General features: G+C 69.8%; 60 protein-coding genes (2 of these 60 only partly in view). 36 read left to right on the forward strand and 24 right to left on the reverse strand.

The window, feature by feature from the left end; genetic code table 11:
- Together C458_RS16900 and rnhA are read right to left on the reverse strand one after the other, a co-directional pair.
- On the reverse strand, positions 1–276 hold the beginning of the coding sequence (locus C458_RS16900; protein WP_008577550.1) for a hypothetical protein. Its footprint begins 285 nt before the window's first position; only the first 276 of its 561 coding nucleotides appear in the window; its start codon is at positions 274–276; the stop codon falls past the left edge of the window.
- Positions 269–862, reverse strand: a complete 594-nt coding sequence (rnhA, locus tag C458_RS16905) for a ribonuclease HI (protein WP_008577552.1) — start codon at positions 860–862, stop codon at positions 269–271. The genes C458_RS16900 and rnhA overlap by 8 nt, the downstream gene beginning before the upstream one ends.
- A gap of 118 nt (positions 863–980) precedes the next feature.
- On the opposite strand from rnhA, the gene C458_RS16910 reads away from it, so the two are divergent.
- The 3 genes from C458_RS16910 (at position 981) to C458_RS18590 (ending at position 3,517) form a co-directional block, all read left to right on the forward strand.
- Positions 981–1,961 (forward strand): transcription initiation factor IIB family protein, encoded by a 981-nt coding sequence (locus C458_RS16910; protein ID WP_013035638.1) that lies wholly within the window; start codon positions 981–983, stop codon positions 1,959–1,961.
- 84 nt (positions 1,962–2,045) lie between these two features.
- On the forward strand, positions 2,046–3,308 hold the full coding sequence (gene nreA, locus C458_RS16915) for a DNA repair protein NreA (protein WP_008577554.1): 1,263 nt from the start codon (positions 2,046–2,048) through the stop codon (positions 3,306–3,308).
- 35 nt (positions 3,309–3,343) lie between these two features.
- Positions 3,344–3,517, forward strand: a complete 174-nt coding sequence (locus C458_RS18590; protein WP_008577556.1) for a hypothetical protein — start codon at positions 3,344–3,346, stop codon at positions 3,515–3,517.
- Positions 3,518–3,556: 39 nt separating this feature from the next.
- On the opposite strand, the gene C458_RS16920 is transcribed toward C458_RS18590, so the two are convergent.
- The 3 genes from C458_RS16920 to C458_RS16930 form a co-directional block, all read right to left on the reverse strand.
- Entirely contained in the window at positions 3,557–4,012 is a 456-nt protein-coding gene (locus C458_RS16920) for a DUF302 domain-containing protein (protein WP_008577559.1), read from the reverse strand.
- 79 nt (positions 4,013–4,091) lie between these two features.
- Positions 4,092–4,763 (reverse strand): type II CAAX prenyl endopeptidase Rce1 family protein, encoded by a 672-nt coding sequence (locus tag C458_RS16925; RefSeq protein ID WP_008577561.1) that lies wholly within the window; start codon positions 4,761–4,763, stop codon positions 4,092–4,094.
- Between the two features lie 2 nt (positions 4,764–4,765).
- The gene (locus tag C458_RS16930) at positions 4,766–5,047 is read right to left on the reverse strand and encodes a DUF5789 family protein (RefSeq protein ID WP_008577563.1); all 282 of its coding nucleotides are present in this window, start codon (positions 5,045–5,047) and stop codon (positions 4,766–4,768) included.
- A gap of 171 nt (positions 5,048–5,218) precedes the next feature.
- Here C458_RS16930 and C458_RS16935 point away from each other — a divergent pair, with 171 nt between their 5' ends.
- Complete coding sequence (locus C458_RS16935; RefSeq protein ID WP_008577565.1) at positions 5,219–6,214, forward strand: hypothetical protein; 996 nt, start codon at positions 5,219–5,221, stop codon at positions 6,212–6,214.
- Between the two features lie 48 nt (positions 6,215–6,262).
- On the opposite strand, the gene C458_RS16940 is transcribed toward C458_RS16935, so the two are convergent.
- Genes C458_RS16940 through C458_RS16950 form a run of 3 tightly spaced genes read right to left on the reverse strand, consistent with a single transcriptional unit; the run spans position 6,263 to position 9,005 of the window.
- Positions 6,263–6,823, reverse strand: a complete 561-nt coding sequence (locus C458_RS16940; RefSeq protein WP_008577567.1) for a Mut7-C RNAse domain-containing protein — start codon at positions 6,821–6,823, stop codon at positions 6,263–6,265.
- Positions 6,820–8,568, reverse strand: coding sequence for a DNA polymerase/3'-5' exonuclease PolX (gene polX / locus C458_RS16945; protein WP_008577569.1), 1,749 nt, complete (start codon positions 8,566–8,568; stop codon positions 6,820–6,822). The genes C458_RS16940 and polX overlap by 4 nt, the downstream gene beginning before the upstream one ends.
- Entirely contained in the window at positions 8,565–9,005 is a 441-nt protein-coding gene (locus C458_RS16950) for a DUF5788 family protein (RefSeq protein WP_008577570.1), read from the reverse strand. The genes polX and C458_RS16950 overlap by 4 nt, the downstream gene beginning before the upstream one ends.
- A gap of 254 nt (positions 9,006–9,259) precedes the next feature.
- Between C458_RS16950 and C458_RS16955 the strand changes: the two genes are divergently transcribed.
- Positions 9,260–10,609, forward strand: a complete 1,350-nt coding sequence (locus C458_RS16955; protein WP_008577572.1) for an alkaline phosphatase family protein — start codon at positions 9,260–9,262, stop codon at positions 10,607–10,609.
- 15 nt (positions 10,610–10,624) lie between these two features.
- On the opposite strand, the gene C458_RS16960 is transcribed toward C458_RS16955, so the two are convergent.
- Both C458_RS16960 and cetZ2 read right to left on the reverse strand, forming a co-directional pair.
- Complete coding sequence (locus C458_RS16960; RefSeq protein WP_008577574.1) at positions 10,625–11,734, reverse strand: glutamate-cysteine ligase family protein; 1,110 nt, start codon at positions 11,732–11,734, stop codon at positions 10,625–10,627.
- A 205-nt stretch (positions 11,735–11,939) separates the two neighbouring features.
- Positions 11,940–13,022: a tubulin-like protein CetZ2 gene (cetZ2, locus tag C458_RS16965; RefSeq protein WP_008577576.1), complete on the reverse strand. Its 1,083-nt coding sequence runs from the start codon at positions 13,020–13,022 to the stop codon at positions 11,940–11,942.
- A 121-nt stretch (positions 13,023–13,143) separates the two neighbouring features.
- On the opposite strand from cetZ2, the gene C458_RS16970 reads away from it, so the two are divergent.
- The 12 genes from C458_RS16970 to C458_RS17025 all read left to right on the forward strand — a co-directional run bounded on the left by C458_RS16970 (position 13,144) and on the right by C458_RS17025 (position 26,678).
- Positions 13,144–13,788 carry a hypothetical protein gene (locus C458_RS16970; RefSeq protein WP_008577577.1) on the forward strand — a complete coding sequence of 215 codons (645 nt, stop codon included), beginning with the start codon at positions 13,144–13,146 and terminating at the stop codon, positions 13,786–13,788.
- Positions 13,785–14,246, forward strand: coding sequence for a hypothetical protein (locus C458_RS16975; RefSeq protein ID WP_008577579.1), 462 nt, complete (start codon positions 13,785–13,787; stop codon positions 14,244–14,246). Before C458_RS16970 ends, C458_RS16975 begins: the two co-directional genes overlap by 4 nt.
- A gap of 32 nt (positions 14,247–14,278) precedes the next feature.
- Positions 14,279–16,261, forward strand: a complete 1,983-nt coding sequence (locus C458_RS16980) for an ATPase, T2SS/T4P/T4SS family (RefSeq protein ID WP_008577581.1) — start codon at positions 14,279–14,281, stop codon at positions 16,259–16,261.
- Entirely contained in the window at positions 16,255–18,018 is a 1,764-nt protein-coding gene (locus C458_RS16985) for a hypothetical protein (RefSeq protein ID WP_008577583.1), read from the forward strand. The genes C458_RS16980 and C458_RS16985 overlap by 7 nt, the downstream gene beginning before the upstream one ends.
- Before the next feature lie 54 nt (positions 18,019–18,072).
- On the forward strand, positions 18,073–18,543 hold the full coding sequence (locus C458_RS16990; RefSeq protein WP_008577585.1) for a hypothetical protein: 471 nt from the start codon (positions 18,073–18,075) through the stop codon (positions 18,541–18,543).
- A complete protein-coding gene (locus C458_RS16995; RefSeq protein WP_049897047.1) occupies positions 18,521–18,913 on the forward strand; it encodes a hypothetical protein in 393 nt (130 codons plus the stop codon). The genes C458_RS16990 and C458_RS16995 overlap by 23 nt, the downstream gene beginning before the upstream one ends.
- Entirely contained in the window at positions 18,910–19,794 is an 885-nt protein-coding gene (locus C458_RS17000; RefSeq protein WP_008577589.1) for a hypothetical protein, read from the forward strand. The genes C458_RS16995 and C458_RS17000 overlap by 4 nt, the downstream gene beginning before the upstream one ends.
- Complete coding sequence (locus tag C458_RS17005; protein WP_008577591.1) at positions 19,782–22,853, forward strand: hypothetical protein; 3,072 nt, start codon at positions 19,782–19,784, stop codon at positions 22,851–22,853. The genes C458_RS17000 and C458_RS17005 overlap by 13 nt, the downstream gene beginning before the upstream one ends.
- 58 nt (positions 22,854–22,911) lie before the next feature.
- Positions 22,912–23,331, forward strand: a complete 420-nt coding sequence (locus tag C458_RS17010) for a DUF5791 family protein (RefSeq protein WP_008577592.1) — start codon at positions 22,912–22,914, stop codon at positions 23,329–23,331.
- The gene (locus tag C458_RS17015) at positions 23,328–24,224 is read left to right on the forward strand and encodes an SDR family oxidoreductase (RefSeq protein ID WP_008577594.1); all 897 of its coding nucleotides are present in this window, start codon (positions 23,328–23,330) and stop codon (positions 24,222–24,224) included. Before C458_RS17010 ends, C458_RS17015 begins: the two co-directional genes overlap by 4 nt.
- Positions 24,225–24,325: 101 nt before the next feature.
- A complete protein-coding gene (locus C458_RS17020; RefSeq protein WP_008577596.1) occupies positions 24,326–25,510 on the forward strand; it encodes a bifunctional oligoribonuclease/PAP phosphatase NrnA in 1,185 nt (394 codons plus the stop codon).
- A 76-nt stretch (positions 25,511–25,586) separates the two neighbouring features.
- Complete coding sequence (locus C458_RS17025; RefSeq protein WP_008577598.1) at positions 25,587–26,678, forward strand: aldo/keto reductase; 1,092 nt, start codon at positions 25,587–25,589, stop codon at positions 26,676–26,678.
- Between the two features lie 45 nt (positions 26,679–26,723).
- Here C458_RS17025 and C458_RS18595 read toward each other — a convergent pair whose 3' ends face one another.
- Entirely contained in the window at positions 26,724–26,894 is a 171-nt protein-coding gene (locus C458_RS18595) for an HVO_0758 family zinc finger protein (RefSeq protein ID WP_004044179.1), read from the reverse strand.
- A gap of 181 nt (positions 26,895–27,075) precedes the next feature.
- Between C458_RS18595 and C458_RS17030 the strand changes: the two genes are divergently transcribed.
- From C458_RS17030 to C458_RS17045, 4 genes are all read left to right on the forward strand, one after another.
- Positions 27,076–28,236 (forward strand): MFS transporter, encoded by a 1,161-nt coding sequence (locus C458_RS17030; RefSeq protein ID WP_008577600.1) that lies wholly within the window; start codon positions 27,076–27,078, stop codon positions 28,234–28,236.
- An 83-nt stretch (positions 28,237–28,319) separates the two neighbouring features.
- Positions 28,320–29,426: a glycosyltransferase-like protein gene (locus tag C458_RS17035; RefSeq protein WP_008577602.1), complete on the forward strand. Its 1,107-nt coding sequence runs from the start codon at positions 28,320–28,322 to the stop codon at positions 29,424–29,426.
- Positions 29,423–29,911 (forward strand): hypothetical protein, encoded by a 489-nt coding sequence (locus C458_RS17040; protein WP_008577603.1) that lies wholly within the window; start codon positions 29,423–29,425, stop codon positions 29,909–29,911. Before C458_RS17035 ends, C458_RS17040 begins: the two co-directional genes overlap by 4 nt.
- Positions 29,912–29,940: 29 nt before the next feature.
- On the forward strand, positions 29,941–30,537 hold the full coding sequence (locus C458_RS17045) for a CoA pyrophosphatase (protein ID WP_008577604.1): 597 nt from the start codon (positions 29,941–29,943) through the stop codon (positions 30,535–30,537).
- Between the two features lie 137 nt (positions 30,538–30,674).
- Here the strand turns inward: C458_RS17045 and C458_RS17050 are convergent, their stop codons facing one another.
- Positions 30,675–31,163, reverse strand: a complete 489-nt coding sequence (locus tag C458_RS17050; protein WP_008577606.1) for a DoxX family protein — start codon at positions 31,161–31,163, stop codon at positions 30,675–30,677.
- 522 nt (positions 31,164–31,685) lie between these two features.
- Here C458_RS17050 and C458_RS17055 point away from each other — a divergent pair.
- Positions 31,686–32,468, forward strand: a complete 783-nt coding sequence (locus C458_RS17055) for a hypothetical protein (protein ID WP_008577610.1) — start codon at positions 31,686–31,688, stop codon at positions 32,466–32,468.
- 283 nt (positions 32,469–32,751) lie between these two features.
- Entirely contained in the window at positions 32,752–33,918 is a 1,167-nt protein-coding gene (locus C458_RS17060) for an FAD-binding oxidoreductase (RefSeq protein WP_008577611.1), read from the forward strand.
- 45 nt (positions 33,919–33,963) lie between these two features.
- On the opposite strand, the gene C458_RS17065 is transcribed toward C458_RS17060, so the two are convergent.
- A complete protein-coding gene (locus tag C458_RS17065) occupies positions 33,964–34,452 on the reverse strand; it encodes an Hsp20/alpha crystallin family protein (RefSeq protein WP_008577612.1) in 489 nt (162 codons plus the stop codon).
- On the reverse strand, positions 34,449–34,607 hold the full coding sequence (locus tag C458_RS18600; protein WP_004044170.1) for a hypothetical protein: 159 nt from the start codon (positions 34,605–34,607) through the stop codon (positions 34,449–34,451). The genes C458_RS17065 and C458_RS18600 overlap by 4 nt, the downstream gene beginning before the upstream one ends.
- Before the next feature lie 124 nt (positions 34,608–34,731).
- Between C458_RS18600 and C458_RS17070 the strand changes: the two genes are divergently transcribed.
- Positions 34,732–36,429, forward strand: coding sequence for a radical SAM protein (locus C458_RS17070; protein ID WP_008577613.1), 1,698 nt, complete (start codon positions 34,732–34,734; stop codon positions 36,427–36,429).
- A 176-nt stretch (positions 36,430–36,605) separates the two neighbouring features.
- Here the strand turns inward: C458_RS17070 and C458_RS17075 are convergent, their stop codons facing one another.
- The 5 genes from C458_RS17075 to C458_RS18605 form a co-directional block, all read right to left on the reverse strand.
- On the reverse strand, positions 36,606–37,010 hold the full coding sequence (locus C458_RS17075; RefSeq protein WP_004044168.1) for a TRAM domain-containing protein: 405 nt from the start codon (positions 37,008–37,010) through the stop codon (positions 36,606–36,608).
- A 64-nt stretch (positions 37,011–37,074) separates the two neighbouring features.
- Positions 37,075–37,770 (reverse strand): YkgJ family cysteine cluster protein, encoded by a 696-nt coding sequence (locus C458_RS17080; RefSeq protein WP_008577614.1) that lies wholly within the window; start codon positions 37,768–37,770, stop codon positions 37,075–37,077.
- A 96-nt stretch (positions 37,771–37,866) separates the two neighbouring features.
- Complete coding sequence (locus tag C458_RS17085; RefSeq protein WP_008577615.1) at positions 37,867–38,649, reverse strand: MBL fold metallo-hydrolase; 783 nt, start codon at positions 38,647–38,649, stop codon at positions 37,867–37,869.
- Between the two features lie 114 nt (positions 38,650–38,763).
- On the reverse strand, positions 38,764–39,036 hold the full coding sequence (locus tag C458_RS17090) for a winged helix-turn-helix domain-containing protein (RefSeq protein WP_004044165.1): 273 nt from the start codon (positions 39,034–39,036) through the stop codon (positions 38,764–38,766).
- 121 nt (positions 39,037–39,157) lie between these two features.
- The gene (locus tag C458_RS18605) at positions 39,158–39,319 is read right to left on the reverse strand and encodes a hypothetical protein (protein WP_192815232.1); all 162 of its coding nucleotides are present in this window, start codon (positions 39,317–39,319) and stop codon (positions 39,158–39,160) included.
- 113 nt (positions 39,320–39,432) lie between these two features.
- Between C458_RS18605 and C458_RS17095 the strand changes: the two genes are divergently transcribed.
- Complete coding sequence (locus tag C458_RS17095; RefSeq protein ID WP_008577616.1) at positions 39,433–40,188, forward strand: class I SAM-dependent methyltransferase; 756 nt, start codon at positions 39,433–39,435, stop codon at positions 40,186–40,188.
- Between the two features lie 70 nt (positions 40,189–40,258).
- Positions 40,259–41,161, forward strand: a complete 903-nt coding sequence (locus C458_RS17100; RefSeq protein WP_008577618.1) for a glycosyltransferase family 2 protein — start codon at positions 40,259–40,261, stop codon at positions 41,159–41,161.
- Positions 41,162–41,179: 18 nt separating this feature from the next.
- Here C458_RS17100 and C458_RS17105 read toward each other — a convergent pair whose 3' ends face one another.
- Positions 41,180–42,004 (reverse strand): amidohydrolase family protein, encoded by an 825-nt coding sequence (locus C458_RS17105; RefSeq protein WP_008577620.1) that lies wholly within the window; start codon positions 42,002–42,004, stop codon positions 41,180–41,182.
- Between the two features lie 187 nt (positions 42,005–42,191).
- Between C458_RS17105 and C458_RS17110 the strand changes: the two genes are divergently transcribed.
- The 4 genes from C458_RS17110 to C458_RS17125 all read left to right on the forward strand — a co-directional run bounded on the left by C458_RS17110 (position 42,192) and on the right by C458_RS17125 (position 46,423).
- Positions 42,192–42,842 (forward strand): helix-turn-helix domain-containing protein, encoded by a 651-nt coding sequence (locus C458_RS17110; RefSeq protein ID WP_008577622.1) that lies wholly within the window; start codon positions 42,192–42,194, stop codon positions 42,840–42,842.
- A 54-nt stretch (positions 42,843–42,896) separates the two neighbouring features.
- On the forward strand, positions 42,897–43,178 hold the full coding sequence (locus C458_RS17115) for a HalOD1 output domain-containing protein (RefSeq protein WP_008577623.1): 282 nt from the start codon (positions 42,897–42,899) through the stop codon (positions 43,176–43,178).
- A 174-nt stretch (positions 43,179–43,352) separates the two neighbouring features.
- Positions 43,353–44,915: a thermosome subunit alpha gene (thsA, locus tag C458_RS17120; RefSeq protein WP_008577625.1), complete on the forward strand. Its 1,563-nt coding sequence runs from the start codon at positions 43,353–43,355 to the stop codon at positions 44,913–44,915.
- A 188-nt stretch (positions 44,916–45,103) separates the two neighbouring features.
- Positions 45,104–46,423, forward strand: coding sequence for an APC family permease (locus tag C458_RS17125; protein ID WP_008577628.1), 1,320 nt, complete (start codon positions 45,104–45,106; stop codon positions 46,421–46,423).
- Between the two features lie 33 nt (positions 46,424–46,456).
- Here the strand turns inward: C458_RS17125 and C458_RS17130 are convergent, their stop codons facing one another.
- From C458_RS17130 to C458_RS17140, 3 genes are read right to left on the reverse strand one after another with little or no spacing between them, the layout of a single operon-like run.
- Positions 46,457–47,113: a trimeric intracellular cation channel family protein gene (locus tag C458_RS17130; RefSeq protein ID WP_008577630.1), complete on the reverse strand. Its 657-nt coding sequence runs from the start codon at positions 47,111–47,113 to the stop codon at positions 46,457–46,459.
- The gene (locus tag C458_RS17135; RefSeq protein WP_008577632.1) at positions 47,113–47,901 is read right to left on the reverse strand and encodes an S-adenosyl-l-methionine hydroxide adenosyltransferase family protein; all 789 of its coding nucleotides are present in this window, start codon (positions 47,899–47,901) and stop codon (positions 47,113–47,115) included. Before C458_RS17135 ends, C458_RS17130 begins: the two co-directional genes overlap by 1 nt.
- A 1-nt stretch (position 47,902) precedes the next feature.
- A complete protein-coding gene (locus C458_RS17140; protein ID WP_006600584.1) occupies positions 47,903–48,448 on the reverse strand; it encodes a nicotinamide-nucleotide adenylyltransferase in 546 nt (181 codons plus the stop codon).
- A gap of 169 nt (positions 48,449–48,617) precedes the next feature.
- On the opposite strand from C458_RS17140, the gene lonB reads away from it, so the two are divergent.
- From lonB to C458_RS17155, 3 genes are all read left to right on the forward strand, one after another.
- Complete coding sequence (gene lonB, locus C458_RS17145; RefSeq protein ID WP_008577634.1) at positions 48,618–50,702, forward strand: ATP-dependent protease LonB; 2,085 nt, start codon at positions 48,618–48,620, stop codon at positions 50,700–50,702.
- A 6-nt stretch (positions 50,703–50,708) separates the two neighbouring features.
- The gene (locus tag C458_RS17150) at positions 50,709–51,734 is read left to right on the forward strand and encodes a CPBP family intramembrane glutamic endopeptidase (RefSeq protein WP_008577636.1); all 1,026 of its coding nucleotides are present in this window, start codon (positions 50,709–50,711) and stop codon (positions 51,732–51,734) included.
- Between the two features lie 102 nt (positions 51,735–51,836).
- Entirely contained in the window at positions 51,837–52,175 is a 339-nt protein-coding gene (locus tag C458_RS17155; protein WP_004044152.1) for a hypothetical protein, read from the forward strand.
- 15 nt (positions 52,176–52,190) lie between these two features.
- Here C458_RS17155 and C458_RS17160 read toward each other — a convergent pair whose 3' ends face one another.
- Entirely contained in the window at positions 52,191–52,646 is a 456-nt protein-coding gene (locus tag C458_RS17160) for an MGMT family protein (protein WP_008577638.1), read from the reverse strand.
- Between the two features lie 181 nt (positions 52,647–52,827).
- Between C458_RS17160 and trpC the strand changes: the two genes are divergently transcribed.
- The 3 genes in view from trpC to trpA are tightly spaced (each overlapping or abutting the next) and all read left to right on the forward strand, a layout consistent with a single transcriptional unit that may run on beyond the window.
- On the forward strand, positions 52,828–53,583 hold the full coding sequence (gene trpC / locus C458_RS17165) for an indole-3-glycerol phosphate synthase (RefSeq protein ID WP_049897046.1): 756 nt from the start codon (positions 52,828–52,830) through the stop codon (positions 53,581–53,583).
- Positions 53,580–54,848 (forward strand): tryptophan synthase subunit beta, encoded by a 1,269-nt coding sequence (gene trpB / locus C458_RS17170; RefSeq protein ID WP_008577640.1) that lies wholly within the window; start codon positions 53,580–53,582, stop codon positions 54,846–54,848. Before trpC ends, trpB begins: the two co-directional genes overlap by 4 nt.
- A protein-coding gene (gene trpA, locus C458_RS17175; protein ID WP_008577642.1) for a tryptophan synthase subunit alpha crosses the window boundary here: on the forward strand, positions 54,848–55,190 show its 5' end (the start). Its footprint extends 536 nt past the window's final position; only the first 343 of its 879 coding nucleotides appear in the window; the start codon lies at positions 54,848–54,850; the stop codon falls past the right edge of the window. Before trpB ends, trpA begins: the two co-directional genes overlap by 1 nt.

The raw sequence follows: 55,190 nt of genomic DNA on the forward strand, positions 1-55,190 counted from the left end.
CTCTCCCGTCCCCGACAGCGGTCGCTCGATTCCGCGGTCCACGTCGTCTATCTCCGCCGGGTCGACGATTCCGTCGTCGTCGACCCATTCGTCCGGGTGGAGCACCAACACGTCGTCTTCCTCGCGGTGTCGCGCGCGGAACTCGTACTCGCTTACGATGTCGTCGCGGGCGGACCGATACGCCGCGGCCTCGTCGGGGTCGACGGCGTCGCGGGCCAGTCGCGTCAGCCGCTCGGCTTCGGAAAGCACGTCTTCGGGGAGTTCTGACTCAGGCATCGTCGAGGGCCTCGTTGGCTAGGGAGTCCGCGCGGTCGTTTATCTCTCGCGGTACGTGCTCCAGCGACCAGCGGTCGAACGCCGATAGCAGCTCTCGGGCCTTCACGCGGCGCTCTTTGAGCCCGGGGTCGTTCGTGTTCCAGTCGCCGCGGACCTGCTTGACGATTAACTGCGAGTCGCCGCGCACGTCCACCTCGTCGTAGCCGTACTCTTCTGCGACCGACAGCGCCTCCACGAGCGCCTCGTACTCCGCGCGGTTGTTGGTGGTCTCGCCGATTCGCTTCGAACCCTCGGCGACGATGCCGTCGCTCGTTACGATGGCCCAGCCGATGGCGGCGGGTCCGGGGTTCCCCCGGCTCGCGCCGTCGAAGTAGACGTGCGCGCGACCGCCTTTCGGCCGGATGAGCGCGACCAGGTCGGTGGGCCGCGACCCCTGTACGACGACTTTCCCGTCGTAGGCAACCGCGCTGGCGTCGCCGCGCTCGGCGCGCCAGCGCTCGTGGTCGGTGTTTCCGGGCGAGACGGACACGCCCGCGGCTTCGAGTCGTCGTCGGGCTTCGTCGGGGTCGCACTCGACGGTCGGCATACCGTCACCTCACCGGGGACTCGGTAAAGGCGCTCCGTTCGTCGCTGAGAGCGCAGCGACACTCCGACGAACCCCGGCAAAGGTTGAAGTGCAAGGAAATAGACAATATATAAATGCGATGAAACGGCCTACCCGCCAGCGGGAGCGTGAGCACGACCGGACTCGATGGGGAGACGAGTCACAGGACGACGAGACATCCGAAGAAGAGTTGGACCTCGACAACCTCGACCCCGAGGAAGTCGTTCGGACCGGCGACGGCGAGTTGATTCACGAGGAGACCGGCATCATCATCGAAGAAGAGCGCATCGACCCCGGCCCGGAGTGGCGGGCGTTCAACCACTCCGAGCGGCAGTCGAAGTCGCGCGTGGGCGCGCCGACCACGCAGACGATGCACGACAAGGGGCTGACGACGACCATCGACTGGAAGGATAAAGACGCCTACGGCCGCTCTATCTCCTCGAAGAAGCGGTCGCAGATGCACCGCCTGCGCAAGTGGCAAGAGCGCATCCGGACCAAGGACGCCGGCGAGCGCAACCTCCAGTTCGCCCTCAGCGAAATCGACCGCATGGCGTCGGCGCTCGGCGTCCCCCGGTCGGTCCGCGAGGTCGCCTCGGTCATCTACCGCCGGGCGCTCAGCGAGGACCTGATTCGCGGCCGCTCCATCGAGGGCGTCGCCACCTCGGCGCTGTACGCCGCCTGTCGGAAGGAGGGAATTCCGCGCTCGCTCGAGGAGATTTCCGAGGTGTCGCGCGTCGAGCGCAAGGAAATCGGGCGGACGTACCGCTACATCTCCCAGGAACTCGGCTTGGAGATGCGGCCGGTTGACCCCAAGAAGTACGTGCCGCGATTCTCCTCCGAACTCGACCTCTCGAAGGAAGTCCAGTCGAAGGCCAACGAGATTATCGAGACGACCGCGGAACAGGGGCTTCTCTCCGGGAAGTCGCCGACCGGCTTCGCCGCCGCCGCCATCTACGCCGCGTCGCTTCTCTGCAACGAAAAGAAGACCCAGCGCGAGGTCGCGGAGGTCGCACAGGTGACGGAGGTCACCATCCGCAACCGCTACCAAGAACAGATCGAAGCGATGGGAATCCACACCTGACGGTCGCCCGCGCGAGTCGTATCCCTTTCTGACCCCGGACCCGTCGCCGAAGGTTCATATCCGCGGGCGACCCACATCCGGTGAATGCGGCTCGACGAGTACATGGACATCGAGCGGGACGAGCGCGCCGAAAGGCGGCGACTCGCCGAGGAGAAGTCCTACGGCATCCTCGACCACCTCGAAACGTTCCAAGACCGGTTCGAGGAGACGGTGCAGGGAGACTCGCTGTACGGCGGCGTCTCCCCCTCTATCTTCGTCGGCCGGTCGAACTATCCGAACGTCTCGACGGGTATCCTCTCGCCGGTCGGCCACGACGAGGACGCCGCCTCGTTCGAGACGAGCGCCGCGTGGTACGACGAGGGCGTGAGCATCGACGACGTGTTCCAGCGGCGCACCTCGCTTCTGAACTCGAATCGCGGGACGAAGGTGACGAACGTCGCCGACTCGTGGGACGGCTTCCTCGGGACGCAACGCGAGGTCGCCATCGCTGACCGCCCCGTGACGGTCGAAATCGGCCTCGACGGGAAGCCGTCGCTCGACCTCGACGCCAGCGCCGACGACGTGGCGACCCCCGTCGGCCCGCGCGCCCGCGCCCGCTCGGCCGACCTCGCGGAGAACCCGCACGTCCCCAAACTGGTACAGAAGACGCTCGAAGACGACGACTGGAACGCCGAGGGCGCGATGACGTATCTCTACCGCCGCGGCTTCGACGTGTACGACATCAACACCATCCTCTCTGCGGGCGCGCTCGGCCAGACCGAACAGCGCCGCCTCGTCCCGACGCGGTGGTCCATCACCGCCGTCGACGACACGCTCGGCCAGTACCTCCGCGGACGGGTCAAACACGCAGAGAGCGTCGACGGCGTCGAAATCTACCGCAACGAGTTCATCGGCAACGCCTTCTGGGTCATCCTCGCGCCGGGGCGCTGGGAGTTCGAACTCATCGAGCTGAAAGCGCCGGGGAGCGTCTGGAACCCCGACCCCGAGGCGGGGATGTACCTCGCGGCCGACCGCGAGGGCTACGAGGGCCGGACCGGCTACGTGAACGAGACGGCCGGCGCGTACCACGCCTCCCGACTTGGCGTGCTCGAACACCTCAAAGAGCGCGGCCGACAGGCGAAGGCGCTCGTCATCAGACACGTCTCCGACGACTACTGGGGCCCGGTCGGCGTCTGGCAGATTCGCGAGTCCATCCGCCACGCCTTCGAGGGCGAGATGGCCCAAGCCGAGACGTTCGGTGATGCCGTCCGCGACGTGACGGAGTACCTCCCCGTCTCGCTCGCGGCCCTCCGGCGGAAATCCACGATGGCCGCGGGCCTCCAGACCGACATCTTCGACTTCGCCTGAGCAACTGTTTTGACAGCCGGGGGATACGTTCTCGCATGGTCCCGTTACAGGTCCCCGGCGGTCCCGAACTGCTCATCATCATCCTCATCTACGGGGTCTTCGCGCTCCTCCCCGTAATCGCGGCGCTCGTCGCGCTCTACCTGCTGTACAAGATTCGCGGCGACGTGAAGCGCATCGCGGACGCGGTCGATGCGCGAGACGAGATGTGAGTCGAGACGGCTACCGGCTGAGAACGCTCGGTGTCCCGCCTACGCCTCGGCCGCGTCGAGGTTGGCGAGCGCCTGTTCGACGAGTTCGCCCGTGTCCGCGATGATGTCGGCCATCTCGTCGTCGTCGGGCGCGATGCCGATGAGTCGGGCGACGCGCATGATGCTCAGGTGGTAGACGACCTGCTTGCCCGGTTCCTCCTCCCAGATGACCACGTTGCACGGGAAGAGCCCGCCCATCTTCTTGTCGGTGGCGTCGAGCGCGCGGTCCGCCATGTTCGGGTTACACGCGCCGAGGACGTAGTAGGGGTCGCGGCCGGCGTCGACCTTCTCGTTGAGCATCTCGGAGGGCGAAAATTCGGTGGCGACACCGAACCCGGCGTCGGTGAACGCCTCGCGGACGCGCTCGATTGCCGCCTCGTGTTCCATCTCGAGGACGACGCGTTCCTCGCCGATGTCTTCCGGTTTGATGGCGCTGGGGTCGATTGGGAGTGCCATGACTCCCCGTTGACGCCCCGGCGGGGAAAAGCTATGGTAGTGTATCGACTCCACACGAACGCCTCGTCGCGCCCGTCGCTCATAGCGGAATCGGGAGCCACTGGAGCGCCGCGGCGACTCGCTCGGGCGGGAACAGCGGCGGGTGAAGCACGAGCCAGTCCAAGAGGATGAGGCCGCCGCCGTGGGCGACGATGGAGGGAAGAATCGAGTCGCTCTCGTAGTCGACGAGGCCGAACAGCACGTCCGTCGGGGCCGACAGGAGAATCTCTATCGGGGGTTTGCCGACGTGGTGAAACGCGTAGAGCACCGGACTGATGAGGGCGCTCTTCCGACCGATTTCTCGGACGCCGACGCAGAGCAGGCCGCGGTAGTACGTCTCGGCGGCGACGACGACGAGCAGCTGCTGGGCGGCGTGCGGGAGGAAGTCAGCGAGCGCGGTCGAGGTGTGCCACATCGGGTAGTACGCCCGAATCGACGGCAGGCTCGACCCGACGAGGTAGAAGGGGAGGACGAACAGCGCGAGCAAAAGCGTGTTTCGGAGCGCCGCGCGGTCGACGTTCCAGCCGAGGTTTCGGCCGTGGGCGAGCGCGAGCGCTCCGGGTACGAGGATGAACAGGAGGGCGTCGTGGACCGCGCGGTAGGTGAGGTCGCCGGCGGGAAGCGGCCAGAGGCTCCACGCGGCCCCGACGATGCCCCCGACGATGAGGGCGCGGTAGAGCCACGGGAGGCGGGCGAGCCGGCGGCGTAACACCGTTAGTCCGTCTGGACCGGGTCGCGGCCGACGATATCGAACACGTCGTCGAGGAAGGTCTGTCGCGTCTCGAAGTAGGTTTCGTCGGCCTCGGCGAGCACGTCTTCGAGGGTCTGGGGGCCGTCGGGCGTGCGGATGACCGCGTCGCCTTCTTTGTTCAGGATGCTGCTCTTTTCTTGGGGCCACGTCAGTCGGGAGGCGACGCGCGCGAGCGGCGCACCTTCGACGGACGCGCCCGTACCGAGTTCGACGGCGGGTGCCTCGTCTGCTTCCTCGTCAGCCATGCGCGAGGGTTAGCCACCGCGCATGATAATCCCTTCGAGATTCCGTGCGACCGAGCCGCGCCGCCGGCGCGCCGACGGGACGACGCGGGGGATACCGACAGCCCGCGACGTGTCGAGAAGCAGACAATCGTCTGACGCATCGTTTTAGGGGCTGGTTTCGTAGTCGGGGCCATGACCAGTCTTTCGGAGGCGTACCACGGTGGCCGGGGCGGGCCGAGTCTCCGACGGCTGTCCCTGGGATTCGGGGGGTTCCTCCTCGGCGTGCTGCTCGTCGTCGCGGGCATCGTCGTCGCGACCACCGACGTGTACACGTCCGGCGGGGCGACCCTCGGCGAAGCGCGCGAACTCGGGGGCATCCTCGGAGGCATCGGCGTCCCCGCCGTCTTCCTCGGCGTCCTCGCGGTCCTCCCGGCGAGCCGTCGAACCCGCGCCGCGTCGCTCATCGGCGCGAGCATCGCCGTCCTCGGCGTCGCGCTCTTCTCGCACGCGTACCCGTGCCAGTGGACCGGCGCGACCTGCGGGGCCGGCCTTCCCGACCTCACGCTCGAAACCGTCGCCGTCTACTTCTTCGGCACGGTTACGACGTTCTGGTGTCTGTTCGTCGGCGTCGCCAACTTCAAGACGCGGAACGACCCGGGCGGCACGGCCACGGTGCAAGTGACGAAGAAGGGCGAGACCCGCGTCGTCGAAGTCGAGAACTCCGGAGGCGGCGGTGGACTCGGCGGCATCGGCTTCCTCGGCGGCACGCCCGACGGCGACGTCCAGACGCAGACGAACCAGTCGACCTCGACCGCGAGCGCCGGCGCGACCGACGGCGGCGCGTCGACGCAGGACATCACCCCGCTCGACGTCGAGCCCTCGGCGTCGCCCTCGTCCGACGGGGCGGACGCGACTCAGTCGGCGGGTTCGGCGGGCGCGGCGACGAACCGCTCCGGCGTCGACACCGTCCAGTCCAACGAGTCCGCGCGCTCGCCGGCCGGCGCGGCCGACCACCCCGACGCCGACCGCCCGGCGAACGCCACCGTCGGCGACCGCTACTGCGGCAACTGCACGTACTTCGAGTACGTCCGCACCTCCGACGGGCTCAAGCCCTACTGCGCGGCCCACGACGAGATGATGCAGGACATGGAAGCCTGCGACGAGTGGTTCCCGCGCCGCCGCGAGTAGTCTGCCGACGACCCGTCTGACCCGACCGACCCGGCCGACCGTTTCCGCCTACTGTTCTCCGCCGTCTAACCTCGTTTCCACGTCGCGCCAGTGGCTCCCGCGCCAGAACACCTGCCCGCAGTCGCGACACCGCCACAGCGCCGTCTCCGCCGGGTCGGGCGCGTAGTCGGGAACCGGCTCGTCGCGGCCGACCGCCTCGACGGGGCCGTTACAGACGCCACACCGCGACGGCTCATCGTCCAGCGACACCTCGAAGCCGACCGCTTCGAGTTCGCGGAGTTGCGCGACTGGCTCCCGTCCGGCGAGGAGGACGCTCCGCGGGGCTCGCTCGGCCAGTCGCACGTCGCGGGTGAGGAGGACGCGTCCCTCGGCGTCCGCCCGCGCGAGCAGTCCGTCGTCGGCGGGGTCGGTTCGGGGGTCGCGGCCGCCGTCGGATTCGCCCGCCCCGCCGCCGTCGAGCGCGTATTCGGCGTCGTAGCCGCACATCCGCAGGTATGTGGCGAGCTTGCCGAGCATCACGTCCAGGAGGAGCGCCGTGTCGCCGGGTGTCGCCCTATCGACGCCCGAGGCGACCGTTCCGGGGTGGTCCGACCCGATGTCGTCGGTCACGCGAGGAAGTCGGTCAGCTCCTCGACCGACCGCGCGTTCAGCACGTCCGCGGTCTCGACCCAGCCGCGACGGGCCGTGTGGACCCCGTAGCGGGCGTGGTCGAGTTCACCCGGTCGGTGGGCGTCGGTGTCGATGGCGACGGTCGCGCCCGCCTCGACGGCGATTTTGAGCGCCTCGCCGTTCAGGTCGAGGCGATAGGGGCTGGCGTTGAGTTCGAGCGCGACGCCGTGTTCGACGGCCGCCTCCGCGAGTCGCTCGTAGTCGAGGGGCAGGCCGGGGCGTTGGTTGATGAGTCGGCCGGTCGGGTGGCCGAGGACGTTCACCGCGGGGTGTTCCATCGCGGTGACGAGGCGCTCGGTGGCCGTCTCGCGGTCCTGGTCGAGCGCGCTGTGGGGCGAGGAGACGACCACGTCGAGTTCGCTGAGCACGTCGTCGGCGACGGAGATGCCGCCCTCGGCGTCGATGTTGGCCTCGACGCCGGTGAACACCGCGATGTCGGCGTCGTCGGCGACGGCGCGGACCTCGGCAATCTGGTCGAGTAGGTCGTCGTCCGCGACGCCGACGCCGCCGACCATGCCGGGGCCGGTGGCGTGGTCGGTGACGGCGTGGTAGTCGTAGCCGCGCTCTTCGGCGGCCGCGACCATCTCGGCGATTGTGTTGTCGCCGTCGGACCAGTCGGTGTGGGTGTGGAGGTCGCCGCGGAGGTCGCCCTCTGCGAGGAGGTCCGGCAGGTCACCGTCGGCGGCGCGCTCGATTTCGCCGGTGTCCTCGCGTAGCTCCGGCGGGACGAGCGGGAGGTCGAGCGCGGCGTACATCGATTCCTCAGTGTCGCCGGCGACGCGCGTTCCGGCCCGCGGGCCGTCGTCGGGGTCCTCGATGTCCGAGATGTCGAACATCCCGTACTCGTTCATCTTGAGGCCGCGGTCGATGGCGATGTTGCGGAGGTGGACGTTGTGGTCCTTGCTCCCGGTGAAGTACTGGAGCGCCGCGCCGTACTCCGCGGGGTCGACGACCCGGAGGTCGACCCGCATCCCGTTCACCCGGACGCTCGCCTTCTGCTCGCCCGCCTCGATGGTGTCGCCGACGAGGTCCCACGCGAGAAATCGGTCGATGACCGCCGCGGCGTCGGCGCTCTCGGCGAGCACGTCGATGTCGCCGACCGTCTCGCGCCACCGCCGCATCGACCCCGCGGGTTCGACCCGCCCGACGGCGTCGTCGTCACCGAGGTACGCGAGCAGGTCGTCGGCGACGGGTCGCGCCCTCCCGAGCAGTTCGCGGCCGGTCGCCTCGCGGGCGAACTCGATGCCGTCGAGGATGTTCGCCTCCGTCTTCGCGCCGAACCCCTTGACCTCCCGTATCTCCCCGTCGCGGGCGGCCGCTTCGAGGTCGTCGAGGTCGGACACGCCGAGCGCCTCGTACAGTTTGCCGACCGTCTTCGGGCCGACGCCCTCGACGCTCGTCAGGCCGACCATGTCCACCGGTAACTCCTCGCGGAGTTCCTCCAACTCCTCGATGCGGCCCGTCTCGACGTACTCGACGATTTTCGAGGCGATGGCGTCGCCGACGCGGTCGATTTCTTGGACCGCGCCTTCGCCCTCCGCGGCGAGTTCCTCGACGGGCGTCGGGTGCTCGCGGACGTTCTCGGCGGCGCGGCGGTAGCTCGACGGCTTGTAGGCCACGTCTTTCGCCTCCAGCAGGTCGGCGAACTCCTCCAGCAGGCTCGCTATCTCGTCGTTTCGGCTCATCGGCCGCCCCGCTTGCCCTTACCGCCGTCGCGGCCCAGCGCCTTCTTCAGGAAGTTCATCCAGCGCTTCTGGTCCGCGGCGTTCTGGCGGTGTTCCTCCCGTTCGAGGTCGACCGGCCGAAGCTGTTCGAGGGCGTTCAGCGCCCGGTCGATGCCGACGATGTCCTCGGCCAGTCGCCGCCCCTCGTCGTAGCTCACCTCGTTGTCCTCGATTCGCTGGAGCCGTTCGAGGCGCTCGCGGCGGAGGTTCCGCTTCGCCCGGTCGACGCGCTCTTTCTCCCCCGACGGGATGGTGTCGCGGCGCTTGATTTCGAAGACGAACTCCCTGAGGTCTATCTCCTCGCCTTGGACCTCGATGCGGTCGGGAATCTGCGTGCCGACGGTCGCACCCTCCCGATTGACACGCTCCAAGAGCTGTTTACGCTCGAACTCCTTCACGCCCGGTCGTTGGCTCGCGCGGCACTTCGCTCCTTCGCCCGGTTCGGTGTGAGCCTCGAATGGGCCACGCGTCCGACGTCGTCGTTCCTGCGGGCCTGATTCGACGTTGACAGGTCATCGACGGGCCAGCGCCCCGCAGTCGCCCGGAGAGATTGGCCGCTTTCTCCGACAGCGACCCCGTATCCGTCGTCTCTCGTCGCAAACTCCGGTGGAGAGACGAACCTTCTTATGGTTCGTCTCGGATACCGTGAGGTATGGGTTTGTTCGACCGTCTCCGCGGCAAAGACCACCCCCGCGTCGCCTTCATCGGCATCGACGGGGTCCCGTTCACTCTCCTCTCTGAGCACCCCGACGAGTTCCCCAACTTCGCGGCGCTGGCCGACGAGGGTTCTGCGGGCGACATCGACAGCATCGTCCCGCCCGAGTCCTCGGCGTGTTGGCCGGCGCTCACGACCGGCGTCAACCCCGGCGAAACCGGCGTCTACGGCTTCCAGGACCGCGAGGTCGGCTCCTACGACACGTACGTCCCGATGGGCCGCGACGTGCAGGCCACCCGCGTCTGGGACCGCGTCACCGACGCCGGCCGCAAGGCCACCGTGATGAACGTCCCCGTGACGTTCCCCCCCCAGCGCAACGTCCAGCGCATGGTCTCGGGCTTCCTCTCGCCCGGCGTCGACAAGGCCGCCTACCCCGACGACTTCCGCGATACGCTCTCCGAGATGAACTACAAAATCGACGTGAACGCGAAGCTCGGTCACGACGAGGACAAGACCGCGTTCATGGAGGACGCCCGGAAGACGCTCGACCGGCGCTACGAGGCGTTCGAGCGCTACATCGACCAGGACGACTGGGACCTCTTTTTCGGCGTCTTCATGACGACCGACCGCGTCAACCACTTCCTGTTCAAGGACTACGAGCGCGACGGGAAGAACAAGGACGCCTTCATGGAGTTCTACCGCACCGTCGACGACTACCTCGGTCGCATCCGCGACGCCCTCCCCGAGGACGTGACGCTCGTCGTCGCGTCCGACCACGGCTTTACGTCCCTCGACTACGAGGTCCACTGCAACACCTGGCTCGAGGAGAACGGCTGGCTCTCCTACGAGGATGACGACCACGACGCGCTGTCGGACATCGACGAGGACTCGAAGGCGTACTCGCTCATCCCCGGCCGCTTTTTCGTCAATCTCGAAGGCCGCGAGCCACGCGGGTCGGTCCCGCAGTCCGAGTACGAGGCGGTCCGCGACGAACTCAAGGCCGAACTCGAAGCGCTCGAAGGTCCCGACGGCAACAAGGTCGCAGACCGCGTCGTCGTCAAGGAAGACGCCTTCCGCGGCGACCACGACGACATCGCGCCCGACCTCGTCGTCATCCCGAACCACGGCTTCGACCTGAAGTCCGGCTTCAAGGGCCACGACGACGTGTTCGGCGTCGGCCCCCGTAACGGGATGCACTCGTTCGACAACGCGACGCTGTACGTCGACGACCCCGGCGCAGTCATCGAGGACGCCGACCTCTACGACATCGCGCCGACCATCCTCGACCTCATGGATGTCGAGTACAGCCGCACCGAACTCGACGGCGCGAGCCTCATCCAGCAGTAAGCGGTCGGCGGTTTCTCACTCTCGTTGCCGGACCGCGTTCCGAACGTCCCGTTCGAGCCGGTCCGCGTGGGTCAGTCGCAGCTCCCGCGCCTCCGCGGCTGTGACCGTCTCGCGGCCGTCGATTTCGTGCGACACCGGGTTGTACGCATCCACGTCGAACCCCATCCGGTCGAGATACGACCGCACCGCCTCCGAGTCGAGGCCGTCCTCGATGGCGGCGTTGACGTACCGGAGCACCGCGTCGAACTCGGGGAGCACGACCCGATCGTCCGTCACGCGTCCCGTCTCGCCCTCGATTCTGAGCGTCGCGTCGTCGAGACGGTGTACCACGTCGGCCACGCTGTTCGCCAGCCTGAGCACGTCGCTCGGGAGCGAACAGTCCGGCGAGCGCCACTCGACCGTGCCGAACTCGGCTCTGAGTTGCACCGGCGTCCAAATCGCGCTCTCGGGGTCGAAGTTCGCCTCGATGGTCGTCCGGTCGACGCCCGCCTCCTCGGCGCGCACGAGAAACTCCTCGAACCGGCGTTCGAGGCGGCGCGACCACTCCCGCGTGTCGTCGGCGTAGCGCCACAGTCGCCCCTGATGCGGCACGTCGTCGTAGGTCATCCGGCGGTACAGCTTCGACCGCGCGCCCGCCGCCAACCGCCGCCCGTCGTAGTACGGCGACGAGTTCACCAGCGCCAGCGCTGGGTCCAGCGCCACGAGCGCGTTGTACTGGTCGATTTCGCGGCCGGGCCGCTGTTCGACGTGGACGTGCGTCCCCACGCAGTGTCGCGCGTACTGGAAGTCCGACCCGACGACGCGGTTCTGGATGCGCGTCCGGTCGCTTTCCAGTTCCGTCACCGTCTCGTCGCTGACCGGCGTGGCGAGCGGGACGAGTCGCTTGCCGACTTCCTCGGCCCGCGAGAGAACGTCGCCGAGCCGTTCGTACAGCTCTTGGCGCAGCTCGGCCGCCGAATCGCACGGCGTCGTCTTCACCTCCAACACCGGTTCGACGAACTCCCGTTCGGCCCCCGGTGAGGCGTCGACGAGCCCACCCGGGTCGGTGAACGACCCGTCCTCCTCGACGACCCAGTACTCGACTTCGATACTTCGCCGGAGCGGGTCCGAGGCCGACTCAGACATGGCGACTCCAGCGTTGCGCCGAGTCCGTTCTCACATGCATCGTTTCGCGCCCCCGAGAGAAGATATTGTTAACACACACCATGGATGGGAAGGGAGACGGAAAAAGCATTCGCAGACTGGGCAGTCGTCGCGGAATCGATGGACAATCGTCTTTAAAACGACCCGTTTGTTGGTCGTTCGTGCTGCCAACGACAGGAGTCGGTTGTCACAGCAGGTCGTCGAGGTCGTCGCTGTGCCACATCTCTTTGGGGTCTTCTCGGGGTTCGGTCTCCGCCTTGTCGATGGCCTCGCGGGCGCGCTCCATGAACGACTCGACCCGCTCGGAGCGCTCGACGCCGCCGAGGAGGACGAGCGACGCGAGTCGGCCGCTTTCCAGCGGGAAGTCGCCGCCGCGGACCTGCATACTGCCGGTCTCGTCTTCGACCCAGCGACGCGCTCGCTCGACGCCCTTCCGCGGGATGGTGTCGGGCTCGCCGGCGATGACGACCAGCGCGGCGTCCGCGTCGCTCGCGTCGGGCAGGCTCGTCCCCGTCAGGACGGCCCGGCGGGTCGTGCTCATGACCGCGTTGATGTTGTCCTCGGCGTTCGGGGAGGCCTCGGCGCTCGCGTAGCCGAGCGCCGCGATACCGCCCGAACGGAGGGTGTTGATGACCTCGGAGGTGTCGACGACGCTCTCGCCGACGCCCTCGGTGGCTTCGCCGGCCGCGAGGAGCAGTCCGACGCGGCGAGCGATGGCCTCGTTGATGGCGTCGTAGCCCTCGCTCATCGATTCGCCGGCCGAGCGGAACGCGTCATTGTCAACGAGGAGGACGGCGTCGGCCTCGCGGGCGACGGTCTTGAGCGACCGGCCGGCGTTCACCTGATACAGCGCCCCTTCGTCCGCCCCGGGCAGGATGCCGAGGACGTACACCGGCACGTCGTAGACGCCGGCGAGCGCCTTCGCGAGGACGGGCGCGCCGCCGGACCCGGAGCCGCCGCCGAGGCCGGCGACGACGAAAATCGACTCCGCCTCGGCCGTCACGCGGCCGTCGAGGGCGGACATGACCTCGGTCTGGTCCGACTCCATGACCGCGGCTCCGAGTTCATTGTCGCCGCCGACACCGTGGCCGTTGACGCGGTCTTGGCCGATGAGCACGGTTTCGACGGGAAGCGACTGGAGGTCCGCGTTCGCGGTGTTCACCGCGACCGCGTCGAGCACCGCGCCGAAGCCCATCTGCCGGTCGAACGACTGGAGCGCCGACGCGAGCTTCCCACCCGCCTGCCCCACACCAATCAGGACGGTTTTCATACATGATTCACTCCGGCGACCGCCTTGAACATTCCTCACATGGGGACTGTTATCTCATCTGGCTGTTCGACTCGGGCGCTGACCCGGAGCTTTATGTCGGATGGCGGGACCACGCCGGTCTATGACGACCGACCCAACTCGCCGCGACGCCGCCGTCGACGCCGAACTCGGTTCGCCCGCTTCCAGCGCCCCGCCCGCGGCGGACCGTACGGCCGACCGTACCGCCGCGGCCGACCGTACCGCCGACCTCGCCGCGCGACTCGACGCGGTCGAGCGCACCATCACCGACGGCGACGCCGACTTCTCGTCGCTCGAAGACCTCGCGGCCATCGAACGCCGGGTCACCGAACTCGAATCGGCGGTCGAGTCGCTCACCGACCGCCTCGACGAGATGGACGCCGCGACGCAGGCGATGCGCGGCTACCTCGGCGGCGTCCGCGCGGTCAACGAGGACGTCGAACGCCGGGCGAACGCCGCGCTCGCCAAGGCCGAGTCGCTCGAATCGGAACTCGTCGACGAGACGGCGTCGCCCGCGCCCTCGCGGTCGACCGACGCGCTCGCCTCGGAAGCGGCGTCGCACGCCGGACGGACTACCGACGGTGGTGACGGTAGTGGCTCCCAGCGCGCCGCGGAGACCGGTCTCGGCACCGGAACCGCCGCCCCCTCACCCGAGTCTCGCGCCGCTCCCGATTCCGGCGCACCCACCGACTCTCGCGGCGACTCCGCCGACCGTGGACTGGCCGCCCGCCTCCGCGACGCGCTGTGATTCGCGTCGTTCTGACGTGTCTGCTCGCGGTCGCCATCGCGGGCGTCGTTTTCCCGGCGGCCGACGCGGCGAGAGCGGACGCGACCACGGTCAAAATCGGCTCGCTGGCCGACGATATCGCGCACGCCGCCACGACGCTTTCGGCCGCGGAAGACCCGACGCCGGCCGGCGTCGCGGGCGCGCAGCGGCACGTCGTCCTCGACGTTCCGTCCGGGTCGTGGCGGGCCGCCGGTGTCTCCAACCTCACGGTTCGCGGCGGCGACGGCGTCGAACTGTCGGCGAGTGTCACCACCGGCTCGACCGTCGTCCGTCGCGTCGGCGGTCCGCGAACTCGCGTCGTCGGCGACCGACTCGTCCTCGGACCGGGCGAGCATCGACTCAGACTGACGCTCGAAGCCGATGCGGGCGGTTCTGTCGTCGTCGTCGCCCCCGCGACGGCCAACCAGTCGGCGGCGTAGGTTCAAATACCCGGACGGGACCACGACCCCGTATGCCCCTCGGCTCACCTTCCATCGACTCCCTCTCCGAAACCGTCGCCGCGGCGCTCCCGGACGCGCTCGGCGACCGGCTCGCCGACGCGACCGGCAGCCAGCGCGACTCCCGTGACTCCGCCGGCGACTGCGGCTGTGAACCCGCCTTCTCGACGCCCACCGACCGCCCCGACGACGACACCGTGACGCTCGCGGTCGACGCCGGCGACTGCCCGCACCGCGGGTCGCTCTCGACTTCGGCCCCCTGCCGCGCGGCGGTCGTCGAGGCGCTCGAAACCCGCGACGCCGACCGACTCGTCGTCCGCGCCGACGGACTCGAACGCCGGTACGACGCCGACGCGACCGGCTTGCTCGTCGCCGCCGGCCGGTTCGCGGAGCGCGTCCGCTTCCGCGACGACCGCCTCGCAGACCGCGTCCGCGAGGACCCGCTCGGAGCCGCCCACGAGGCGACGGGTCGCGCCGGGCCGGTCCGCCGCGCCGCCGTCGAAACCGGGCTCGCGGAGGGCGCGTCCCGAAGCGCCGACTACGGCGACGCACTCCGGGCGGTGGTCGGGCCGACGCTCGCACGCTCTCGCGTCGACCCCCGTCCACCGGCCGACGGGCGACTCGTCGAGGCGACCGACCTCGACACCGGCGCAGTCGCCCGCCGCTACGAGTGCCCGCGCGGCCCCGTCTACCATCTCACGCCGCCCGAATCGACGCTCGACCAGCGCGCCGCGCGGACGCTCGAAGCCGCCCACGACCGACTCGCCCGCGGCACCGTCGACGCCGGCCCCCGCGCGCCGGGTCGCGCCGTCCGGCTCGCCGCGGACGCGGACGCCCCGGTCGAGACGCTCGCGGCGATTCTGGCGAAGCACACCACGGGTAACGGCGTTCTCGACGACCTGTTTTCGGACCCCGCGGTCTCGGACGTGTACGTCTCGACGCCCGCCGACGAGAACCCGATTCGCGTCGTCGCCGACGGCGTCTCGATGCCGACGAACGTCCGCCTCGCACCCGGCGGCGCGGAGTCGCTCGCCTCCCGCCTGCGCCGCGTGAGCGGCGCGTCGTTCTCCCGCGCCGACCCGACGCTCGACACCGTCGTCGAGGCCGGCGGCGCGAACGTCCGGGTCGCGGGCGTGACCGCGCCCGCGAGCGACGGGCTGGGCTTCGCGTTCCGCCGCCACGACGAGACGCCGCTGACGCTCCCCGCGCTCGTCGCCAACGGGACGCTGTCGGCCGACGCCGCGGCGCTCTGCTCGCTCGCGGTCGAACGCGGTGCCTCGGTCCTCGTCGCCGGCTCTCGCGGGGCCGGCAAGACGACGTTCCTCGGCTCGCTTTTGTGGGAGCTCCCGCGCGACGTTCGCACGGTTCTCATCGAGGACACGCCGGAGCTGCCGGCGTCGAGCCTGTTGGACGCCGACCGGGACGTGCAGACGCTCCGAACCGACACGACCGGCGGCCCGGAGCCGACGCCGCAGGAGGCGCTCCACGCGGCGCTCCGACTGGGCGACGGCGCGCTCGCGCTCGGCGAAGTCCGGGGCGAGGAGGCCGCCGTCCTCTACGAGGCGATGCGCGTGGGCGCGAACGCCAACGCGGTCCTCGGAACCATTCACGGCGACGGAGCCGCCGACGTGCGCGAGCGCGTCGTCTCCGACCTCGGCGTGCCGGCGTCGTCGTTCGCCGCCACGGACCTCGTCGTCACCTGCGAACACGCCGAGACACACCGCGTCGCCCGGGTCGAGGAGGTCCGCCCCGTCGGCGACGACGCGGCGTTCGAGACGCTGTTCGAACACGACGGTCGCACCCTCGAACCCACGGGGGCGGTCGCGCGCGGCGACAGCCTCGCGGTCGAATCCCTCGCCCGCCCCGGCGAGTCGTACGCCGACGCGCTCGACGCGCTCGATGCCCGCGCCACCCGTCTCGCCTCGCTCGCCGAGACGGAGCGGACGACGCCAGACGACCTCGCCGCGGCCCGTGCGGAGCGTGGTTCGGGATGCTGAACGGGGACACGGATGCGCCCGCGGACCCCGACTCGAATCCGGCGGTCCACACGGGCGTGACGACGCTCGCACGGCTCTCGCCCGACTCCATCGACGCCGAGCCGAGCGACGAGCTTCGCCGGTCGCTGGCGTTTCTCGACGCCGGTTTCGACCCCGAGACGGTCGTCGCAGCGGGCTACGGCGCGGCGCTCCCCGCCGGACTGCTCGGCGGGCTCGTCGCCCTCGTCGCTCGACTCCCGACCGTCACGGTCGTCTTCGTCGCGCTCGCGGCCGCGCTCGGCGCGACCCACGCGGTTCACACGCTCCCGGTCTGGCTGGCGACGCTCCGCCGGACGCGGGCGCTCGGGAACGCGCCGGAACTCGTCGGCCGCATCGCGCTTCGGATGCGCATCGAGCCCTCGGTCGAACGGGCCAGCGCGTTCGCCGCGCGCGGCGGCGACGACCCGCTTTCGACCTCGCTCGCAGCGCACGCCGACCGCGCCCGCGGAACGCCGACCGCGGGGCTCTCCGCGTTCGCCGACGCGTGGCGCGCGTGGTTCCCGGCGCTCGACCGCTCGACCGCGCTCTTGCAGACCGCCGCGGACGTTCCCGCCGGCGAGCGCGACCGCGCCCTCGACCGCGCCCACGAGGTCGTTCGCGAGGGGACCCGCGACCGCCTCGCCGACTTCGTCGGTTCGGTCCGCGGGCCGGTGACGGCGGTCTACGCCTTCGGCGTCCTGCTCCCGCTCGCGCTGGTCGGCGCGCTCCCCGCCGCCCGCGTCGCCGGCGTCGGCGTCACCGCGGCGCACGTCGCCTTCGTCTACGACGTGGCGCTTCCCGCGTGCCTCCTCGCCGCCGTCGGGTGGGTGCTCGTCCGCCGGCCGGTCGCGTTCGCGCCGCTCTCGGTCGACGCGTCCCACCCCGCGGTCGATGACCACCGACTCCTCGGCGTCGCCGGTGGCGCGGTCGCTGGCATCGTCGGGTTCGTCGCGGCCGACACGCTCGTCGCACCGTGGCTCGCGCCGCTCGCCGCCGCCGGCCTCGGGACCGGCACCGCGCTGTTCGTCGCGGCCCGCCCGGTCGTAGCGCTCAGAGCCCGCGTCCGCGCGGTCGAAGACGGCCTCTCGGACGCGCTCTACCTCGTCGGCCGCGCCGTCAGCGAGGGCGAAGCCGTCGAATCCGCGCTCGCCCGCGCGGCGACCTCGGTCCCGGGCGAAACCGGCGACCTGCTCGACGAAGCCGTCGGCGTCCAGCGTCGCCTCCGCGTGGGCGTCGTCGAGTCGTTCTGCGGCGAGTACGGCGTCCTCGAATCGACGCCGAGCCCCCGGGTCGCGGGCGTGGCGACGCTCCTCGGCCTCGCCGCCAGCGAGGGTCGCCCCGCCGGCCGCGCCATCGTCTCGATGGCCGACCAGCTCTCGGCGCTCGCCCGACTCGACGCCGAGGCCCGCCGCGAACTCGCCTCGGTCACGGAGACGCTGTCGAACACGGCCGCCGTCTTCGGGCCGCTCGTCGCCGGCGCGACCGTCGCGCTCGCAGACGGGATGGCCCCCGCGAAGACGCTCGACCAGACCGCCGTCGCGACGCCGCTTTCGACCGCCGACCTCGGACTCGCCGTCGGCGCGTACGTCCTCCTCTCGGCGGTCATCCTGACGACGCTCTCGGTCGGCGTCGAACACGGCCTCGACCGCCACCTCGTGGCCTCCCGCGTCGGTCGCGCGCTCGTGTCGGCGACGGCGACGTTCGCCGTCGCGTTCGCCGCCGCGGGGACGCTCGTCTGAGCCGCCGCGAGTCCGTGCTGAGGTTTATATACCCGGACGGGACCACCCCGGTCTATGCTCGACGCACCGCTCGATACGCTTTACACGTGGACCGCGCTCTCGGTGGCCGCGACCGTCCTCATCGGGACGGTCGCCGGCCTCCCGGTGACGCCCGCACCCGACGCCTCGGGGGTCGCGGACGCCGTCGATACCGTGGCCGTCGCCGACTACGACGCGACCGCCGAACACGACCTCGACGCCGACGCCGTCCGCGTCGGCCCGCACCGCATCGGGCTCCGAAACGACGGCGGCGCGGCGCACGCCACGTTCGGTTTCGGCCCGGTCACGCCGGCGACGCCCGACTCCCGCCTCGGGTCGGTCGCCGCCGGCGCGTCACCGAGCGCCGTCTTCGACACGGCCGCCGAGTTCGACGACGCGGCCGAGACCGCACGCGACCGGGACGCCTCGTGGCGGCCCGCCAGCGAACTGCTCGTCGTCCGCCACGTCAGTTGGGAGGGAACGGATGTCACCGTCGTCTCGGCGTAGAGCACAGGCCTCGCCCGTCGCCGCGCTCACCGCGTTGCTCGTCGTCTGCGCGGCGATTTCGGGCTACGCGACGGTGCTCGACGAGTCGATGCCGACCGCCGACCGCGACCTCGCGTCCGCGACCCTGTCGAACGTCGAGTCCGCGCTCGAAGACGACTCGGGCGTCGTCGTCGCCTCGCGGCTCTCGGACGCCCGTGACGCCTGCCCGGACGGCTTTTCCTGCCGCGTCGTCGTCGCCGTCGACGACGACCGCCGCGCCGTCGGCCCCGACGCGCCCGCCGACGCCGACACCGATTCGACTCGGGTCACCGTCCGCGCCGAGCCCGGACGCGTCGGCTTCGGCACGCTCCGCGTCGAGGTGTGGCGATGACCGACCTCGTCTTCGACGTGACGGTGTGTCTACTCCTCGTGAGCGCGAGCATCGGTCTCGTCGTCACCGCCGACGCCGATGCGGGCTCCGGCCTCGGCGGCGATGCCGCCGTCGACGCCGACGGGGTCGCCTCGTCGCTGGCGACGAGCACCGCGACGGTCAACTACTCGCTCGCCCCCGGCGTCGACGCGGCCGACCCGTCGTTGCTCGATGCCGACGACATCGACGCCCGCGAACTCGAACGGACCGCCCACGGCAGCCTCGCCGGACTCCTCGCCCGCTCGACGCTCGGCGCAGTCACCGTCGACGGCGTTCGCCTGACCCGCGCCCGCGACGACTTCCGGAAGCGGACCGCCGCCCGCGTCGCCTCCGAACTCCCGACGCGCGGCGTCTCCGTCGCCGTCTCGTGGACGCCGTTCCCCGGTTCGTCCGTCCGCGCGAACGACACGCTCGGTCCCGAGCCGCCGTCCTCGGCGACGGTTCACTCCGCGACGCTCGACGTGCCGAGCGGGTTCCCCGCAGCGCGCGAAGACGCCATCGCCGCCAGCGACGACGGCTTCGACGCCGTCGCTCGGCTCGTCGCGGACCGGACCGTCGCCGGGCTGTTCCCGCCGACGCTCGCTCGGCTCGCGCTCCGCGGCGACGAGCCGGTATCGTCGCTGATGGCTCACCGCTACGAGCGGGCCGGCGCGCTGGCGGAGGCTTCCGTCGCGCCCGAGGTCGCCCGCGAGGAGACTCGCGCCGCCAACGCCGACCTCGCCGCGGCGCTGAATCCGCGGTTCGCAAAGACGATGCGCGCCCGGTACGACACCCCGCGCGCCGCCGCCGAGGCTGTCTCCGTGGGACGCGTCACCGTCGTCGTCAGGACGTGGTCGCCGTGAGACTCGCCGCCGACGACCGGGGGCGGGTTCCGTTCGCCCTGCTCGGCGTGTTACTGCTCGTCGGGAGCGCGACGTTCTCCGGCGCGCTCTCGGCCCACGACCCCGTGGCCGACCGCCGCGTCGACGACGCGATGGACCGCGCGACCGCGCAGGCCGACGCCGCCGTCCGCGCGGCTGTGGGCGACGCGGCGCGCGAGGCCGCGGCGAACCCCGTCACCTCGCCCGCGAACACGACCGCCGGGCGACTGCTCTCCGACGAGCACACCTTCCGCGACTATCTTCGGCTCCGCATCGCGCTGGCCGCGACGGAGCGGCTCCGCGCCGTCTCCGTCGCCCGCGGCGACGTGAACGCGACCGCGACCCTGCCGCGACCGACGAACGAGTCGAGCCTGCGAGGCGCGATGGACCGCGTCTCCATATCGAGTCGCGAGAACGGAACCGTCCTCGTCGCGACCGTCGAGAACGTCTCGGTCGAAGTCGCCCGCGGCGGCCGCACCGTCGCCGCCGAGTCCGTCACTACGACGGTCGGCGTCCGGACGCCGGTTCTCGCGCTCCACGACCGGACCGAATCCTTCGAGCGCCGCCTCGACGCGAACGCGCTGGACGGCGGGACGCTCGACGCGACGGTGACGACCGCGATGTGGGCCTCGGCGTGGACCCGCGGCTGGAGCCAGTACGCCGGCGCGCCCGTTGACAACGTCGTCTCGAACGACCACGCCGCGCTGGCGACGAACGCCGGCGTCCTCCTCGCCGAACAGCAGGCGTTCGGGGCGACGGACGCCGACGCCCGCGGTGCGACCGGCCGCGCCGCCGTCAAAACCGGTGCCAAGAGCCTGCTGTCGCAGACCGGCGTCTCGGCCGCGCCCGAACTGGCGAACGCGCTCCCCGCACCGAACCCGGACGCGGAGTCGCCCGCGAGCGAGGTCCCGACGAACCGGACCATCAACGCCTCCGTCGGCTCCGCCGCCGACCACGCGCTCGTCGGCCTCCTCGACGGCCGCGGCGACGCGCCGGCCTACGACGACGTGGTCGCGGACGCCCACCGCGCCGGGGTCGAAATCGACGCCGAAACGGATGTCCTCTCTCGGACCGAAGACCCGCCGGAGAACTCCGGACGCGGATGGACACTCGTCAGCATCTCGACCGACACGTCATCGTCGGCCGAGACGGTGCCGACGCGAACTCCGGCGGTCGACGCCGACACCGTCGTCGTCGACGCCGGCTCCCGCATCGTGACGACGGTCGAGACGACCACTCGAACGTTCCGCCGGGGCAACGAAACGCTCCAGACCGAAGCGCGAACGGAGACGAGGACGCGCGTCGACCTCGCGGCCGTCGTCGACCCGGCCGCCGTCTCAGCCCCCGTTCGACCCATCGACCCCGCGGTCACCTCCGGCGGCGCGCTCGACGGCGAAAACTTCGCCGCGGCCGCCGACGCGGCCGCCGACGTGGTTGTGACGCGCGGCGGCTTCGACGACATCGCCTGCGATGTTGTGACCGGCACCCCGCCCGACCCGCGGCAGGCGACCGCACCGATGGCAGCCGGCCTCGACCGCTGGGTTCGCTCGGACCTCATCGCGCTCGCTGACCGGGTCAGAGACCGGCGCGTGACGGTGTCTGCGCGGCGAGTCGCCGCGGGCGAGGTGAATCCCGCCGCAGCGCTCGCGTCCGACCTCCGCGCCGACCGCAGCGACCTCGTGGACGCGCCGGCCGCCTACGACGGCGTCGCGGACCGGGCGCGCGTCGCGGTTCGCGCGACCTACCTCGACCGCGTGCTGGCGACGCTCGACCACCGGGCGAATCAGACCGCGGCGGCGAGCGACGCGGCCAACAACGAGAGCGAGGACGCGGAGTTCGGCTCGCTCTCGGAGGCGGTCCGCGCCGAGGAGGTCGCCCGCGCGGCGCTCGGTGACTCGCGAGCCGACGGCGCGAACGGAACTGCCAACGAAAGCGGCGTCAGATTCGTCCCCGACGCGGACCCGATGTACCTCTCGCTCGGCGGCCTCGATGGCGCTGCGGTCCCGACGGTCGCCCGGGGCGGCACGTATCACCCGCTCGTCGCCCGCAACACGAACCTGTTTACGCTCCCCTACGGCGACGCCGCCGACACGGTCCTCGAACCGCTGTTCGGCGCGAACCGCCGCGTTCCCCTCCGCGTCGCGGCCCGCACGCTCCTCGCGGCCGACTCGACGCTCGAAAACACGAACGCAACGAACGAGACGCTTGCCGACCGCCGCGACAGGCTCGAAACCGCGGTCGACCGGTCGGTCGTTCCCGCGGAGGAGGCCGCCCGCCACACGCTTCGCGACCACACCAACCACTCCGTGACGGAGCGCCAGCGAATCTTGGAGCGCTCGCTCGGCGCGTGGGACGACCCGGCTCATCGGGCGCTGGCGATTACGAACGGCTCCGCGGCGCGCGCAATCGCCGTCGAGGCCGCGGCTCCGGGAACCGTCGAGGCCGACCTCCTCGAACTCCGCCTCGACGATGCGTTCCGAGCCGTTCGTAGCGACCGCTCGACGACGGTCCCACAGCGGCTGACGAACCGGACCGTCGAGACGACGCGGACCGCCCGCCAGCAGGCCGTCTCCGACACCGCGACCGATGCGGCGATGAGCGCGACCGAGGACGCGGTCGCAGACCGCCTGAACGACACGCTCGACTCGCGGTTCGACACGTCGTTCAAGCGCATCCCCGCCGGAATGCCGGTCGCGCCCGTCCCCGGCTCTTGGTACGCCACGGTCAACGTCTGGGACGTGGCGGTCGCCGGCGAGTTCGCGCAGTTCCGCGTCCACGCCCGCGGCGACGCCGAGTCGCTGACGTACGCCCGCGACGGCTCGACGGTCACCCTCGACTGGGACGACGACGGCACCGCCGAGACGGTCGGCCGCGGCGACCGCGTCTCGTTCGACGTGGAGACGACGATCGTCGTCGCGGTGCCGCCGTCGGGCGTCGGCGTCGGTGACATCGACGGCAACGCGGACGAGCGCTCCGAGGGGTGGCAGGGCGGCCCCGGCTGTACCGTCGCGGCCGACTGCCCTCTCGACGACGACGAGTAGCCGCCAATACGACCCGAGTGGCAACCGTTTTGCCGCCGGAACGCCGAACCCGCGGTGTATGTTGCACGACGCCGCCGCGGAGCCCGGAACCCTCTCGGCCGACGAGTTGCGGGCCGCCTACGAGGACGAGATTCGCCGCGCAGTCGACGCCGCCGGACCGGAGACGGCCGCCGAGGCCGCGGGCGTCTCGGAAGCCGCGCTCTCGAACGGCGTGTTGGACCTCACGCTCGAACAGGCCGCCGCCGTCCTCGAACTCGCCGACGGCAACCACGACGCCGACGCCATCGTCTGGGAGTTCCGCGACCACCTCCTCATGGGCATGACGAGCGGCATCCTCGACGTGGACACGCTCGCGTCCGAGGTCGACCTCGACCTCTCCGGACAGGAGATTCAGCAGGCTATCGAGGGTCGTACCGCCGCCACGCTGAACGAACTGGCCGCTATCCACCACGTCATCGCCGTCCGAAACGAACGATGAGGGTCGCCGTCCTCGGCTGCGGCTACGTCGGCCTCGAACTCGCCCGCACGCTCGTCGCCGACGACCACGACGTGTGGGGCGTCCGCCGCTCCGACGACGGTCTCGACGCCGTCGAAGCGACCGGTGCGGAAGCGGTTCGCGCCGACGTGACGGACGCCGACTCCCTCGGAGCGGTCCCCGACGTGGACCACGTCGTCTTCGCCGCGAGCTCCGGCGGCCGCGGGGCCGACGCCGCCCGGACCGTCTTCGTCGACGGCCTCCGAACGGCAATCGACCAGTTCGCCGCCCGCGACTCGCCGCCCGAGCGCCTCGTCTACACGTCGAGCACGGGCGTCTACGGCGACCACGGCGGCGACTTCGTCGACGAATCGACGCCGCTGGACCCGACGACCGACAAGACGCGCGTCCTCGCGGAGGCCGAGCGCGTCGCCCGCGAGCACGCCGCCGAGCGGGGAATCGAAGGTACGGTCACCCGGTTCGCCGGCCTCTACGGCCCCGGCCGCTACCGACTCGACCGCTACCTGACCGGCCCGGTCACGGCGGGTTATCTCAACATGGTCCACCGGGACGACGCCGCGGGCGTCGTCGCGCACCTCCTCGAAACCGACCGCGCCCGCGACGACACCGTCCTCGTCGTGGACGACGAACCCGTCTCGAAACACGAGTTCGCGGATTGGCTGGCCGACGAGTGCGGCGTCCCGCGCCCCGAAAAGCGCACGAAGGAAGAGCGCCTCGATGCGGGCGACCTCTCGGCGGCCGCTCGCCGCCGCATTCTGACGAGCAAGCGCTGCTCGAACGACTACCTCCGCGAACTCGGCTATTCGTTCGCGTATCCGACGTATCGGGAGGGTTACCGGGCGGCAATCGACGCCTACCGAGCCGACGGCGACTGACCGTATTCGGGGGACGACAGGTTCGAACCGCCGAAATTCTGTCACTCAGGACAACTCGATTAGGGGGAATATTCATACGGTAGGCCCCGGTCGTGTTGTGTATGTTCGGTCCGGTGGGGCAGTTCGACACGGGTGCTATCTTCGAGTCTCTCGACTCGTTCGTGCGGACCCACCCCGAAATCGCGGCGGCGCTCGTCGTCGCGCTCGGTGCCCTCGCGCTCGTCGTCTACGCCGCGATTCGGTTCAAGCGGTCGATGGGCACGCGCTTCGCTGAGGCGCTGGAGGGCGTCGACGAAATCGCCGTCCTCATGCACCCGAACCCGGACCCCGACGCCATGGCCGCGGCAATCGGCGTGGCCTGTCTCGCAGAACAGGTCGGCACCACACCGACCATCCAGTTCGCCGGCCAGATTCGACACCAGGAAAATCGCGCGTTCCGAACCGTTCTCGACCTCGACTTAGACCCGATCGACCACGTGAGCGACCTCGCCGCCGAAGCGGTCGTCCTCGTCGACCACAACGAACCCCGCGGCTTCGCGGGCGCGGAGGGCGTCCTCCCCTACGCCGTCGTCGACCACCACCCCGGCGACGGCACCGGCGAGGCCTTCACCGACGTGCGGACCGACTACGGCGCGTGTTCGAGCATCGTCGCCGAGTACTTCCGCGACGTGGGCGCGAAACCCGTCCCGCCGGACATGCACGCAAGCGAGGTGAACGCCTCGTACACCGTCCCCTCGCAGGTCGCGACGGGCCTCGTTTACGGGATTCTCACGGACACCAAACACCTCACTGCGGGCTGTTCGGCCGCGGATTTCGACGCCGCGGGCTTCCTGTTTCCCGGCGTCAACGAGGACCACCTCGACCGCATCGCCAACCCCGAGGTCTCCCGCGAGGTGCTGGAGGCGAAAGCCCGCGCCATCGCTGGCCGCGACGTGCGCGGTCCTTTCGCCGTCGCCGACATCGGCACCATCTCGAACGTCGACGCCATCCCGCAGGCGGCCGACGAACTCATCCAACTGGAGGGCGTCACCGCCGCGGTCGTCTGCGGCGAACGCGAGAGCAACGTCTACCTCTCGGGGCGCTCCCGCGACGACCGGGTCCACATGGGCCGGACGCTGGAATCCGCCCTCGACCACTACCGCGGGGCGAGCGCCGGCGGTCACGCCCGGATGGGCGGCGGCCAGATAATCCGACCCGACGCCGTCACCGACGGCGGCAACGGCGAGTCCGTCCCCCGCGACGAACTCGTCGAACACATCTTCGAGGCGCTGTCCGGCGATATCTGACTCTCGGACCGAACCGGGACCACTATCGCGGACCCGGACCGGTGGCCCTTAACAGCCGGCCGCCGTAGCCCCGCCCATGGCAACAGGACGGGCGACGTGGGCCTACCGCGACCGGTTCGGCGACAGTTTCGGCCGCACCTTCTACCGCCGGTTCGGTCCCGGCGTCGTCTCCAGTATCGGCATCGGAACCTACCTCGGCGAGCCGACCGACGCGGTCGACGACCGCTACCGCGAGTCGCTCGTCGCCGCGCTCGAACACGGCGTCAACCTCGTCGATACCGCGTCGAACTACCGCCACGGGCGCGCAGAGCGGGTCGTCGGCGACGCGGTCCGCGGGGCCGACGTCGACCGCGACGCCGTCGTCGTCGCCTCGAAGGCCGGGTTCGTCCCCTTCGACCGCGAGCGCCCGGACGACCCCGGCGCGTACGTCCGCGAGACGGTCCTCGACGCCGGCCTCGCTGACCCCGACGAACTCGCACACGGCAGTCACACCATCGCGCCCGCCTTCGTCGACGAGATGGTCGACCGCTCGCTCGACCTGACGGGACTGGACCACGTCGACTGCTACTTCCTCCACAACCCCGAGACGCAGTTGGCCGTCACCGACCGCGAGACGGTGTACGACCGCGTCGAGGCCGCCTTCGAGGTGCTCGAACGCCGGGTCGCCGCCGACGACATCGGTCGGTACGGCGTCGCAACGTGGGAGGCGCTCCGGGTCGCGCCCGACCACGACGCCTACCTGTCGCTGCCCGAACTCGTCCGTCGGGCGGAGCGCGCGGCCGAGACCGTCGGCAACGACGACCACTCGCTCGAAGCGATTCAGCTCCCGTTCAACGTCGTGATGGCCGACGCGTTCACCGTCGAGGCCCACGACACCGACGCGGGCGAGGCGATGAGCGCGCTCCGGTACGCCCACGAACACGGCTTGCACGCCTTCACGAGCGCCAGCCTCGCGCAGGGCGACCTCGCCGCCGAGATTCCGGCGTCGGTAAACTCGGTGCTCGCGGGCGACACGGCGGCTCAGCGGGCGCTCAACTTCTCGCGGAGCGCGCCCGGCGTGACCGCGGCGCTCGTCGGCGCATCGTCGGTAGAACACGTCGCGGAGAACGTTGCGGCCGGCACGTTCGACCCCCTCGGGGCGCGGACGTTCGATTCGGTCTTCGAGTGAGCAGTCGCCCCAGTTCTCGGACGGCCGCTTTCGGTCGACTCGCGGTTATCTGAGCTCTTTCCACTCGCGCCCGCAGTCGGCGCAGATACGGACCGAGAACACTTCGTCGGGGTCATTTTTCTTCTTCAGCGACTCGCCGCACTCGGAGCAGGTCAGCCGTCCGTAGGTGTCTTTTTCCAACTCCCCGTCTCGAAGCCCCTTCCGCGTTGTCTTCATACGCTCCCGTTTGTGCAACGAACATAAAAACCCGACGACAATCCCCGTTTTCGACCCGCACAACACCCCCGTTTTCGACCCGCACGACGCCCCGCGGTCTCGTTCAGTCGAAACTGTTGTCACCTCGCGGCGCGCGGTTCCGTCCGTGTCACGTGGCCGCCTCTTCGGAACGCTCTGCGGGATGGTGTTACTCGTCAATCTCGCTCGGGTCGTCTTCGCACCGCTCCTCGGGGAGTTCATCCTCTTTTTCGAGGTCGACCGGGCCACCGTCGGCATCGTCGCCACCCTCGTCTGGCTCGGGAGCGCCGCCCTCCGCGTTCCGACCGGCTGGCTGCTCACCCGCGTGCCGAGACATCGCGTGGTGCTCGGGACCGGCGTCGTCCTCGTCGTCGCCTCGGGCGTGACCGCCAGCGCGACCACCGTCGAGACGCTGATGGTCGGCGCGGTCTCGATGGGGCTCGCCTCGGGCGCGTACTTCGTCGCCGCCAACCCGCTCGTGAGCGAGCTGTTTCCCGACCGCGTCGGCCGCGCGATGGGCATCCACGGCACCGCCAGCCAGCTCGCGGCCGTCGGCGTCGCCCCCTTCGTCACGCTCGTCCTCGCGGTCGGTCCCGACCTCGTCCCGCGGCTCCCGTTCGTCTCCGCGGCGTGGCAGCTCGTCTTCGTCTGCGTCGGCCTCGCGGCCGCCGTCGTGACGCTCGCACTGTTCGCCACGGCCCGCTCGACGGACCTCCCGGACGCGGGCGCGGCCGACCGCGACCTCCTCGTTGCGGCCCGCACGGAGTGGCGAGTCATCCTCACCGGCATCGTCATCCTCGGCTTCACCGGCTTCGTCTGGCAGGGGCTGTTCAACTTCTACGAGCTGTACATGGTGTCGAAGGGCCTGCCGGCGACGACGGCGCGAAACATGCTGACGGTCGTCTTCGGCGCGGGCGTGCCGGCGTTTTTCCTCTCGGGGCGACTCGCGGACAAGCTTCCGCGCATCCCCTACATCCTCGGCGTGCTCGTCTCCTTCGTCGTCTCGGTGTTCGTCCTCACGATGACGACGAGTCTCGTCGGTCTCATCGTCGTCACCGCGGTCGTCGGCTACGTCATCCACAGCCTCTTTCCGGCGCTCGACGCCTACCTGCTCGACACGCTCCCCGACGAGAGCCGCGGGAGCGCCTACTCGGTGTACTCGTTCGGCATGATGATATTCCAGGCCAGCGGGTCGGGCGCGGTCGGCGCCCTGACCGACTTCGGCTACGCGTTCGACGAGGTGTTCTTCTGGTTCTCGGTCGGGCTGGCGGTCGTCGTCGCGGGCCTCATCGCGCTCCAACACGCCGGGCGCATCCCGAACTGAACGGGTCGGCGGCGGTCGCGCGAAGTCGGCAGCCGACTCGGCTCTCGCCGCACTTTTGCTCGCCCGGTCCCACGGCCGACACGATGGAGTACGTACAAGAGCGGGTCACGACGCTCCACGACCTCTCCGGCTCGGTTCCCGACGCCCCGACCGACCGCGCGGCCGTGGTCGTGCCGATGACCGAGCGGGAGTACGCCGGTCTCGCGGCCGACCGGGTGCTGTCGACGCTGGAGTCGCTCTCGCCGGCGCGGGTCGTCGTCCCTCTCCGCGCGCCCGCAGACCGGGTCGCCCCCTTCACCGACTGGCTCGACGAGTACGACCTGCCGCTCGACGTGCTGTGGTGCGACGGTCCCCGCGTCGCCGACCTCCTCGACTCCCACGGTCTCGATGGCGAGCGCGGCAAGGGCCGGGACGTGTGGCTCGCGCTCGGCTGTGCCGCCAGCGAGGAGTACGTCGTCGTCCACGACGCGGACACGAAGACCTACGACGAGCGCTACGTCCCGCGGCTTCTGTTCCCGCTCGCCCACGGCCACGACTTCTCGAAAGGCTACTACGCCCGCGTCGAGGAAGAGCGGCTCTACGGCCGGCTGTTCAGGCTGTTTTACGCCCCGCTCGTCCGCGCGCTCGAAGCCGAGACCGACGCCCCAATCGTCCGATATCTCGACTCCTTTCGGTACGCCCTCGCCGGGGAGTTCGCGGCCACCTCGGACCTCGCGGTGCGGATGCGGTCGCCGCGGAAGTGGGGCCTCGAAGTCGGAACCCTCGGCGACGCCTTCGCCCACGCCGGCTTCGACCGGAGCGCGCAGGTCGACCTCGGCGAGTACGAACACGACCACCGCTCCGTGAGCGGCCCGACCGGCCTCTCGGACATGAGCGAGTCGGTCGGGCGGACGCTCCTCAGAGCGGTCGTCGAACACGGCGGGAGCGTCGAGTTCGACACGCTCGCGGAGCGCTACCGCGAGGCCGGACACCGGCTGGTCGAGCAGTACGCGGCCGACGCGGCGTTCAACGGCTTCGACTACGACCGCGGCGACGAGCGCGAGCAGGTCGCCACCTACGCCGATGCCATCTCGAAACCCGGCGAGGACACGCGGCTCCCGGCGTGGAACGACACGTCGCTGTCGCCCGACGCGGTGCTCGCCGCCGCGGGCGACGACCTCGACGACGTTCGGGAGGGCGCGGGCCGATGAGCGAGGCGACCTACGACGACCTCGCGGGCGTCGTCGACCTCTTCGGCGCGCTCACCCGCGAGGAACTGGAGACCGCGCTGGACGAACTCGCGTTCAAGCAGGGCCGCGAGACCGACGGCGACGCGCTGTCGGGCGCGATTTCCGACGCGGTCGACGCCTACTACCTCGTCCCCTACGAGGACGACGAGACGGAGGCGGAACTCCTGACGGTCGGCCCGATGGCGTTTCCGACGCTCCCCGACCGGGCGGAGGACCTGCCGCACATCCTCGACTACCCGACCCGCGAGGTGCCGCGGGACGAGCTCGCGACGCAGGTCGAATCCCGCCTCCGAGCGGCGGCCGCGAGCGCGGTGCAGACGGGAGACGCCGACGAAATCGAGCGCCTGCTGGACGTGACGTACGACCTCGAAGCGTGGGCCGACACCGACGTGGGGTCGATTCGCGAGCGCCTCGACGCCGCCCTGGACGCGGAGGGGCAGGCCTAAGTCGCGGCATCGCTTTACGAACCGTGACGATGGACCTCGCGGGCGTCACTCGACACGAACCGGTGACCGTCGACGCGGGCCGGCGGGCGGCCGTCATCGCCCCCGTCGTGTTCCGCGACGAGCGGCCGCACATCCTGTTTACCAAGCGTGCCGACCATCTCGGCGAGCACCCGGGCCAGATGAGTTTTCCCGGCGGCGGCCGCGAACCGAGCGACGCCGACCTGCGGGCGACCGCGCTCCGCGAGTCCAACGAGGAAATCGGACTTCGACCCGAGGAGGCGGCGTTTCACGGCCGCCTCGACGACATCCGCACCGTGACCGACTACGCCGTCTCGCCGTTCGTCGCCACGGTTCCCGACCGCGCGTACGAACCCGACCAGCGCGAGGTGGCCGAAATCGCGGTGCTCGCGGTTGGCGACCTCATCGACCGCGCGAACTACGAGTCGGAACGCCGCGACCACCCGCAGTACGGCGAGATTCGGCTCCACTTCTTCCACGTCGACGGCTACACCGTCTGGGGCGCGACCGGGCGGATGCTCGTGCAACTGCTCGAACTCACGACCGGCTGGCGCGTCCCCGAGGAGGTCGACCGCGTCGTCGACCCCGACGCCGACTACCCGGTGTAGTACCCCTCGGCGCGTGCCGACCCGGCGCGGTCGCTCGCGGCGTCCGAATCAGTGCCGAAAAACAAAACAGCGTCGCGGACGTCGATTCCGTCACTCCCTGCCCCTCTCAGTCCCGTGCCCGGCCCGCTTGTACCCCCTCAGCCGAGGAGGTACTTGAGCGCGGGGCGCTGGCGGACGAACTCCATCTTCTCGATGATGGCGTCGAGGCCGAGGATGCGGCCCGCCGCGAGCGTCCCGACGATGACGAACATCATGAGGCCGAACAGGTCGCTGTTGACCAGGCCGTGTCCCCAATCGGCGTTCCCGAGGTAGAAGAACACCATCAGGACGCCGCCGAAGAAGGCGGCGAGCCGGACGAGTGCACCCACGATGAGTCCGAGACCGATGAGGAACTCGCCCCACGGAACCATGACGTTCGTGAGGTCGAGGAGCCACGGGGTCGCGGCGGCCCACGCGAAGAAGCCCTGCAGCGGCGAGGCGGCGGGGGCGTTCGCGAGGTAGCCCGCGGCGCTGAACGGCTCACCGGTTATCTTCCCCAGTCCCGCGTGGAGGAACCAGTAGCCGGTGATGAGGCGGGTCAGCACGAGCACGTAGCCCGTGACGCCCCGCGAGTAGTCGAAGTCCATCCTGTTCCCCAGCATCTCGATTTGTGCGTTAGCGGGCATCTCGGTTCACCTTACATCTGAATCGTCGGCCGCGAACCCCATATAACGGCGACGCGATTTCCGAATCCATAGAACTGGGAATAACCGAAAACGGGCGTCTGAGACTGTCACGATTCGTTTTCGACTACTAATCGAGACATAGAATTGTGTCCTAAATACAATCGTGACGAGACGCGGGTGAACACGGCGGTCACTCGCAGTGCGACCGGCTGACACGCGCTACGGAACCGGTCGCTGCCGGGTCGATGCAGGGTATATAAACNGACGCGGGTGAACACGGCGGTCACTCGCAGTGCGACCGGCTGACACGCGCTACGGAACCGGTCGCTGCCGGGTCGATGCAGGGTATATAAACACCCCGCGACGAGCCATCGTCGCCGTCATCGACAGGGTTTTGCCCTCCTCCGCGCTACTCGTTCTCACATGGTCGCACAGACGATGGATCGCGTTCCGCGACGGTACTGAAACTTCTGTGGTGATAGCATGCTGACCGCCGAGCGTGCGGTCTCGAAAGCCGGTCTGGACGCAGTCGCGCTCAAACCCGCCGAGTGCGACGTGCGCGAGGCGCTTGCGGTCCCGCTGGATGTCGTTGCCATCGACTACGAGGGCCGCGAGCGGCTCCCCGACGAGGACGTACTGCGCGACCTCGCGGCCGAAAAGGAGGTCCGACTGACCACGCCGGTCCGCACCGACGGCTTCGACCCGCTCGGCGACGACTCGCTGTACGAGTGGCTCCCGGACGGGATTCGACAGGTGCTCGTGGCCGGCCACGGCGCGTATCTGACGGACGACGAGGCGCGCCGCGCGGTCGCCCCCCGGCTCCGCGCCGCGAGAGAGCGCGCGCCCGACGCGTGGGTCGGCACCGAGGGCATCGAGCGAATCGCCCTCGCCGCCGGCGGCACCCAGTACGAACTCCTCTCGCGGTCGACCCGCAGAGACGTTCGGGCGCTCCGGGCGGCCGGCTTCGACGGCGAGGTCGCTCTCTACGCCCCGACCGCCTTCACCGACGACGACGACGAGATTCTCGACGCGGTCGGCGCGTACGTCTCCCGCCGCCGCCCCGTCGCTCGCGCGCTCCCCGACGACGCCGCGACCGACGCCTCGGCCGAGGGCCGCGCCCGCGAAGTGCTCCTGAAAGCCGCCGGCGACTACGCGCTCATCGGCTCGGTCGACGACATCCGCCGGCGAATCGACGACCTCCGCGACGCCGGTATCGACCTCGTGGTCGGCTACCCCGCCCGCGGCGTCGACGAGTTCGCCGAGTAGTCCGGCGCGCCGGCCGGTCGCCCGCTCTCCGCCTCCTGCGGTTCGCCCCGCCCTGTGCCGCGCCGAGCACCGGAGGCCTTTTACGCGGTCGCCGGAGAGGACAGGTGACGGCACGGTCGGGTGGCTCCTTTCGGACCCACGTGGTTTCCACGCGGGCCACGGCCGGCCGACCTACCCCGTCTCTCTACAATCCTGAGCGACCGCGCCGCGCAGTTCTCGATCACTCTCACCCCACGACCGACGAGCAACTGCCATTCAAGTCGGTCGCCGACCCAGACGGGGTATGAACGAATCAGCGCGCGTCGCGGTCGTCGGCGCGGGCGCGGTCGGCCTGACGACCGCCTTCGACCTCGCCGAGCGCGGCGCGCGAGTCACGCTGTTTGAGCGCGACGCCCCCGGCGACGGGTCGACGGGCCGCGCCGCCGGCATCTGCTACGACGCCTACGCGGAGGACATCGACGTGGCCGTCGCCGAGAGCGCGATGGACCGCTTTCGGAGCCTCTCGGGCGAGGGCGGGTTCGCCTTCCACGAGACGCCCTACGTCTTCCTCGCGCGCGAGGGCGACGACGCGGCGGCCGCGGCGCTCGAAGAATCGGTCGAGCGAATGCGCGTCCACGACCGCGCGGTGTCGCTCGTCGGCGCCGACGAGCTGGCCGACCGGTTCCCGATTCGGACCGACGACGTGCTCCTCGCGGGCGTCGCGGAGAACGCCGGCTGGGCCGACCCCGCGGCCTACGTGGACCTGTTCGTCGGGAAGTGCGAGTCCGCGGGCGTCGAGTTCCGCGTCGGCGACGCGGTGACGCTTCGAACCGACCCGCCGGGCGTCGCCGTCGACGACGCGGTGACCGCCCGCTTCGACGCCGTCGTCGTCGCGGCCGGCGTCCACTCGCGCCGCCTGCTCGCCGACGCGGGCCACCCAATCGCGCTCAAACCCTACCGGGCGCAGGCGCTCGTCGCCGGCTGCGACTACCGCGGGCCGACCGTCTACGACGCGACCGACGAGTCGTATCTGCGGCCGCATCCCGCCGGCGTCCTCGCGGGCGACGGCGTCGAACCGGTCGAACCCGACCCCGACGACTGGGACCCGACCGCGGACGACTGGTTCGTCGCCGACGCCCTCGACGGGGTTCGACACCGGACCGGCATCGACGGCTTCGACGAGGCCGGCGAGGCGGCGGCCGAGGCCGACCAGCCGGACAGCGCGTGGGCCGGCCTCTGCGGGGCGACCCCGGACCGGAACCCGCTCGTCGGCGCGGTCGCCGAGGGCGTCTACGTCGCCGCCGGCTGGCACGGCCACGGCTTCATGTGGGCCCCGGCAATCGGGAAACGACTCGCGGAGGCGGTGCTCGGAGACGGTCAAGAACGGATTCCGGCCGCGTTCGACCCTCGCCGCTTCGCCGGCGACGAGGAGTTCGCGGTGGTCGAAGGGACGACGCTCGACGGCGACTAGCGCGAAAAGGAGGTTCGGAGGGGTCGTCGCGCCCGAACCCGGAACTCAGGCGTCTTGGTCGTCCACGTCTTCGAAGTCGACTTCGTCGCCGGCCTCGGATTCGGCCTCGCCGTCGTCTTCGTCTTCTTCCTCGGTTACGGCGATGTCGCTCGCGCGTTCGTCCTTGGGAATCCGAATCTGGAGCGTGCCGTGCTTGCCGACCGTGGCGGTTCCCTCGGCGGCTTCGACCGAGGCGTCGGAGGGGATGGTCGCCGTCCCCGAGAGCGTGAGGCCGCGGCCGGGGAAGCGCATCTCGTAGCCCTCGTGGAAGTCGCGGAAGCGGTCGATACGAATCTCGACTTCGCCGTCGAGGAAGCGGACCTGCACGTCCTCGGCGCGGGCACCGGGCGCGTCGAAGACGACGAGGTAGGCGTCCTCGGATTCGAGCAGGTCGTGGGCGAGCGGCTTGCGCTCCTGCATCTGGCTGACGCCGCGGCCGACCCGTTCGAGGACGGCGTTCGCCGCCGACTCGCCGTACTTCCGCAGGTCGCTCATAGCTGAATCTCCTCCAGGGCGCGGGACTCGCCGCAGTACGGACAGGAGAAGTCCGCCACCGTCACGTCGTCGGGCATATCGTAGGTGTAGTGCAGCTCGAACATGTCGAGTTCGCAGTCCTCGTTGGCGCACTTGACTTCGAGGGTCGCGGGCATGGCCGTCAGTTACGCTCCCACGCTCATAAACGCGCGGGAGGCGGAAGCGACCGGCAGGGCGCGAGCCCCGACTGAGCGACCGCCGACCGGTTGCGTTTTCCGCGTCGAACCCGAACCGCGACCGATGACCGACCCCGCCGACCTCACCGTGACTATCGTCGACGGATACGTCGACGAGCCGGCGCATTTCGGCGTGCCGCCGTACATCTCGACGTATCCGAGGTTCACCGCGGGTGCGGTGGTCGACGCGGGCGTCCCCGAGTCCAACGTCGTCTACCACACCATCGACGAACTCCGCGAGGACAGACAGAAGTGGCGCGACGTGGCCGACGCCGACCTCATGATTTACATCGGCGGCATGACCGTCCCCGGCAAGTACGTCGGCGGGACGCCCGCCGAGCCCGACGAGGTGCGCGAACTCGCGTGGGTCGCTGAAGGCACCGCCCTGATGGGCGGGCCGATTCGCTTCGGCGTCGGCGACGAGAACGCCGGCGGCCAGGACATGGAGCGCAAGAACCTCGACTACGACTTCGTCGCCAAGGGCGACATCGAGGCGGCCGCCTACGACCTCGTCGACTCCGGGCTCGAAGGCTTCGGCAACCGCATGCGCGACAACGAGGAACTCGACCGCTGGGCCGCCACGGGCGCGTTCGTGGTCGAACAGCACCCGAACCACCCCGACCACCTCATCTGCGAGATGGAGACCTCGCGGGGCTGTGCCTACCGCTGTTCGTTCTGTACCGAACCGCTGTACGGCAACCCCGCGTTCCGCACCGCCGACTCCGTCGTCAAGGAGGTCGAGAACCTCTACGACCGCGGCGCGCGACATTTCCGGCTCGGCCGACAGGCCGACATCCTCGCGTTCGGCGGCGACGGCGAGGCCCCGAACCCCGACGCGCTCCGCCGGCTCTACGGCGGCATCCGTGAGGTCGCGCCGGACCTCGGCACGCTCCACCTCGACAACGTCAACCCCATCACCATCGTCGGCTGGCCCGAGAAGTCCCGCGAGGCGCTCCGCATCATCGCCGAGCACAACACGGCCGGCGACACCGCGGCGTTCGGCCTCGAATCCGCCGACCCCGTGGTCCAAGAGGAGAACAACCTCAACGTCTCCGCCGACGAGTGCTTCGAGGCGGTCAAAATCGTCAACGAGGTCGCCGGCTGGCGGCCCGGCGACGACCCGGCGGACGCGCCGACCCACGGCCCGGACGCCGCGAACCGCCTGCCGAAGCTCCTCCCCGGCATCAACCTCCTCCACGGGCTGAAAGGCGAGCGCGAGGAGACGTTCGAGCACAACAAGCGGTTCCTCCAGCGCGTCTACGACGAGGGGTTGATGGTCCGCCGCATCAACATCCGGCAGGTGATGGCGTTCGACGGCACCGATATGTCCGACACGGGTGCCGACATCGCCCGCGACCACAAACAGCTGTTCAAGACGTACAAAAAGGAGGTCCGCGAGGAAATCGACCGGCCGATGCTCCGCCGGGTCGCCCCCGCGGGCACGGTCCTCCCGAACGTCCACCTCGAATACCACCAAGACGGCCGGACGTTCGGCCGCCAACTCGGGACCTACCCGCTTTTGGTCGGGATTCCGGGCGAGCGCGAACTCGGGAAGACCATCGACGTGGCCGTCGTCGACCACGGCTACCGCTCCGTCACCGGCGTCCCCTACCCGCTCGACTTCAACGAGGCGTCGATGGACGAACTCACCGCCATCCCCGGCATCGGGCGGTCGACCGCCGGCGACATCGTGGTGAATCGCCCCTACGCCGACGCGGCCGACGTGGGTGTCGATGCCGACGTGACGAAGTACGTTCAGTAGCGCTTTCAGTCCTCGAAACGCCGTTCTTCACCTGCAACCGCGCTCTCTCTGCGACCCCGGCGTGACCGTCGCGTTCACTCGCAAGCGTGGTGCGTCGTTCACTTGCAGCCGTGGTCTGTCGGTGCGGTGAGCACTGTCGGTGCGGCGGACGGCGTCGAACCGCGAAAAGAGCGCCGTCAGAAGTCGTCTTCGACGACTTCGCCGACGGCGAAGTTAGACTTGACTTCGGTGATTTCGACTTTCACGCGCTCGCCGACTTCGGTGCCGGGTACGATGATGACGTAGCCGCGCTCGACGCGGGCGATGCCGTCGCCCTGCTTGCCGATGTCCTCGATTTCGACGTAGCGGAGTTCGCCGGCCTCGACGGGCGGTTGCGGTTCGTTCGTGGGCGTCGGTCCGGCGTTCGGTTCGGACTCGGCGGGTTCGTTCGACTCGCGGGAGATGAGCGCGACGCGGTAGGTCTCGCCGGGTTCGACGGTCCCGGTCTCGACTTCGCGGCGCGGAATTTCGACGACGTAGCGGTCGTCCTCGGTGCGAACGTCAGCATTGAACAGACACAGGAGTTTATCTGAGATTTCCACCGTAAGACCTCCAATATGTGGTCAGGCCGGAGTGTTAAAGATGTACCGCAGTCAGCGGATTCGACTACTGAATTCGCGTCCCGTCGGGCCGTTTCGCGCCCTCCGAGTCGTGGACGATGACTTCGCCCGCCCCGGTCTCGACCGGCTCGTACGCCTCGGTGACGCCCCGCGCCTCGCGGAGCTCTCGGACCGCCCGCTCTTTCAGCGCCCGCGCCAGTTCCTCCGCGTCCGCCCGGGAGATGTCCCGGCCGAGGCCCTCGCACTCGTGGGCGCGGACGACGCCCTCCTCGTCGACGGCCTCGCCCATCGGCTGGCTCGTGCCGCCGAGGGCGACGCTGAACGGGTAGGTCTCGCAGATGAGCGGGCGGTCCTCGTGGACCTGACAAGCGCCCCGCCCGGAGTCGTCTTCCTCGTAGAATCGGCAGTCGCCGCAGGCTGTCGTCTGGAGCGCCCACTCGAACGTCTCGCCCTCGGGGCCGTCGTCGCCCTCGACGAGGCCGTAGGGCATCGGTCGGGCCACGTCGCGCCACTCCGTCGGGGTTCCCGACTCGCCGTCCGAGTCGTCTCCGCCGGCCTCCTGCAAGGCGCGCACCTCGTCGGGGAAGACGGTCGCCGTGTGCGGTTCGGGGCCGTCGTCGCCCTCGTAGCCCTTACAGCAGGCCCCGCAGCGCGTGCACTCGAAGCCGATGGACTCGATGGCGTCGGCGAGTTCCGACACGTCGAGGTCGCGGGCGTGGGCCAGTTCGGCGTCGAGGTCCATACCCGCGATGCGGGCGCGAGCCCAAAGAGGGGCGCGGTTTTTCGCGGGGGCGCGACCCCCGGCCACCCACGGGCTCGGACACCGACGACGCGCGCCCTATCGCGGTTCGACTCGCTCGGCCTCGGGGTCCCAGCGGACCCGCCGCTCGGCGGCCAGTTTCTCGATGTGGGCGACGACCGTCGCGCGGGCGAGGTCGCGCACGGCGGACACGTCCTTGTCGTAGGCGGCGTCGGTCACGGCGTCCGGCGTCGCGTTCCCGGCGCGCACCGCGTCGAGGACGGCGCGCTCGCGGTCGTTTCGGTGCGCGACGAGTCGCGCGAGCGTCGCCCGGGGGTCCGTGATTTCGGGACCGTGACCCGGACGCAGTCGCTCGGGACCGCGCGCGTGGAGTCGCCGGAGCGCGACGAGGTAGGCCCGAACGTCGCCCTCGGGCGCGCCCACGACGACGCTGCCCTCGGCCACCGCGAGGTCGCCGCAGAGCACGTCGTCGCCGGCGACGAAGCTCACGTGGTCGCGGGCGTGCCCCGGCGTGTCGAGCACCTCGACGCCCGCGCCGACGGGGACGGTCGTCCCCTCGATGAACGTCCGGTCGGGGTCGATTCCGGTCGCGGCCGAGAAGGCGCGCTCGCGGCCGCGACGACACCAGACCGTCGCGCCGGTCTCGCGGGCGTAGGCGGCGACCGCGCCGACGTGGTCCGCGTGGGTGTGGGTGACCGCGAGATGAGCGACGCCCTCGCGCGCGACGAGGCCGTCCAGTTGGTCGGTGCGGGCCGCGGGGTCGACGAGCAGGGTGTCACCGCCGTCGGAGACGAGGTAGGCGTTCGTCGCGCCGGTCGGCGCGCGGGTTGCGACGGGGACGGAGACGCGCGTGACGTGCATGCCGGCGGCTACGCTCGCCGGCGGGTTAGGTCGTTCGAGAGAAGTGGTGGCTTGGTCTGCGGGAGTGCGCCCCCGCGGGCGGTGGTCTGTCGCGCTATCGGTGGGACCGCGCGCTTACGTGTTGAGGAAGTAGACCTGCTTTCGCGCGTCCTTGAAGGAGTAGCGCGAGCCGACGAGGTCGGACTCTTCGAGACGGTTGAGCGCGTAGCGGACGGTGCGGTCCGGCAGCAGCGACTCCTCCGCGAGCTGGCCCTGCGAGAGGGGCGCGTCGCTTTCGAGGACTTTCGCGACGAGCTTCGCGCTCGGGGGAAGCTCGCGGAGGCGCTCTCGGAACTCGGCTTCCGAGAGCAGGTCTTCAGTATCTGGCTCTGCGGTGGTGGTGCTCATACCCGTCACAGTCGGTTGCTCCGTGTTAAGGGTTAGCTACAAGTGTGTGAAAAGAATCCAGACACATAATACACATATTAATATCGTGCGTTTGTTGGAAAATCGACCGCGAGTAGGCGTCTCACTCCTCGTTTCGCATCGTATCGACCGCTGGAGTGCCGAGTCGATAGCTCCCGAGCGGCGCGTGACAGTCCGGGCAGTGGACGACGAGCCACCCCTCGCTGACGTGTCGTGTTAACGCGTCCGCCTCGCAGGTCGCGCCGCAGTTTTTACACGTTGGCATATACCATGGTACGCGCTCGGCGGACGAAAACCCCTCCCCTCCGTCCGTCGAACCGCGCTTCCGCACCGCGTATCCAGTACCGTTTTACGGTCCCCCCCGCGAGTATGCGTAGCGTGAAAGGAAAGGAGTGGTACCAGGCCGACGAGGTCGCCCAGGAGTACGACTCGAAGCGGTTCTCCAAGGGCGGTCGGCTCATCGACCGGCGAGAGAAGGAGGCGGTCCTCGCGGCGCTCGGCCCCGTCGAGGACAAGAACATCCTCGAAATCGCCTGCGGGACCGGCCGGTTCACCGTGATGCTCGCCCAGGAGGGGGCGAACGTCGTCGGACTGGACATCTCGCGGGCGATGATGGTACAGGGGCGGGAGAAGGCCCGCAGAGCGGGCGTCGCCGACCGCATCGAGTTCCTCCGCGGCGACGCGGCGCGGCTGCCGTTCCCGGACGACCACTTCGACGCGGTGTTCGCGATGCGGTTTTTCCACCTCGCGGACACCCCGGCGAAGTTCTTAGCCGAGATGGCCCGCGTCTCGAAAGGGCAGGTGTTCTTCGACACCTTCAACGACGGGAGCCTCCGGGTGGCCTACAACTGGCTGCTCCCGATGGGGTCGCGGCTCTACTCGGAAGGCGACGTGCGGCGGCTGCTCGGCGACGCCGGACTCGACCTCGCAGACGCGAACCACGACTTCGTCATCCCGTTCGGCTTCTACCGGAAGGTCCCCAACGGCATCGCACAGCCCTTCCGCTCGCTCGACCTCGCGGTCGGCGACTCGCCGCTCGGCGACGACCTCGCGTCCGTCTCGTACTGGAACGCGCGGGTCGAATCCGCCGACGAGTCGTCCCGCGCGGCGACTCGGGCGAGCGACGCCGAGTGAGCCGTTCTCACGGCAGATTTTAGCACGATTCTCGATTCACATTTAAGTACGTCCACCGCAACTGTCGGGTATGGACCTCTCGGTTGTGCTCCCGACGCTCAACGGTCGGGACCGGCTCGCCACCAGCCTCGACGCGCTGGCCGAGCACGCCCCCGACGCGGAAGTCGTCGTCGTCAACGGCCCCTCCGCCGACGGCACGACCGGGATGGTGAGAGAGCGCGACGACGTGGACGTGCTGGTCGAAATCTCCGACCGCAACCTCAACGTCGCCCGCAACGCCGGCCTCGAAGTCGCCGGCGGCGACGTGGTCGCGCTCCTCCGATACGACCTCTCCGTGGAGTCGTCGTGGCTGTCGGCGCTCGAAGCCGGCATCGCAGACGCCGACGTGGTCACCGGGCCGATGCACCAGACGCTCCGCAACGGCATGACGACCGAGTCGCTCGAACGGAACGCCATCGGCGGTCGCACGGTGACGTACTTCAACGGCGGCAACGTCGCGTTCCGCCGCGGGGCCATCGACGCCCTCGACGGCTTCGACGAGTACCTCCAGACGGGCGGCGCGCGCGACGCGGCGCACCGACTCGCCGGCTTCGACCGCTCGGTCGCGTGGGCACCCGAGATGTGCGTCCGCCGCGAGTTCGAGGCCGACGGCGGCATCTCCGAGCGCGACTGGGGTTGGAAGTACCGTTCTCTGACCTATCGGCTCGTGAAGAACTACGGCGTCAGACCGGGGACCGTCAAGCGGACGGTGAAACACGCGGTTTCGGACGGCGTCGACGCCGGCCTCGGCGTCCTGCGAGGCGACGTGACGCCGTCGGGCTGGGTCGGAACCGGCCGCGACGTGGTCGGCGGCATCGCCACGGGCGTCTCCGACGGGTTGGTCGCCCGCGCCCGCGACCGAACTCGCACGCGGAACCCCCACGGCCGGTCGAAGCGCGCCGACCGCGCCGTCGCCCGATACGACCGGCGCTGACGCTCTTTTCGTCTCCTCTTACCGTTTTCCGGGCCCGAGCGCCTCGATGACCCGCGCCGCATTCTTCGAGAACGCCTTCGCCAGCGCGTCTTCCGACACGTCGAGCGTCAGAATCTCCATGACGCCCACGTTCGGGTGGGTCTCGGGCGCGCCGCTGCCGAACAGCACGCGGTCCGGGTGTTCGAGCAGCGCGCGTTCGAGCACGCTCCGGTAGCGGACGAAACTCGTGTCGAGATAGAGGTCGTCGTGGTCGTCGAGGAGGTCGATAGCCTCGTCCATCAGCCCGCGGTCGAGCGGGAAGCCGCCGAACCCCGACAGGATGACCGGGAACCGCCCGAGCAGCGACTCGGCGACGGCGCTCGGCTCGAAGGCCTGCCCGCCCTCGACGAAGACCGGCAGCCCCACGTCCTCCAGCATCGCCAGCGTCTCGTCGTCCGGGAGCCCGTCGACCGCCGGCGCGAGCGAAAAGCCGTGGAAGCGGTCGTCGTAGGCGTACTGTTCGATGTCGTCGGGGTCGGCGTGGTGGTCCGCCCGCGACGACCTGAAGTTCCGGAGTCGCGCCGAGGCCCGGCCGCTCGGGTCGCGCGGGCCGTTGATGCGGGCGAACGCCAGAAACGGGCGGTCGACGCTCATCCGCGCGACAGCGTTGTTCGGGCGGAGGTAGCTCCCCGCGACCCGCTGTGCGCCCGGCGAGACGACGGCGCGAACGACGCCCGCCTGATGCAGTTCGCGCTCCAGGCGCTCGGGACTTATCTCCCGCCCGCGCACCGCGACCGACCGCTCGTCGGGGTCGAGGCGGGCGTTCACGTCCACGACCCTGAACCCGTGTTCCAACTCCAGCATTGTGGTGTCACTCTCCGGTGGCCGCCAAATAGGTTGTAGAATCCGCCGTCGTCGTTTCACCGAGCTCACAGTATCGGCCGCTCGCCCGCCGGCGTTCGTTCACCGGCTCGTGACGTTCATTCCTCCACGACGGTACTGAGAGAGCCTGAAACGCAACTTTTTGGCCTGGTACCCCTATCGTTCACGCGTGTGCCTCATCGCCGAGGTCGTCGCGCCGCTGTCCGCGCTCCCGTTCGGTTCCGCGCTCGCGGAACACGACGTGGAACTCGAACTGGAACGCTCCGTTCCGACCGGCTCGCGGTCGGTGTCGTTCGTCTGGGTCCGCGGTCCCGACGCGGCGTCGTTCGGGGAGGCGGTGCGGTCGCTTCCGAGCGTCGACGACCTCACGCTCGTCGAATCCGTCTCGGGTCGGGCGCTCTACGGCGTCAGCTGGAACGTCTCTCGGGTCCCGATTTTCGACGCGCTGGCCGAACGCGACGCGGTTCTCTTGGAGTGCCGCTCGACCGTCGACTCGTGGTGGCTCAAGCTTCGGGTGTCGTCGTACCGCGCGCTCACCGACCTCAGACGCGAGTGGACGGCCCGCGGCATCGACACCGAGTTCGACCGCATCACCACGGTCGCGGCCGAGGAAGCGCCCGCGAGCGAGAGGCTGACCGACACGCAACTCGAAGCCCTGCTGCTCGCGCTCGACCGCGGCTACTTCGACGAACACCGGGCCACGTCGCTGGCCGAACTCGGCGCGGAACTCGGCATCTCGCGGCAGGCGGTCGCCGCCCGCCTCAAACGCGCGTACCGGACGCTCGCAGAGCGAATTCGAGACGAGCGACCCCCACAATAGCGGGTTACATAATCAACCCACATCAATAGGTACCCGACTACCTATTCGGACTGTATGGACGACCCGCTCGAAGATGGAGTTGGGTCCGTGGTAACCACCTCCGTCGACCGGTACGACGAGGTGGCGGTCGCCATCGCTTCGGCGGTCGCGACGGCCACGGAACTCAGCCCACTCGAACTCCCGCCGCTCTCGGACATCGGCGTCGACCCCGAAGCCCTCGACGTTCTCTTTCGCCCTTCTCACGACCCGTCTCGGCGGTTCTCGTTCCAGTACGCGGGACACCTCGTCTCGCTGTTCGGCGACGGGACGCTCACCGTCCACCCGCTCGACGAGTAGCCCTGCACCCGTTTCGACGGAACCTCCCCCGGTCGCTGATTCGGGCCGTTGACACCTCGGACGAGATTCGAAAACCGTCGCCCTGTCGTGCGATTTCGTAGCTCACTCCCGGCGAAACGTATTTATAGAACTGCAATCGTTGATAGCGGTTGAGGTTTCAACATGGCTTCACGAATGCAGCAACCGTTATACATTCTCGCAGAGGGGACGAACCGAACGCACGGCCGCTCTGCGCAGGACTCCAACATCCGCGCCGGGAAGGCGGTCGCCGAAGCCGTACGGACCACGCTCGGGCCACGCGGCATGGACAAGATGCTCGTCGACTCCTCGGGCGAGGTCGTCATCACGAACGACGGCGCGACCATTCTGGAGAAGATGGACATCGAGCACCCCGCCGCGCAGATGCTCGTCGAAGTCTCCCAGACCCAAGAGGAGGAAGTCGGCGACGGCACGACCACCGCGGCCGTCCTTACCGGCGAACTCCTCGCGCACGCCGAGGACCTCCTCGACGACGACCTCCACCCGACGGTTATCGTCGAGGGCTACACCGAGGCCGCCCGCATCGCCCAAGAGGCCATCGACGACATGGTCCTCGACGCCGCCCTCGACGACGACCTGCTCCGGAAGGTCGCTGAGTCCTCCATGACCGGCAAGGGAACCGGCGACGTGACCGCCGACGTGCTCGCCAAACACGTCGTCAAGGCGGTCCGGATGGTCCACGGCGACGGTGACGGCACCTTCCACCGCGACGACGTTCGCGTGCTCACCCGCACGGGCGCGTCCTCCTCGGCGACCGAACTCGTCGAGGGCGTCGTCCTCGACAAGGAGCCCGTCAACGAGAACATGCCGCGGTCCGTCTCCGACGCGACCGTCGCGGTCCTCGACATGAAACTCGACGTGCGCAAGAGCGAGGTCGACACCGAGTACAACATCACCTCCGTCGACCAGCTAACCGCCGCTATCGACGCCGAGGACAGCGAACTCCGCGGCTACGCGAAGGCGCTCGCGGACGCCGGCGTCGACGTGGTGTTCTGCACCAAGTCCATCGACGACCGCGTCGCGGGCTTCCTCGCCGACGCGGGCATCCTCGCGTTCAAGAGCGTGAAGAAGTCCGACGCCCGAGCCCTCGCCCGCGCGACCGGCGCGAAGCGCCTCGGCTCGCTGTCCGACCTCGACGAGTCCGACCTCGGCCGCGTCGACTCCGTGAGCATCCGCAGCTTCGGTGACGACGACCTCGCGTTCGTCGAGGGCGGCGCGGCGGCCAAGGCCGTCACGCTGTTCCTCCGCGGCGGCACCGAACACGTCGTCGACGAACTCGAACGCGCCATCCAAGACGCCGTGGACGTGGTCGTCGCCGCCATCGACAAGGGCGGCGTCGTCCCCGGCGCGGGCGCGACCGAAATCGCCATCGCCGACCGCATCCGCTCGGAGGCCGCCGGCATCGAGGGCCGCAAGCAGCTGGCCGTCGAAGCCTACGCCGACGCCGTCGAGGCGCTCCCGCGCACCCTCGCGGAGAACACCGGCATGGACCCCATCGACGCGCTCGTCGACCTCCGCGCCCGCTACGAGAACGAGGGCCTCGCCGGCATCATCTCCTCGGGCCGCTCCGGCGAAATCGGTGACCCCGTCGAACTCGGCGTCATCGACCCCGTCGCGGTCAAGCGCGAAGCCATCGAGTCCGCGACCGAGGCCGCGACGATGATCGTCCGCATCGACGACGTCATCGCCGCCAAGTAACCGGAACCGCCCGCAGAACACACTCCCCCCACCAACCCCACCTCCGGCGGCGCTCCCGCCGCCGGGCCACTTCGTGTCGCTTTCCGCGGTCGTGCCGCCCACAGCAGCTCTCTCCGGAGCCGCGCCGCCGAATAATACCTCTCAACTGGCCGCTACGTTCTTCCGTCGCGAGCGTCGAACTGCACGCCATGTCCGACGAGGTCGGGCTTCCGGAAGCCGTGTCGATGGCGATTGGAGGCATGGTCGGTGGCGGCATCTTCGCCGTGCTCGGCGTCGTCGCCGGCGCGGCCGGAACCCTCGCGTGGGCGGCGTTCGTCGTCGCGGGCGTCCTCGCGGTCTGCGCGGGCTACTCACTGCTCCGACTGAACGGGCTGTGCGAGTCGCCGCGGTCGCCCGTCGGCTACGTCGAGCGCTTCACCGACGACAACACCACGCTCGCGGGCGTCGTGGGCTGGACGTTCGTCTTCGGCTACGTCGGGACGATGGCGATGTACGCCTACGCCTTCGGCGGCTACTTCGTCGAACTCACCGGCGTCTCGACGGTCGCGTCGGTCTCGATACAGCCGTTCGTCTCCGCGCTCACCGTCGCCGCGTTCGTGAGCCTCAACGTCTTCGGGGCGCACGCCTCGGGGCGGGCCGAAGACGTTCTGGTCGGCCTCAAAGTCGCCATCCTGCTCGTGTTCGGCGTCGGCGGCGTCGCCTACGGCGCGACCCACGGCGGCCTCTCCTTTGGCCTGTCGAACCTCGGCATCGGCCCGCTCGTCGCCGCCGCCGTCTCCTTCGTCGCCTTCGAGGGCTGGGAGCTCCTGCTGTTCGACCAAGAGAACATCGCCGACCCCCGCGAGACCGTCAGAAAGGCGATTTACATCTCCATCGCGGGCGCGACGGGGCTGTACATCCTGGTCGCGCTCGTCACGACCAACCTCGCTGGGGTTGACGCCATCCAACGACACGCCGAGACCGCGCTCGCCGTCGCGGCCCGGCCGTTCCTCGGGCAGGCCGGGTTCGTCCTCATCTCCGTCGCGGCGCTGTTCTCGACGGGGAGCGCAATCAACGCCACGCTGTTCAGCTCCGCGCGGCTCTCGAAGCGCCTCGTCGCCGACGACCTGCTCCCGAGTCGCCTCCGCGACGAGTCCGCCGACGAGCCGGTTCGCCCGCTCGCGACGCTCGGCGTGCTCGCCGCCGGGTTCGCCTTCCTCGGGAGTCTGGACGCCATCAGTTCGTTCGCGTCGCTCGCGTTCATCAGCATCTTCGGCGGCCTCTCGTTTCTCGCGTTCCGGGAGCGCGAAGACCTCGCGACGGGCGCGATTCCCGCCGTCGGGACCGTCGGCGGAGTTAGCTCGGCGGCCGCGCTCCTGTGGCATCTGTTCGACGCCGAGCGCGGGACGTTCTGGACCGTCCTCGCGCTCGCCGTGGTCGTCGTCGGCGTCGAGATGCTCTACTTCGAGCGCGAGAGCATCGTAAGCGAGGTTCGGTCGGCGGAACGGCGCGTCGAAAACGAGTTGTAGGGATTCCGTTCCCGATGGTCCCCCAGCCCCGCCTCAGACCCGCGGGAGCCGCCAGTCGTAGCGGAGCGCGAGCACCCGCACCGAGAAGACGACCGCGGCGCACAGCCCCGAGGGGAGGCCGGTCGGCGCGCCGACCGCGCGGGCCGCGAGGAAGGCGAGGCCGCCGACGACGGCGGGCGTCGCGTAGAAGTCGTCGCGGAGGACGACCGGCACGCGCCCGATGAGGATGTCGGCGATGGAGCCGCCGCCGACGGCCGTGATGGTCGCGAGGATGACGACGCCGAACGACGTGACGCCGGCGTCGACGCCGACGAGCGCGCCGGTCGCCGCGAACGCCGACAGCCCGACCGCGTCGGTGGTCAGAAACGCCGGGTGGTCGCGGACGCGTCCCTCCATCGAGTGGATGAGGACGATTGCGAGGGCGACGCCGACGAGCGCGACGCTCATGTCCCACGTCCCCGCGAGCGAGGCCGGCAGCCGGTCGACGAGCACGTCGCGGGTCGTCCCGCCGCCGAGGGCGGTCACGGTGCCGAGCACGGAGACGCCGAACACGTCGAGGCCGGCCTCGGCGGCCTTGAGCGCGCCGGCGACCGCGAACGCGAGCAGGCCGACGACGTTCATCACCGCGAACGGGTCGATTTCGGGGACGGCGACGGCGGCGGGGGCCGAAACGAAAAGCAGCGTCGCCATCAGTCGACCCGGAGTGCGACGCGGTCGCCGGGCGCGAGGCCGAACGCCTCGTCGCCGCGGCCGTGGTTCACGTCGCACTCGACGTTGCCGTGGCTGCCGACCGTGACCAGTTTCTCGCCGCGCGCGACGGCCTCGAACGTGCGACCGACCGGCACCGACTCGTCGTTCACCGAGACGGTCTCGCCCGCCGCGTCGCGGACGAACGCGCCCGGCACGTTCGTGATGCAGTTGCCGAAGTCGTCGACGACCAACACCTCGCCGGTCGCCTCGCGGCCGTCGTCGGAGACGGTCGCTTCGGGGAGGCGGCACTCGGAGAGCGAGTCGACGGGAATCGGTTCGAAGCGGTCGACCGACCCGAGCGCCGACGCGCCGGCGACGTGGGCGTCGGCGGCCGCGGGCGCGAACACGTCCCGCCCGTGGAAGGTCGTCGACTCGGGGTTCGGAACGTCGATTTCGTAGGCTTCGACGGGCGCGTCGTCGTCGAGTTCGGCGGCCACGCGCCTCGCCGGCGGACGAAGGACGCCGTTGTCGGGGCCGACGAAGACGTGGCCACCGACCCGGAGAACGACCGCGCGGCGGTCGGTGCCGACGCCGGGGTCGACAACGACGAGGTGGACCGCGGACGGGAAGTACGGAAGCGTCTCACGGAGCCAGAAGGCGGCCGCGCGAACGTCCTGTCGCGGGAGGTCGTGGGCCACGTCCACGAGTCGCGCGTCGGTCCGCGAGAGGACGACGCCCTTCATCGCGGCGGGGTACGCCAGCCCGAAGTCGGACGCGAGCGTAATCATCTCAACAGGGGTTTGGGTCCTCGTCGTCGTCGACGCGCTCGGCCCCGTCGGTGGCCGTGACGCGCTGGAGGCGCTCGATGCCGTCGATTTCGCGGACCACGTCGGCCACCTCGTCGGGGACGAGCGACTCCCAGTCGCGGTCTTCTATCATGCGCTGGCGGACCTCCGTGCCCTCCAGCACCTCGCGGTTGAACATGGGCGATTGGTGGACTTCGACGCCCGCCTCCGTGAACAGTTGGATGACGAGCGGGTTGTTGGAGTACGCCACCTCGAACGCGGGGGACATCGACTGGACGTGGCTGACCCACACCGAGTTGCGGTCGAGGTCCTCGATGGGGACCGCGTAGGTCGTGATGTCGAAATCCGAGACGGCCTTGTTGACCATCATGATTCGTTCGCCCGCGGTGAACGGGTTCCGCGGCGAGTGCGAGTCGCCCGCGGACCCGATACCGAGGACGAGTTCGTCGACCTCGGCGGCAATCTCTTCGACCATTCGGTGGTGGCCGTTGTGGTACGGCTGAAACCGGCCGATGTAGAACCCCCGCATGCGTCGGGCGTTAGTCCGGATTACTTATAAATACGCCGAGTTCGGAGAACTCCGGTATTCTGGTGGTAGGAAGGTCGAAACGCGAGATTACGGCAAGAGCCACCGGATGGTGACGGGGAGAAAGTATATCAGTCGCAGGGCCTACGTTAGAAGTAGCGACGACAGTTCTATGAGTAACGATACGAACACCGACGACAGCCTCCACGAGCGGGAGGATTCACCCGACGACGCGCCCTCGGAAGAGGGTATCGACGACGGGGAGTCCCTCCAGCACGACGAGGCCGAAGAGGTCGACAAGAAGACGATCGACGACCTCGGGAGCGATGTCGAAATCGACGCCGACGTGGCCGAGAACGTGGACGAGAACGACCTCCTCGGTGGTCTCCAGATAGAGACGACCGACGAGATTCCCGTCCCGGACCGCCTCGTCGACCAGGTTATCGGGCAGGAACACGCCCGCGACGTCATCATGAAGGCGGCCAAGCAGCGCCGCCACGTCATGATGATCGGCTCCCCGGGGACGGGGAAGTCGATGCTCGCCAAGGCGATGTCCGAGCTTCTCCCCCGCGAGGAGCTCCAGGACGTGCTCGTCTACCACAACCCCGACGACGGCAATCGCCCCAAGGTCCGCACGGTCCCCGCGGGCAAAGGTGACCAGATCGTCGAGGCGCACAAAGAGGAGGCACGCAAGCGCAATCAGATGCGCTCGTTCCTCATGTGGATTATTATCGCGGTCGTGCTGGGCTACTCGCTCATCATCGCCCAGCAGGTCCTGCTCGGCATCCTCGCCGCGGGTATCATCTATCTCGCGTTCCGCTACGGCTCGCGCGGCAGCGACGCGATGATTCCGAACCTCATCGTGAACAACGCCGACCAGAAGTCCGCGCCGTTCCAGGACGCGACGGGCGCTCACGCGGGTGCGCTCCTCGGCGACGTCCGCCACGACCCGTTCCAGTCCGGCGGCATGGAGACGCCCAGCCACGACCGCGTCGAACCCGGCGCGATTCACAAGTCGAACAAGGGCGTCCTGTTCGTCGACGAGATCAACACGCTCGACGTGCGCAGCCAGCAGCACCTGATGACGGCCATCCAGGAGGGCGAGTTCTCCATCACGGGCCAGTCCGAGCGCTCCTCGGGCGCGATGGTCCAGACCGAGCCCGTCCCGACGGATTTCATCATGATTGCTGCCGGGAACCTCGACGCGATGGAGAACATGCACCCCGCGCTCCGCTCCCGTATCAAGGGGTACGGCTACGAGGTGTACATGGACGACACCATCGAGGACACCCCCGAGATGCGCCGCAAGTACGCGCGCTTCGTGGCCCAGGAGGTCACCAACGACGGCCGGCTCCCGCACTTCACCGAGGAGGCGGTCGAGGAGCTCATCCTCGAAGCCCGCCGCCGCGCCGGCCGCAAGGGCCACCTCACCCTCGAATTCCGTAACCTCGGCGGCCTCGTCCGCGTCGCTGGCGACATCGCCCGCGGCGAGAACGCCGAGCTGACCACCCGCGACCACGTGCTCCAGGCCAAGCGCCGCGCGCGCTCCATCGAGCAGCAGATCGCGGACCAGTACATCGAGCGCCGCAAGGACTACGAGCTGTCGGTCAACGACGGCTTCGTCACCGGCCGCGTCAACGGTCTCGCCGTCATGGGCGAAGACTCCGGTATCATGCTCCCCGTGATGGCCGAAGTCACGCCCTCGCAGGGCCCCGGTCAGGTCATCGCAACCGGCCAGCTCAAGGAGATGGCCGAAGAGTCCGTCCAGAACGTCTCGGCCATCATCAAGAAGTTCTCCAACCAGGACCTCTCGGAGATGGACGTGCACGTGCAGTTCGTCCAGACCGGCCAGCAGGGCGTCGACGGCGACTCCGCGTCCATCACGGTCGCGACCGCCGTCATCTCCGCGCTGGAGGACATCCCCATCGACCAGTCGGTCGCAATGACCGGCTCGCTGTCGGTGCGCGGCGACGTGCTCCCGGTCGGCGGCGTCACCCACAAGATCGAGGCCGCCGCGAAGGCCGGCTGTTCGACGGTCATCATCCCCGCCGCCAACGAGCAGGACGTGATGATCGAAGACGAGTACAAGGAGATGGTCGACATCATCCCCGTCTCGCACATCAGCGAAGTCCTCGACGTCGCCCTCGAAGGCGAACCCGAGAAGGACTCGCTCGTGGACCGCCTCAAGAGCATCACCGGCTCCGCCCTCAACAAGGGGCAGGGCGTCAAAGGGCCGTCGAGCCCCAGCCCGCAGTAACGCCGGATGACCGACTGGGCGGCGTTCGCGGGCTTCACCGGCCTCGTCCTCGCCGTCTTACTCTCTCTCGCGTACCTTTCTCGCGGCGTCCCGCACGCTGAGGGGACCGGCTCCGCCGCGCCCGCCGCGCCCGACGACGCTGACTCCGCCCCCTCCCAAAACACCCGAGTCGGTACGCCGGACGACGCCGCTTCGCGCCCCACCGAACCGACCGATTCCGACGAGTCGGCCGACCCCGACGTCCTCCCGCTGGCTTCTTTTTCGGTCGGTTCGACCGACGCGTCGCCGCGACCCGAGCCGCCGACGCTCGCGGCGGGCGACGTTGCGGACGATGCCGACCGCGACGCGGACCCCGACGCTGCGGCCGGTTGTGAGACCGAGACCGACCGGACGATACCCGGCGTCACCGCACGCCCCGCCTCGGCCGTCTCGGAGCGCTCCGCGTCCGCCGACGACCTCCCGCCGCACCTCCTGCTCGCCAATGTCGCGCTCTCGCAGGCGTTCCTCGGCGGCTTTCTCGGCCTCGGCGCGTGGTACGCCGGCGTGCCGGCCGCGGCGCTCGGCCTCTCCGCCACCGACCTCCCGACGAAGCTCGCTATCGGCGTCGGACTCGGGCTCGCGCTCTACGGAGCGAACCGGGTCGGCTCGTCGGTCAGCGAGCGGTTCGGCATCGCGCCCGACGAGGCGGTCCGCGAGTCGCTGACGCCGCGGACGACCGCGGGCTGGGTGTTCCTGTTCGCGGTCGCGCTCCCCCTCATCGCCGGCTTCGAGGAACTGCTGTTCCGGGGGGCGCTCGTCGGCGCGGTCGCCGCCGGCTTCGACGTGTCGCCGTGGCTCATGGCGGCGGTGTCGTCGGCCGCCTTCGGCGCGGGCCACGGCGCACAGGGTCGACTCGGCATCATCGTCACCGGCCTCCTCGGGTTCGTCCTCGCGGCGGCGTTCGTCCTCACCGAGAGCCTGCTGGTCGTGGTCGTCGCCCACTACCTCGTGAACGCGCTGGAGTTCGCGGGCCACGAACTGTTCGGCTGGTAGCGGGGTCTCCCCGCGCCGGCGTCGGTGACGACCGCCGAACCACCCGCCGTCGCGGCCGCGGCGCGGGGATGCGTTCAAGTGTCCGCACCACGCGTAGCCGGTATGGACATCGACACGCGGCAGTTGACGCAGGCGGGGCTCATCGGCTATCTGGCGCTCGTCGTCGCGGCGTTCGCCACCGGGAACCCGACGCTCCGACTCGCCGCCGACGCCGCCTTCGGGCTGACGGCGGTTCTCCTCGGCGTCGTCACGCTCCGGATTCCGGTCGACAGTCAACTCAAATACGTCGCCGGCGGCGGCTTCCTCCTCGCCGGCGTCTCGCAGTTCGCCGAGCTCGCGACCGGCGTCCAGTCGGTCGGACTCGCGAGCACGCTGTTCCTCCTCGCCGGCCTGCTCGGTTACCTCGCGCTCCGCCGCGAGACCGACGCGATGCCGTTCTGAGGGGGGTTCGCAGAATCAGAGTCCTTCCGACTGCCGGAGCGCCTCGACCACGTCGTCGGGCGCGGCGCTCGGGCCGTCTTTCACGCGGTGGTCGGGGACGACGACCGGCACCGGGTTCGCCGCGAGCGCCTCGCGGACGACGCGCTCAGAGTCGTCGTCCTCGGGGTCGAGGCCGGCCATGCGGACGAGGAGCGCCACGTCGACCGTGTCGCCCCGCGGGACGTTCCGAAGCGACTCCAGCACGCTCCGCTGGTCGGTCGGGACGGTCAGGCCGATAGGGACCGACGAGAGGTCCGTCTGACCCCGGTCGATGGCGGCTAGTACGGCGTCGAGGTGTTCGTGGTCCGACTCGGCGTCCGCCGGCAGCGAGTCCGGAAACGAGACGTTGATCACCTTTCCGCTGACCACGCCGACCTGCACGGGGCGGCCGAGCGTGGACGATTCGCGCGCGTAGATTCCCGAGACGGGCATACGTTCGGCTCCCGTCGCCGGACGCTTGACCCTTCCGGCGACGGCGCGCGGTTGGGGTGACTGCGCTCGGTTCGTGTGGCCGATACCTCGCCGTGCGCTTTCGCCCGCGCGCACGCGAGAGACGGTGAGTGTCCCCGCCGACGCAAGTCTTATGTACAGATACGTGCGTTAGTGTACATCAATGAACGCTAGTGGAGACGAATTAGCTCCCGACGTGCGCGCCATCTTGGAGGCAGCGCGGGAGCGACCCGGCGGGGAGACGCGCGTGTCGGTCGACGCGCGGTCGTTCCCGGAGGCCGTGGCCGAGACGGAGGCCGCGGGTCGGGTCCCCGTCATCGCCGAGGTGAAGCCCACGAGTCCGACGACCGAGGGCGTCCGCGAGGACGACCCGGTCGAACTGGCCCGCGAGATGGTCGCCGGCGGCGCGACGGCGCTGTCGGTCCTCACCGAACCCGAGCACTTCGGCGGCTCGGCCGAGTCGCTGCGGCGCATCCGCGAGGCCGTCGACGTGCCCGTCCTCCGCAAGGACTTCGTCATGAACGAGGCCCAACTGGACGTCGTCGAGTCCGACCTCGTGCTCCTCATCGCGCGGTTCGTGGGTGACGACCTGCCGGACCTCGTCGAGGCGGCCCGCGACCGCGGCTTCCAGCCGCTCGTGGAGATCCACACGCGCGAGGAGTTCACGGCGGCGCTCGCGGCCGGTGCCGACATCGTCGGCATCAACAACCGCGACCTCGGGAAACTGGAAGTCGACCTCGGTACGTTCGAGGAACTCGCGCCCGAAGCGCCCGAGGACGTGCTTCTCGTGGCCGAAAGCGGCGTGCAGACGGTCGACGACGCGCGGCGGATGCGCGAGGCCGGTGCCGACGCCCTCCTCGTCGGGACCGCCATCATGGACGGCGACGTGCGACAGAACACGGAGACACTCACACAATGAGCGCAGACGGCAAATTCGGCGACTACGGCGGACAGTACGTTCCCGAGGCCCTCATGCCGGCCATCGAGGAACTGACCGACGCGTACGAGCGGTACGTCCTGAACAACGAAGACGGCTTCATGGACGACTTCCGCGCGCGACTGCGGGACTTCGGCGGGCGACCGACGCCCCTCCAGCGCGCTGACCGGCTCTCCGAGCGCTACGACCGCGAGGTCTACCTCAAGCGCGAGGACCTGCTGCACGGCGGCGCGCACAAACTCAACAACGCCCTCGGGCAGGTCTTACTGGCGAAGTACATGGGCAAAGAGCGAATCATCGCCGAGACCGGCGCGGGCCAACACGGCACCGCCACGGCGATGGCCTGCGCGCACCTCGACATGCCCTGCGAGATTTACATGGGCGAGCGCGACATCAACCGCCAGCGCCCCAACGTCTTCCGGATGAAGCTCAACGGCTCGGAGGTGAACCCCGTCACCGTCGGCCGCGGCACGCTCAAGGAGGCCATCTCCGAGACGATGCGCGACTGGGCGACCAACGTCGAAGACACCCACTACGTCATCGGCTCCGTCGTCGGCCCGCACCCGTTCCCGAGCATGGTTCGGGACTTCCAGTCGGTCATCTCCGAGGAGGCACGCACGCAGGCCAGAGAGAAACTCGGACGGCTCCCCGACGCCGTCGTCGCCTGCGCGGGCGGCGGCTCGAACACGATGGGCGCGTTCGCCGAGTTCGTCGACGACGAGGAGACCGCCCTCTACGCCGTCGAGGCCGGCGGCTCGACGCTCGAAGTGGACGAGGAAGCCGGCGTCGCGCCCAACTCGGCGTCGCTCACGACCGGGTCGGAGGGCATTCTTCACGGCGCGCGCACCCGGCTCTTGCAGGACCGCGACGGCCAGATTATGGAGTCGCACTCGGTGTCGTCCGGCCTCGACTACGCCGGCGTCGGTCCCGAACTCGCGTACCTCGTCGACACCGGCCGCGTCACCGCCGTCAACGTCGACGACGACGAGGCGCTGACCGCGTTCCACCGGCTCTCGCAGATGGAGGGCATCATCCCCGCGCTGGAGTCGGCTCACGCGTTCGGTTACCTCGAATCGGTCGTCGGTCCCGACGCGCCCGACTCCGAGGCGGCCGACGACCTCGGCGAGTACGTCGTGGTCAACGTCTCCGGTCGCGGCGACAAGGACCTCGAATCGGCCATCGAGGAGACCTACGAGCGCGACATCGATATCGCGCCGAACATGGACGAGTTCACGGGGGGACTGTGATGTCGCTCGAAGACGCCTTCGCCGACGGCCCGGCGTTCGTCCCCTATCTCGCCGCCGGCGACCCCGACTACGAGTCTTCGCTGAAATACGTCGAGGCGCTCGAACGCGGCGGCGCGGACGTCATCGAACTCGGGCTCCCGTTCTCGGAGCCCATCGCCGAGGGGCCGACCATCCAGAACGCGGTGGTTCGGTCGCTCGAAGGCGGCATGACGCCGACGCGCTTCTTCGAGTTCGTCGAGGACCTCGACGTGTCGGTGCCGCTGGTCTGTATGACCTACTACAACCTCATCTACCGCTACGGCGACGAGAGCGAGGCGCAACGCGCCTCGAACACGAGCGGTG

Origin of the sequence: Haloferax sp. ATCC BAA-644 (assembly GCF_000336975.1) — an archaeon.
Lineage (GTDB): Archaea > Halobacteriota > Halobacteria > Halobacteriales > Haloferacaceae > Haloferax > Haloferax volcanii.

Coding starts and splice junctions, on each gene's coding strand:
- C458_RS18590 (WP_008577556.1), top strand. CDS start 3,344: ATGGTCCCGTTACAGGTCCCCGGCGGTCCCGAACTGCTCATCATCATC.
- C458_RS17050 (WP_008577606.1), bottom strand. CDS start 31,163: ATGGACTTCGACTACTCGCGGGGCGTCACGGGCTACGTGCTCGTGCTG.
- C458_RS16995 (WP_049897047.1), top strand. CDS start 18,521: ATGTCACCGTCGTCTCGGCGTAGAGCACAGGCCTCGCCCGTCGCCGCG.
- C458_RS17030 (WP_008577600.1), top strand. CDS start 27,076: ATGGTGTTACTCGTCAATCTCGCTCGGGTCGTCTTCGCACCGCTCCTC.
- trpB (WP_008577640.1), top strand. CDS start 53,580: ATGAGCGCAGACGGCAAATTCGGCGACTACGGCGGACAGTACGTTCCC.
- C458_RS16970 (WP_008577577.1), top strand. CDS start 13,144: ATGACGACCGACCCAACTCGCCGCGACGCCGCCGTCGACGCCGAACTC.
- C458_RS17020 (WP_008577596.1), top strand. CDS start 24,326: ATGTTCGGTCCGGTGGGGCAGTTCGACACGGGTGCTATCTTCGAGTCT.
- C458_RS17160 (WP_008577638.1), bottom strand. CDS start 52,646: ATGCCCGTCTCGGGAATCTACGCGCGCGAATCGTCCACGCTCGGCCGC.
- C458_RS17065 (WP_008577612.1), bottom strand. CDS start 34,452: ATGAGCGACCTGCGGAAGTACGGCGAGTCGGCGGCGAACGCCGTCCTC.
- C458_RS17125 (WP_008577628.1), top strand. CDS start 45,104: ATGTCCGACGAGGTCGGGCTTCCGGAAGCCGTGTCGATGGCGATTGGA.
- C458_RS16935 (WP_008577565.1), top strand. CDS start 5,219: ATGACCAGTCTTTCGGAGGCGTACCACGGTGGCCGGGGCGGGCCGAGT.
- C458_RS17140 (WP_006600584.1), bottom strand. CDS start 48,448: ATGCGGGGGTTCTACATCGGCCGGTTTCAGCCGTACCACAACGGCCAC.
- C458_RS17150 (WP_008577636.1), top strand. CDS start 50,709: ATGACCGACTGGGCGGCGTTCGCGGGCTTCACCGGCCTCGTCCTCGCC.
- thsA (WP_008577625.1), top strand. CDS start 43,353: ATGCAGCAACCGTTATACATTCTCGCAGAGGGGACGAACCGAACGCAC.
- C458_RS16990 (WP_008577585.1), top strand. CDS start 18,073: ATGCTCGACGCACCGCTCGATACGCTTTACACGTGGACCGCGCTCTCG.
- C458_RS18600 (WP_004044170.1), bottom strand. CDS start 34,607: ATGCCCGCGACCCTCGAAGTCAAGTGCGCCAACGAGGACTGCGAACTC.
- C458_RS17060 (WP_008577611.1), top strand. CDS start 32,752: ATGAACGAATCAGCGCGCGTCGCGGTCGTCGGCGCGGGCGCGGTCGGC.
- C458_RS17045 (WP_008577604.1), top strand. CDS start 29,941: ATGGACCTCGCGGGCGTCACTCGACACGAACCGGTGACCGTCGACGCG.
- polX (WP_008577569.1), bottom strand. CDS start 8,568: ATGAGCCGAAACGACGAGATAGCGAGCCTGCTGGAGGAGTTCGCCGAC.
- C458_RS16920 (WP_008577559.1), bottom strand. CDS start 4,012: ATGGCACTCCCAATCGACCCCAGCGCCATCAAACCGGAAGACATCGGC.
- rnhA (WP_008577552.1), bottom strand. CDS start 862: ATGCCGACCGTCGAGTGCGACCCCGACGAAGCCCGACGACGACTCGAA.
- C458_RS17015 (WP_008577594.1), top strand. CDS start 23,328: ATGAGGGTCGCCGTCCTCGGCTGCGGCTACGTCGGCCTCGAACTCGCC.
- C458_RS16930 (WP_008577563.1), bottom strand. CDS start 5,047: ATGGCTGACGAGGAAGCAGACGAGGCACCCGCCGTCGAACTCGGTACG.
- C458_RS17070 (WP_008577613.1), top strand. CDS start 34,732: ATGACCGACCCCGCCGACCTCACCGTGACTATCGTCGACGGATACGTC.
- C458_RS16985 (WP_008577583.1), top strand. CDS start 16,255: ATGCTGAACGGGGACACGGATGCGCCCGCGGACCCCGACTCGAATCCG.
- C458_RS17000 (WP_008577589.1), top strand. CDS start 18,910: ATGACCGACCTCGTCTTCGACGTGACGGTGTGTCTACTCCTCGTGAGC.
- C458_RS18595 (WP_004044179.1), bottom strand. CDS start 26,894: ATGAAGACAACGCGGAAGGGGCTTCGAGACGGGGAGTTGGAAAAAGAC.
- C458_RS17115 (WP_008577623.1), top strand. CDS start 42,897: ATGGACGACCCGCTCGAAGATGGAGTTGGGTCCGTGGTAACCACCTCC.
- C458_RS17090 (WP_004044165.1), bottom strand. CDS start 39,036: ATGAGCACCACCACCGCAGAGCCAGATACTGAAGACCTGCTCTCGGAA.
- cetZ2 (WP_008577576.1), bottom strand. CDS start 13,022: ATGAAAACCGTCCTGATTGGTGTGGGGCAGGCGGGTGGGAAGCTCGCG.
- C458_RS17040 (WP_008577603.1), top strand. CDS start 29,423: ATGAGCGAGGCGACCTACGACGACCTCGCGGGCGTCGTCGACCTCTTC.
- C458_RS17010 (WP_008577592.1), top strand. CDS start 22,912: ATGTTGCACGACGCCGCCGCGGAGCCCGGAACCCTCTCGGCCGACGAG.
- C458_RS17105 (WP_008577620.1), bottom strand. CDS start 42,004: ATGCTGGAGTTGGAACACGGGTTCAGGGTCGTGGACGTGAACGCCCGC.
- C458_RS16910 (WP_013035638.1), top strand. CDS start 981: ATGAAACGGCCTACCCGCCAGCGGGAGCGTGAGCACGACCGGACTCGA.
- C458_RS17085 (WP_008577615.1), bottom strand. CDS start 38,649: ATGCACGTCACGCGCGTCTCCGTCCCCGTCGCAACCCGCGCGCCGACC.
- C458_RS16980 (WP_008577581.1), top strand. CDS start 14,279: ATGCCCCTCGGCTCACCTTCCATCGACTCCCTCTCCGAAACCGTCGCC.
- C458_RS17100 (WP_008577618.1), top strand. CDS start 40,259: ATGGACCTCTCGGTTGTGCTCCCGACGCTCAACGGTCGGGACCGGCTC.
- C458_RS17025 (WP_008577598.1), top strand. CDS start 25,587: ATGGCAACAGGACGGGCGACGTGGGCCTACCGCGACCGGTTCGGCGAC.
- trpC (WP_049897046.1), top strand. CDS start 52,828: ATGAACGCTAGTGGAGACGAATTAGCTCCCGACGTGCGCGCCATCTTG.
- C458_RS17135 (WP_008577632.1), bottom strand. CDS start 47,901: ATGATTACGCTCGCGTCCGACTTCGGGCTGGCGTACCCCGCCGCGATG.
- C458_RS17155 (WP_004044152.1), top strand. CDS start 51,837: ATGGACATCGACACGCGGCAGTTGACGCAGGCGGGGCTCATCGGCTAT.
- C458_RS17035 (WP_008577602.1), top strand. CDS start 28,320: ATGGAGTACGTACAAGAGCGGGTCACGACGCTCCACGACCTCTCCGGC.
- nreA (WP_008577554.1), top strand. CDS start 2,046: ATGCGGCTCGACGAGTACATGGACATCGAGCGGGACGAGCGCGCCGAA.
- C458_RS16955 (WP_008577572.1), top strand. CDS start 9,260: ATGGGTTTGTTCGACCGTCTCCGCGGCAAAGACCACCCCCGCGTCGCC.
- C458_RS17130 (WP_008577630.1), bottom strand. CDS start 47,113: ATGGCGACGCTGCTTTTCGTTTCGGCCCCCGCCGCCGTCGCCGTCCCC.
- C458_RS17080 (WP_008577614.1), bottom strand. CDS start 37,770: ATGGACCTCGACGCCGAACTGGCCCACGCCCGCGACCTCGACGTGTCG.
- C458_RS16960 (WP_008577574.1), bottom strand. CDS start 11,734: ATGTCTGAGTCGGCCTCGGACCCGCTCCGGCGAAGTATCGAAGTCGAG.
- C458_RS18605 (WP_192815232.1), bottom strand. CDS start 39,319: ATGCCAACGTGTAAAAACTGCGGCGCGACCTGCGAGGCGGACGCGTTA.
- lonB (WP_008577634.1), top strand. CDS start 48,618: ATGAGTAACGATACGAACACCGACGACAGCCTCCACGAGCGGGAGGAT.
- C458_RS17055 (WP_008577610.1), top strand. CDS start 31,686: ATGCTGACCGCCGAGCGTGCGGTCTCGAAAGCCGGTCTGGACGCAGTC.